Genomic DNA, 57,671 nt, shown 5'->3' with positions numbered 1-57,671 from the left:
CTCGCTGGACGGCGAGGAGGTGACCTGGACCTTCGCCCGCGCTCTTCTGGAGGAGGGTCTGGACACGCCCGCCGGCCTCGGCACCGTCCACATCCGCCCGGCCGACGCGACCCACACGCTGGTGGAGTTCCGCACCCCGGAGGGCGTGGCGGCGGTCGTCTTCAACTCCCTCGCCCTCGAGCGCTTCCTCTTCCGCTCCTACACCGTGACGCAACCGGGAGCGGAGTCCGTGGAACCGGCACTGGAGAGGGGGCTGGCGTCCATGCTGGACGGCGTGTGAGGCGGGGATGGGCAGCGGATCACTTGCCGTCGTTGCCGCCGCCTTTGCCGTCGCCGCCTTTGCCGTCTCCCGCCTTGTCCTCCGGCTTGACCGCGTCCTGGGCCTTCTTCGCGAGGTCGTCGTCGAGCTTCTTGAATTCCCGTACGACAGCGTCGGACATGTCGGCCAGGGCGTCGAAGGACTGGCTGATGTCCTCGCGCCCGTCCTCCCAGTTGGACTCGAAGTCGGAGAGGGCGTCGTTGACGCTGCCGTCACCGATGTCGTCCTTGTAGTCCTCGAAGAGCTTCTTGGTGTGGTTCAGCCGGCTCTTGAGGGACCGCAACCGGCCGCCGTACTCCTCGAGCTCGCTGAGCGGCAGCGCGAGGTCGCTCTTGCCCTTGCCCATGCGCACGTCCCCCGATCTCGTCGTCCGCGATCTCGTAGTCTGGCCCGAACCGTACAACGCGACGATGTTGGCACGGGTGATCGAGTGACCTAGGAACGGGGAGAGTCGGACACGCCATGGCCCGCTACATGGAGGCGCTCACGATCGAGCGCGGAGGTTTCCGGATCAAGGTGCCGGAGTCGTGGTGGGAGTTCGACGTACGACCGGAGTCCCGCAACGACTCGATCCGCCGCATGGTGACCGAACGGGTGCAGCAGCACCCGGAGTTGGCCCGATACCAGGACACGTACACCTCCTTCCTCCAGAAGGCGGCCGCGGACGCGTGGAAGTCGGGCGCGCTGTACTGCGGTTGCATGGCGGAGAGCTTCGGCGGGGACACGCCGATCACGGGCTCGGTCACGGTCTCCCTGGTCGGCGGCCGCACACGCGACGGCGCCCCCTTGTCGACGGACCCCTCCTCCATCGCGTCGGGCCTGGCGCCCAAGGAGGCGAAGAAGGAGGGCGACTCCTGGCGCAAGGTCACCACGGTCGACATCCCCGGCGTGGGCACGGTCGCCCGCACCTACGGCATCGAGGACATCGCGGTACCGGACGACAGCCTGAACCGCACCATCCGGGCGGTCCTCATGCAGACGTTCATCCCCGTACCCGGCCAGGAGGGCAAGGTCGCACTGGTGGCGGGCAGCAGCCAAGTCCTGGACCTGGCGGACTCGTTCTTCGACATCTTCGACGCGATCACTTCTACGTTCCGGTTCACGGGCTGAGCGTCACACGCCGATCTTCGTCACGGGCTGATCTCCTTCACCTCGAACGTAAGTACCCGGTAAGTTCGCGTGTGCACAGGGTTGTTGATGGTGTACGCGTGACGGGGGTTGCAGCATGGCGGGGCATCGGCCGCGGGACTGGCATGTCCTGGACCTGGACAAGGACCCGACGCCCGGCGACCCGGTTCGCGTACGGACGCTGGCGAAGACGTTGCACGACTTCGCGGACGACGTCTCCGACGCCCTGAAGATCGTCAAGGGCATGGCCGAGGAGGACGCGGCCCTGAAGTGGGCCGGCAAGTCCGCGGAGGTGTTCAAGGACGAGTTCTCCGCCGTCCCGAAGAACCTCAAGAAGCTGAAGAAGTCGTACGAGATGTGCGGCGACGCCCTGGCCGCGTACTGGCCGAAGCTGGAGCGCGCACAGGCACTGGCGGACAAGGCGCTGGCGAAGGGCCGCGAGGCGCAGAACGACCTCTCGTCGGCCAAGTCCCGTCTGTCGTCGGCCGATTCATGGGTGACCCGGGCCACGAAGGAAGCCGACAAGTACAAGGACGACCCCACCGGCAGCAAGTCCGGCGGGGACAAGCCGGACGAGTCCAAGGTCCGCGCCGCCACCCGGGACGCCCAGCACGCCAAGTCCGCCCACACCAAGGCCCAGTCGGACGTCACGGATGCGCAGGACGCCCTGTCCGCCGCGAAGAAGATGGCCGAGGACGCCCGCAAGATGCGCGAGGACGCGGCGCGCGAGACCAAGCAGAAGATCGACGAGGCGTCCGACGCGGGTATTCAGAACCGCTCGTGGTGGGAGGACGTCGGCGACTGGTTCGAGGACAACTGGGACACGATCGTCACGGTGTGCAAGGTGGTCGTGGCGGTCGTCGGGATCGTCGCGATGATCATCGGGGGGCCGATCCTGGGCGCGATCGTGCTGGTCGCCGCGCTCGTGGTGCTCGCCGACACGCTCTATAAGTACTCCAAGGGGCAGGCGTCGCTTTGGGATGTGGGGTTCGCGGCGCTGGACTGCATACCGGGCATGAAGGGGCTGACGACTCTCGGCGGTCTCGCCAAGGGGCTCAAGGGCGGGCTTGCCGCGATGAAGGGCCTCAAGGGCGGCCTGAAGGGCGTGGGACTGGCGGTGCGAGGCCTGGGCAAGAACGCCCGCGGCATGCTCGCAGACGGAGCCAAGGGTGCCTACAACCGCGCGAAGAACGTTGTCCGTTCCAAGGGAAGCGACCCTGTGGACATGGCCACTGGTGCCATGTACCTGCCGCAGACCGATGTGGAACTGCCCGGCAGCTTGCCCTTGGCTTTCACCCGACGTGGCGCCTCTGACTACCGCTGTGGATGGTGGTTCGGCCCCACATGGGCCTCCACCATTGACCAGCGGCTGGAAGTCGACGCCCACGGGATCGTGTTTGTCACCGAGGAAGGCCTGCTTCTTTCGTATCCTCACCCCGCTGGTCCGTGGACATCGGTAATGCCTGAGGCGGGCCCGCGCTGGCCGCTGACCCGCCTAGACGACGGCGGCTACCGCATCGACGATCCGCTCACCGGACACGCCCGTTATTTCACCTGCCAAGGCGTTGACGGCATCGCTCTGCTGACCCGTATCGCGGACCGCAATCACCACACCGTCACTGTTGATTACGACGAGCGGGGCACCCCACTCGGCATCCGCCATTCCGGCGGCTACCACCTCAAGTTGGCCATCGACGAGGGCCGCGTCACGGCCCTCAGCCTTGTCGGCGCCGGTGAGGATGGCGCAGACGTCGTCATCAAACGCTACGGATACACCGACGGGAACCTCACCGAGACGATCAACTCCTCCGGCCTGCCACTGCGCTTCGCCTACGACGAGCGGCTGCGCATGACCTCGTGGACCGACACCAACAACCGGAGCTACGCCTACACCTACGACGATCAGGACCGCTGTGTGGCTGAGGGCGGCGAAGCCGGACACATCACCATCACCCTCGAGTACAACGGCACCGACCCGGCGTGGCCCGATTGCCGCATCACCACTCTGACCACGGCCGAAGGCGCAGTCACCCGCCTCGTTATGAATGACCACAGCCAGGTCATCGCCGAAGTCGACCCGTTGGGCAACATCACACGTACCGCGTACGACGAACATCACCATGTCCTGGCCCAAACGGACGCCCTTGGCCACACAACGACGGTCGCCCGGGACGAGGACGGCCGCCCCCGACAGGTGGTCCGGCAGGACGGCGCAGTCTTCCGCTTCGTCTATGGCGCCGAGGGCGTGCTCACGGAAATCGGCCGGCCGGATGGCACCAGTTGGCTTCGGGAGTACGACGAGCGTGGCAACTGCACGGCGCTCACGGACCCGACGGGAGCAACCACCAGGTACACCTATGACACGGCGGGTCATGTCACCGCAGTGACAGATGCCCTGGGAAATACGCGAACCGTTCAGTGCGACTCCGCAGGGCTGCCGGTGATGACCACCGACCCGCTCGGCGCCACTACTACGTGGGAGCGCGACGCCTTCGGTCGGATCACCACATACATCGACCCCCATCGACATGCCACCCGTCTGGTTTGGACGGTCGAGGGCCTTCTTGCCCGTCGCATCACCGCCGATGGCGCATTGGAGTCCTGGACATACGATGCGGAGGGCAACTGCACCAGTCACACCACGCCCACAGGGGCCGTCACCAGATTCGAATACACGCATTTCGACCTGCCGTCGGCCCGCATCGGGCCTGACGGGGCACGATACGAGTTCGTGCACGACCACAGCCTCCGTCTGCTTCAGGTCATCAACCCCCAAGGCATGACATGGACTTACGAACATGACTTGGCAGGACGGCTCACATCGGAGACCGACTTCGACGATCGGTACCTGGCATACACGTATGACAAGGCAGGGCGCCTGACCTCACGTACAGACGTACTCGACCAGACCGTGCATTACGAATACGACTCCGTCGGCAACCTGATTGGCAAGCGCAGCGGAAATCGGCGCACGGAGTTCGCCTACGATTCGAACCGCCAACTGATCCAAGCGACTGGTCCTGATTCGACCCTGACCCTGATGCGTGACGCCAACGGGCTGGTCACGCGTGAGACCGTCAACGGTCGCCATCTGCTCTATGAATACGACATGCTGGGCCGTGTCGTGCGCCGTACGACGCCGAGCGGCGCCTCGAGTATATGGACTTATGACAAGGTCGGTAACCGTTCACGACTTGAGGCATCGGGCCGCACCGTGCGCTTCGATCATGACTGGTCCGGACTTGAGACCAATCGCTTCCTCGGTGAAAGCATCACCCTGAGCCACCTATACGACAGCTTGGGACGTCTCACCGCCCAGGAGTTGTCCGGCAGCGACAACAGCGGCCTCCACCGCGAATACACATACGCCGACGACGGAAACCTGATTGGGATCGACGACACTCATACGGGGAGCCGCCGATTCAACCTGGACCCGGCGAATCGAGTTACCGCGGTTCACGCCTCCAACTGGACGGAGCGTTACGCCTACGACGAGGCGGGGAACTTGACGGATGCGTCCTGGCCCGCCAGGTCGTCCGGAAATGAGGCGATCGGATCTCGGTCCTACGAGGGGACGCGGGTCACTCGGGCGGGAAATATGCGCTACGAATACGACGCGCTGGGCCGTGTGATCAGACGCCAGAAAAAGCGCCTCTCGCGCAATCCCGACACCTGGCACTACACGTGGGACGCGGAGAACAGGCTCACATCCGTAACAACACCGGACGGGACTTGCTGGCGCTACCTCTATGATGCGCTGGGCCGCCGCACCGCCAAGCAGCGACTCGGCTCCGATGGTCTGGCAGTTGTCGAGCAACAGGACTTCACGTGGGATGGTGTCACCCTCTGTGAACAGACGACAAGGGATCTCTCGATACCCCATCCTGTGACGTTGACTTGGAACCACAAGGGAATCCAACCGGTAACGCAGACCGAACGAATCGCGGCGTCAGAGGCGTCTGAAGAGGAAATCGATTCCCGATTCTTCCACATAGTCGCCGATCTCATAGGCACGCCGACCGAACTTATTGGTGAAGATGGCTCCGTAGCATGGCGCACCCGCTCCACGGTGTGGGGCGTAACGGCCTGGAATACTGATGCCACCGCCTATACTCCCCTCCGCTTTCCTGGTCAGTATTTCGACCCCGAGACCGGTCTTCACTACAACTACTTCCGACACTATGATCCAGAAACCGCGCGCTATCTGACCCCTGATCCGCTCGGTCTCGCTCCCGCACCCAATCCGGTGGCCTACGTCCCGAACCCTCATACAGGAGTAGACCTTCTCGGACTGAGCCCGTACTACAGTGAGATTGCACCGAACGGTCAGCGGGGGCCCGCCTACGCCGAGGTCACGCCGCAAACTCTGGACGACGCCGCCAACGGGCTCATTGGAAGTTCACCGGGTCGCGGCGCCCGCTATGCTCCCCCTGGCTTCCAGGGTGGTGCTGCGGGTCATTCGCGCGGACATCTGATCGGGCAGCAATTCGGCGGAGACGGGCGAGACATGCGAAATATCGTCACTCAGGGAACCACGCAGAACAACGGGGCCGTCTCCACTGCTGAAGACCTGATCGCCGATCACGTCAGGTCGACCAGGAATACCGTGATAATGAGCGTAACTCCTGAGTACGCCAATGGAGGAAACGTGCCCAGTCATGTTCTCATTGAAGCAGCGGACGACTTCGGCTGGTCCTTCAGTAGGAGAATCCCAAATCTGTAGAAGGAAGTGCAATGGGAAATATTGAAGGCGCTGAGTTTGTGCGGCGTCTGGCGATGCTTTGCCCCCCTCCCGGTAGCCCCACTGACTTTGACCGATCGCGCACCAATCAAGAGGAGCGCCAGGTTCCGGCAGATTACCGGCGATTGGCGCAAATGTACGGACCCGGCTGCTTTGATGAATTTCTGTGGATCTTTGTGGAGCGGGCAGAGAATGAGCACCTCGATCTTGTGAAGTGCACCAACGGAATGCGGTCGATTTTCAAGCACAAGAATGCTCCTGTGCTTGAAAGTGCTCTTGCTGAATTTGGTGCGACCGTTGAAGATCTTGTTCAGTGGGGCGTCACTGACAATGCCGACATGCTTGCTTGGATTGCGAAGGGGGACCCAGACAGCTGGCCAACAGTTGTCATCCAGGCCGGCCAGCTCGACGTTTTCATCTCATCGAAGAGCTCTACCGAGACGCTGCTTGATCTCTTGACGGGAGCGATGCGCCCGCCATTTTTCCCCTCGGACTTCCCCAGTGAACAACCAGAGTTTTCCGCAAACCCGTACTCATAACCAGAGCGGGTGCTGGGCAACGGTTCGGATGGCGGCCGAATGCCGTGGCGATTGCCGACGAGCTGCCCTCACGGGAGTTCCGCGGTTGATTGAGCGGAGTCGGAGAGCCGGGCGGGGCCAGGGTTTCGGGCTTACGGCCGAGCGAGGGCCTGCTTGCCGCTATCGGGTCAGACGGCCTGGTGTGAGGTCCTGTCCTTGAGGGAGTCGATGAACGCGGTGAAGGACCTCGTAGGGAGGGAGAGGATGCCTTGGGACGGGTCCTTGGAGTCGCGTATGGCTATGCGGGTGTCTCGGTTGGCGACTTCCACGCAGGCGTTGCCCTCCCCGCCGCCGGAGAAGGACGACTTGCGCCAGAACTCAGGGGTGTTCATAGGCGTCTCACAACTCCTTCGTCAACCCATGGATGAAGTCACGCGAACGCTCGGGCTCGAGTGACGCCCTCTCCACTCTACGGAAGAGCGTTCGAAAGCGGTTGAGTTGGGCTTCGGCGTCAACGAAGACCGTGCCGTTGGGGCCATCGCACACCACGGTGTCCAACTCGGGCACAGGGCCGCCCGCGTACACCATGGCGCTTCCGGCGCCGGCGAAACCGTCGAGATCGAAGGGGATGATGCGCACGGTGATGTGCTCGGCCTCGGAGAGTTCCAGGATGCGAGCGAGTTGATCCCGTACGGCGGCGCGGTCGCCGACTCTGATGCGGAGCGCCGCTTCGTGGATCACGGTCTCGTACGGGGTGGGCTCGGGGCGCTCGATGATGGCCTTCCGCCTCATGCGGTGCTCCACCCAGTGTTCCAGTTCGCTCGCCGGGTGCTCCGGGTTCACGTAGGAGAACAGTGCGTGTGCGTAGTTGCGGGTCTGCAGAAGGCCAGGAATGTGCAGGAAATCCACGTCCCATCGGTACTTGGCGTGATGCTCCAACTCGGCGAGATCCAGGAACGGCGTCGGTAGCAGGCCCTGGTACTCCTCCCACCAGCCGCGCGTCCGGTCGGTCGCCATCGATGCAAGTGCCGAAACCAGTTCTTCGTCTGCGCAGGCGTAGTGTGCGGCCATTCTCCGGAGTCGCTCCGCGCTCACCCCTGCGATGCCGGCCTCGACCTGACTCATCTGGACGGAACTGGTCCCGAGCCGACTCGCTGCCTCCGTTGCCTTGAGCCCAGCCGCTTCGCGTAGTTTCCGCAGCTCAATGCCGAGACGGACTTGGCGTGCCGTGGGCTGCCGTCTGGGCGGCATGGCCTCCTCCTCGTCTTCAACAGCTTTGGTGGGGTGACTCGTTCGGGGGTCAGGTTACGCGATCTGCTTGTCGAGGAATAAAAATATGCCCTACGTTCAGTGATGCGACACACACGCTGCGGAACGACCGGGACTCCGGAAGCGCACCGCTCCGTCATGCCATGACGGCTGCGGCACTGCCACCGCCCGCGACCGCAGTCAGATCCGCCAACTTCCCCTTCTCGACAGGAGTTCAGCCATGGCCGAAAGCGATCCCTGGGAGTACTCCCTCTACATCCCCAACGACCCCCGCGCCGTCACCGTCTGCCGCCGCACCCTTCGCCTGATCCTCACCATGCACGGCCTGATCCGCCTGGTCGACACCGCCGAGCTGCTCGCGACGGAGCTGGTCTCCAACGCCGTACGTCATACCAAGGGGCCCGCTGCCCTGCGTGTGCGGTGGTCGGCCGGCGTGCTGCGGATCGGGGCGTGGGATGCGAGTCCTGAACCGCCGGAGCCGCCGGGGGTGTTGGAGCAGCTCGCCGATCTGGAGCGGGGCCGGGGGCTGGCTCTGGTTCGTGCCTGCGCTGATCTCTGGGGCTGGCAGCCACTCACCCGGGACGGCAATCGCGGTAAGTACGTGTGGTGTGACCTCGTTGCGGCGTAGTGCGTTGATCGTCGTAAGGCCTGAACTCGTGCTCATGGACGCGGACTTGGTTGAGGGCGGAGTTGTCGAGCAGCGTGTGGACCTGCTGCTGCGGGTGGGGAGGGGCGAGGGGGCGTACCTCCTGGTCTTCGACTCGTTGGGGGACGGGACGAAGCCAGGCGGAAGGGCTGGGCTTCCATCGTCCTGAGCCTCTACGCGAAGTACCGCATCGTGCCGGTCCTGATTGTGCTGACGTCGAGTGAATCCACTGCCCAGTGGGCGGCCCAACCGATCAACGTGGGCCCGGCCGGCTGGGAGACCTGCACCGTACGGCCCCTCGTGATCGGGCCGGACAGTGAGCCGTTCATCGCCGACGAGCGGCTCAGCGGTGGGGACGCGTTCCTTGAAGCACTTTCGGCGATTGTGCACGGCGCGGGGCCGGGCTCTGGTCCGTTCGCCGACGGCGCGCCCTGATCAGGACGCGCCGTCAGCGGCTCGGAGTTGCTCAGCGGTTGACCGACTGGATCTCCTGGACGTTGATGTCCTGGGTCGTGTCGAAGGTGCCGTCGGGGAGGTCGCCCTTGGTGCCGCCGGTGCCTTCCCAGGAGACCTGCCAGGTGATGGAGGCCTTGAGGTGGTACGGCGTGCCGTTGGTGGCGTGGAGGTACGTGATGCCGCACGGCGGGGTCTTCTTGGCGTCGCCCTTCTCGTACGGCGTGCCGATCGAGCCGTCGTCGTTGATCTTGCAGTCGCCGGAGGCGGGGTAGGTCGTCGCGTCCTGTGTGCCCGGGTCCAGGTGGAGGGCGACCGGCTTGGCGGTCGTCTCGGCCCAGAGGTTGGTGCGGGGGAGGTCGGCGCGGACCTTGATCTCCTGGAACCTGCCCTTGTCGAGCCAGACCCAAGTGGGCAGGTTCACCGTGGACTTGGCGGTGGGCTTGAGTTCGATCTCGGTGTCGGGGACCTCGACCTTGTTGTAGGCGTACTCGGCGAGCATCTTCGGCGTCGGGGCGTGGGCGACCTTGGGGACCACGTTGGCGTCCTGCCAGAACATGATCTTGCCGCAGTCCCAGGAGTCGGGGTCCTTCTCGTCCGGCGCGACGCTGCGCCAGAAGTAGCCGTCCTTGCCGATGTTCCAGTTCTTGTAGCCCTCGGCGACGGTGTACGCGTCGTCGAAGTTGTGTTCCGGCTTGCCGTCCTGGTAGTGGTCCGTCCACAGCCCCTTGCCGAACCAGGACTCGTGGATACCGACGTCGCCGTTGCCGTCATTCTCGTCGACGAAGTCCTTCAGCTCCTGCCCGGTGAAGACGGGTTCGTACCAGCAGGCCGGGGGCTTCCAGTTGACGTCCACGGAGGAGAGGCTGCCGTGCTTGCCTCCGGTGGGGCCGCTCACTTGGCGGACCTTGATCGTGGAGTAGGTGGCGGAGGCGTAGACGGTCTTGCCGTGCTTGCCCCCGGAAGGCTTGGTGTTCTGGCCCGGGGTGTAGTCGGCGTATGCGTTGCCGGCGCTCAGGAGCACAACGGCGACGGAAGCCGTCGAAGCCAGGCGCAGAGAGGAGGTCGGCAGCCTCATGCCTGGCACTCCTTCGCCTTGCCGATGACCTCGTTGACGTGCACCTTCCAGACCTGGGAGGAGCCGGACGCCGGGCTCATGAGCAGTCGATGCTTCGAGTAGCTGTTCAGGCTCTCCTCGCCGCGAAGAACCTTGCCGGTCTTGATTTCCTTGCTGTAGGCCTTGGCCTGGTTCTCGCAGAAGGTGACGAGGACGCGTTTGCCACCGCTCAAAGTGGTCGTCTCGGCGTCGTAGTACTTGTCCGTCCCCGTGGGGGCCCAGTTGCCCTTCGTCCAGGTCTGGATCTGAGACTTGACGTACTGACTGGCCTGGCCGTCCGAGTAGAACTGGTACGCCGGGTCGTTCGGGTCCTGTGCGGTGATGCCGTGGAACATCGCCTTCACGTAGTTCTGGGCATCCGCAAGTGCCGCCGCATGCTTGGGGTCGGACGGCTGGTCGAAGTCGAAGACCAGGTTCAGGTCCTTCGGCACGCTCACATCAGGGCGGTTGGCGTCGGACGAGGCGGAGGCCGACGGACTGCCCGACCCCTTGTTGGCCCCCTTGATGTCATCCGACTTGTCATCACCCCCGCCACACGCGGTGAGCAAAAGAGCCGCCGCCGCAGTGAACGCGGCAGCAGTGGTCGTCAGAGCGCGGCGGGCCACGTTGGATCTCCCCCGGAGGTCGGCAGTGTGCAACGGGGAACGAAGCTATCAGGGGTGAGTAAGAGGCCCTGGAGTGGCCGTGGGGGATTGTGTGGGGGATGTGAGGAGTGCGGTGCGGTGAGCGGGGAGGGCGTGGAAGCTGGGCGGTGGGTCGTCATGGCGGCGGTGGTGCAACTCGGGCCTAGCGGGCGGAAGGTGAGATATCCGGTGAGCGGCGAGGTCCCGGTCCCGGGTCCGTCCGTCAACGTCCTCCGGCGCCTTTCGACGCCGTAAATCAGAGTCCATAAGATCTCTGTAGGCTCAATGCGCCCCCTCGACCACTGTCTCCACACCCGCATACGACCTTCAGGACGCCCGCCATGGCACGACGCCGCACTTCAAGCTCGTCAAGCTCGACGGGAAACACGACGGCCTCGCCGACCCCGAGGAACCGGACGCCCCAGGCAGTCACCATCCGGCGGCGTTCGTTCGGGGACTTCGTCAAGGCGTTCTTCGCTTTCATCGCGCTGTTGGTGCTCGTCGTCGGCGTGCCGGGTGCGCTCGCTGTGTTGATCGGGTGGCCGCTGCCCAGTGGGGCACCGAGCCTCGACTGGTTGCAGCGGGAGATCACCGTTACGACCTTCCTGCACATCCTGACCGTCATCGTCTGGCTCGCCTGGGCGCAGTTCACCGCCTGTGTGCTGGTGGAGGTCAAGGCCGCGCTGTCCGGGGTCGGGGTTCCCGGGCGGGTGCCCGGCGCCGGACCCAGTCAGATTCTTGCCCGGCAGCTCGTCGCCGCGCTGCTGCTCGTCGGCGCCACCGCCGCCAGCCTCACCCCGGGGCTGTCGAACCTCGGGCACAGCCTGGAGGGAAACCAGAGGCCGACCGTCGCCGCGGCCCAGGCGACCCCGGGGCTCTTCGCGCAGCAGCAGGAGCAGGCCGCCAGCACCGCCGCCGCTCTCGCCGAGCAGGCCTCCCACGCGGCCGCGCACGCCGACGTCGGCAGCAACGCCAAGCAGCACGGGGACACGAAGTACTACCGGATCCAGCCGCCCGAGGGGCGTCATCACGACTCCCTCTGGGAGATCGCCCAGCGGCATCTCGGTGACGGGCGCCGGTACAAGGAGATCTACGAGCTCAACAAGGACCGGGTCCAGCCGGACGGGTCCAAGCTGTCCGAGGCCAGTCTGATCCGGCCCGGGTGGATCATGGAGATGCCCGGCGACGCCCACGGCGGCGACCTCGTCGAGGCGCCCGACGCCTCCGCCCACGCCTCCTCGCAGGCCCAGCAGCAGGTCCACGACTACGCCAAGTCCGGCGATCACGCCCAGGGCAGCCACGCCCAGGGCGGCGGCCACCACGCCCAGCAGGTCTCCCTGCCCGAGCAGCGGCCCGCCTCCGACGGCGGTCCGCAGCACACCGCGCCCGCTGCCTCCACCACCTCCGAGTCCAGCAGTGCCTTCGGCCTTCCGCAGGCCCTCGTCGGCGCCCCCCTCCTTGCCGCCGGCCTCCTCGGCGCCCTCGGCCGGCGCCGCCGCCAGGCGCTGTGGCAGTCGGCGCTCGGTGCCGTCGGCGGGCGCCGCGGCATGGAGCCGCCCACGCCGACCGGGGACGCCGCCGATGCGCAGGACGCGCTTCTCGTCGGCGCCGACCCCGAAGGCGTACGACTGCTGGACCGTTCGCTGAGGGGACTTGCCGCACAGCTCGCCGGCGAGTCGCGTGCCCTGCCCACCGTCTACGCCGCCTGGCTCACCAACGGCGATCTGCATCTGCAACTCGCCCAGCCCGCCGGGAAGCCGCCCGCGCCCTGGCAGCTCGGGCAGGACCAGACGTTCTGGATGCTCGCCCGCACCGACGCCGAGCGGTACGACGACGTCGACACCGCCGCTCCCTACCCGGGTCTCGTCAGCCTCGGCACGATGGACGACTCGCGGCTGCTGCTCAACCTGGAGTCGGTGCCCGGCATCGTCTCGCTGAGCGGCCGTGAGGCCGACCGGGCCGCCGTGTTCGCGTCCGTGGCCGCCGAACTCGCCACCAACGGCTGGTCGGACCGCATGACCATCACGCTCGTCGGGTTCGGCGAGGACCTCACCCCGCTCGCGCCCAACCGGCTGCGCCACCTCGACGGAATCGACGACCTCATCGAGACCATGGAGGCCGAGACGCGGCAGCGGAGGGGCGCGCTGGGGGCCGCGGGCCACGACTCCGTCCTCACCGGGCGTACGGGGCCTGCCCAGCACACCCGTTGGGCCCCGCACCTCGTCCTCCTCGCCGCCCAGCCCTCCGCCGAGGACGCCGTCAAGCTCGCCGAACTCGCCGCCGACGCAAGCCGGTTGGGCATCGGCTACCTCGTCGGCACCGAGACCGGCGATCTGCCCGGCGCCGCCTGGGAGATGGAGGTCACCAGCCAGGGCAAGCTGCTCGCCCCGCTCCTCGGCCTCGAACTCGACGCCCAGCTCCTGCCGTTGGCCACCCAGCGGGCCGTCGTCGAGCTGTTCGTCGAGGCCGACCCGGACCGCGAGCCCGACGGGCCCACCCCCGCCCCACCGTTCCTCGTCGACGTCAGCGAGCAGGGGCGGCCCGCGGTGTACGCGCGCCTCGTCGGGCCGTACGAGATCATCGGGCTCGAGACGCCGGACGGGGAGCGCAGCGCGCTGCTCCACGAGGCGCTCGCGCTGCTCCTGCTGCACCGCGAAGGCGTCCACCCGCGCGTGCTCGCATCCGCCCTGTGGCCGCGGGGAGTCACCGACGACGTGCGGGACGCGCTGCTGGAGCGGCTGCGGGTCTGGCTCGGTGCCGACCGGGACGGCAGCCCGCGCCTCACCGCCGACTCCACCGGACGGCTCGTGCTCGCCAAGTCCGTCGTGTCCGACCTGGACGTGCTGCGGTCGCTGTACCACGAGGCCACGCAGGGCAGGGGCGTCGACAGCCGTGCCGTGCGCGGGCGGCTGCTGACGGACGCGCTGGTGCTGGTGCGCGGCCCGCTGCTCGCCGACCGGCCCGAGGGGCGCTACCGCTGGCTCACCCACGAGATCATCGACGCCCAACTCCCGCTGCTCGTCGCGGACATCGGGCTCGCACTGTCCGCGTTCCACCTGGAGAAGGACCGCGCGGAGAAGGCCATCGAGGCCCTGAACGCCGCCCTCAACTCCGCGCCCGGCGACGAGCGGCTGTGGCACGAGCTGCTGCGGGCGACCCACGCCACCGGTGACACGGGCCGCCTCCAGACCCTCGCCGCCGACCTGGTGGGCCGCAGTGGCGCGCGCGGGCTGCCGCCGCGCACCGAGGCGCTCCTCGACGAGCTGCTGCCGTCGTGGCGCAGCGGCGCCGTCGCGGCCGGCTGAGCACCGGGGGATGAGTACCGGGTTGCTGATCGCCGTCGCCGCGCTCTGGGGTGCGGCGACGGGGATGCTGCTGCCGAGGGCCGCCTACCGGTTCTCGGCGCCGTCGGGCGAGCCATGGCGGGAGTTGTGCCCGGGGGAGCATCCCATCAGCGGGTGGATCGGGCGGGCCCGGTGCCCGCAGTGCGCGGGCGCCGCCTCGGCGGCCGGCGCCGACACGGCCGTACCGAAGAGTCCGTACGGCCCGGCCGCCGTCCCTCTCGCGACCAGCACCGCCCTCGTCTGTGCCGCCCTTGCCGCCGCCACCGGCACCCGGCCCGAGCTCCTGGTCTGGCTGCTGCTCGCGCCCGTCGGGGTGCTGCTGGCCGTCGTCGACTTCCGGGTGCAGCGGCTGCCCGATGTGCTGACGCTGCCGCTCGCGGGAGCCGCGCTCGTGCTGCTCGGGCTCACCGCACTCGTGCCGGAGCACGCGGGTGACTGGCCGACCGCGCTGTACGGCGCCCTCGTGCTCGGCGCCGCCTTCTTCGTGCTGTTCCTGATCAACCCCGGCGGCATGGGCTTCGGCGACGTCAAGCTGGCGCTGGGCCTTGGCGCCGTCCTCGGGTGGTACGGCTGGCCGACGGTCATGCTGGGCACCTTCGCCGCGTTCCTGCTCGGGGCGCTGTACGGCGGTGCGCTCGTCGTCGTGCGGCGGGCCGGGCGCAAGACGGCCATCGCGTTCGGGCCGTTCCTGATCAGCGGGGCGTTCGTCGGGCTGCTGATCGGCGCCTACGCGGCCTGACGTCGGCCGGGCGAAAGGCCTGGCGTAGGCTGGCTGAGTCCGTCCACAACCCTTGACGAAAGGGACGCCCCGGTGTCCGAGAAGGCCGACCTCACGTCTATTGATGTCACAGCCGTCCTCGACCGTGCCGCCGCCGGTGGGCGGATCACCCCGGAAGAAGCGCTCGTCCTCTACCGCGACGCCCCGCTGCACGCGCTGGGCGCGGCCGCCGACGCCGTCCGCCGCCGCAAGTACGCCGGCACCGAGCACATCGCGACGTACATCATCGAGCGCAACATCAACTACACGAACGTGTGCGTCACGGCGTGCAAGTTCTGCGCCTTCTACGCCGCCCCCAAGGACACCGCCAAGGGCTGGACGCGGGACCTGGACGACATCCTGCGGCGGTGCGCCGAGACCGTCGAGCTCGGCGGTACGCAGATCATGTTCCAGGGCGGGCACCACCCGGACTACGGCGTCGAGTACTACGAGAAGCACTTCGCCGCCATCAAGCAGGCCTTCCCGCAGCTCGTCATCCACAGCCTGGGGGCGAGCGAGGTCGAGCACATGGCGCGGATCTCGAAGGTCTCCGTCGAGGAGGCGATCCAGCGCATCCACGCCGCCGGGCTCGACTCCTTCGCGGGCGCCGGCGCCGAGTTGCTGCCGGAGCGGCCGCGCAAGGCCATCGCGCCCCTCAAGGAGAGCGGTGAGCGCTGGCTGGAGATCATGGAGACCGCGCACCGGCTGGGCGTCGAGTCCACCTCCACCATGCTCATGGGCACCGGCGAGACCAACGCCGAGCGCATCGAGCACCTGCGGATGATCCGTGACGTACAGGACCGGACGGGCGGCTTCCGCGCCTTCATCCCGTACACCTACCAGCCCGAGAACAACCACCTGAAGGGCCGCACACAGGCCACGATCTTCGAGTACCTGCGGATGATCGCCATCGCGCGGCTGTTCATGGACAACATCCAGCACATCCAGGGCTCCTGGCTGACCACCGGCAAGGAGGTCGGGCAGCTGTCCCTGCACTACGGCGCCGACGACCTCGGCTCGATCATGCTCGAGGAGAACGTGGTCTCCTCCGCCGGCGCCAAGCACCGCTCCAACCGGCTCGAGATCATCGACCTCATCCGGAAGGCGGGGCGTGTCCCGGCCCAGCGGACGACGACGTACGAGCACATCGTCGTCCACGACGACCCGGCGAACGACCCCGTCGACGAGCGGGTCATGTCGCACATCTCCTCCACGGCGATCGCGGGCGGCACGGCACATCCCGAGCTGAAGCTGCTCGCCTCCAACTGACCCCGCTGTGCTGACGATTCACGCCGCCGACGAGGTCCGCCGCACCTGGGACGACCCGGCGCCGGTCAAGGACGGCGCCGTCGCCGTCGAGGGGACGCGTGTCGCCGCGGTGGGCCCGCTCGAGGAGGTTCGGGAGCAATTCCCCGGCGCACGGGTGCGCAGTTGGCCCGGTGTGCTGGGGCCCGCCCGGCTTCACGACGGCCCGCTTCCGGAGGCCCCGTCCGCACGCGAACGCATCCACGCCGTACTGAAGTCGGGCGCGGTGGCGGTCCTGGAGCAGTACGTCGACACGCCCGAACTCCGCGCCGCCGCCGATCGGAACGACGTGGTGGTCCTCCCGAGCCCCCGGCCGACACCGCTCAGGCAGACGGGCCGCGCCGACTTGGCCGTACTGGATGAGACGGGTGCGTGCATCGCGACGGTGTGCGCCGGACGCCTCGTGCACAGGCGCCGCTAGGGCTCTTCTGATGGATCTCCGCGGCGTCGCGACGGAGATCCATCAGAAGAGCCCTAGCCCGCGAACGCCTCCCCGAACGCCCCCGAACTCTGCTTCACCCCACTGCAGTCGGTCGCCGCGTCGTCCTCGTCCGAGTTCCCGTCCGCACACTGCTGGTCCCGGAACGTCGACCACATCGACACCCAGGCGATCTCCTTCTCCTCGGCGAACGTCCGCACCTGCGCCGCGTCCGACAGCGTGAACGTCTCGTTGTCGACGTCGTTCACGCCGATCATCGAGGTCAGGGCCATGCCCTGCCAGGCGCCCGCGTCGGACAGGCCGAAGACCTTCTTCAGCTGGGTGTGGGCGGCCTCGGCCGACGTCAGGGCGTAGTCGCCCATGTCGTCGTCGTACGACTCGCCGTAGTTCATGGTCATGAGGTCGACCGTGGAGACCTGCACGTCGTACTTGTTGGCCGACTCCAGCAGCGCCAGGCTGTCGGAGTCGAGGCCGGAGGGCATGACGGGCAGCGTGAAGGTGACCTCGAGGTCGCTGCGCTCCTTCTGCAGCAGGGCGATCGCCTCGGAGCGCAGCGCCACCGAGTCGGAGTCGGTCAGCTCGTCGCCCTCGATGTCGAAGTCGGCCTGGGCGGAACCGGCCGCGTCCAGCGCCTTCCCGTACGCCGCCGCCAGCTCGGTCGCGCTGTCGCAGGTCGCCGCCAGCTCCTTGCCGGAGGCCCCGCCGAAGGAGACGCGGACCGTGGCGCCGTCCTCCTCGAGCTGCGAAATCCGGGACTTCACCGCCGAGTCGGAGATCGCCTTCTCGCCGTTCCACGTCGGCGTGCAGTCGCTGCCGTCGGCGATCACGAAAGCCAGGTTGTACGTCGTCGGGGAGCCGGCGGAGTCGTTGTCGGAGGCCTCGGTCGCGCTGACGTAGGGGGCGTACGAGGTGGTCGAACCGGCCTCCTCGGAGGGGGAGGAGCTCGACCGTTTCGGCGGCTTCGGCGCCGCGTCCGAGGTGCTGTGGGAGCCCGTGGAGCACCCCGCCGTGGCCAGGGCAAACAGACAGGTGAACCCGGCCGCCGGCTTCAGGAAACCCCGCATGGAACATGCACCCGCTCTCGTGTTTTTTTCGTGATTTCTGTCTCAGGCTTGAAACAAAGCCCTATTCAAAAGGAGAACGTCTCACACGAAGTCGCCGTTCATGAAAACGGACAACGCACAGGAAACCCATGGGAGGCATGGTAGGAACCGGGTTAATCGGACCGCTCAAACGGGATGTTCGACTCTTTCCCCCCTGCTTGGAGCTGCGCAGGTGTTCAGGGAATTTCATAGGTGAGAGACAGGTTAAGGCGTTTCTCATATGCGCCTCACAAGAAGGCTGCTTTCGATCACATAAAGACTGCCTAATGTCCGGGGAATGCATTCCGAGCCTGCCATCGAAAACCGAGCGACCGACCGCGGTCGCCGCCGCAAACGCGGCAACGGCTCCGTCGAGGGGCCCGTGTTCGTCGACAACTCCGGCCGCCGCTCCAAGCTGCTGCGCCGCCTCGGCCTCCTCGTCGGCGTCCTCTGCCTCGGCTACGCCGTCATCCTCGGCCTGGCCTTCATGGGCATCGGCACATCGGTCACCCCGTCCTCGCTGCTGCCCTTCGGCGGCGGCCGGTCGGGCCCCGGCAACGGCAACGCGCCCGGCGGCGAGAGGCCGCAGGGCGGCATCGGCAACCAGGTCGGCCGGCCCAGCGGCGCCCCCTCCGCGCTGCCCTCGGGCACCCCCACCCCGTCCACGTCCGCGTCCGTCGCGGCCGCCAACTGACCGGAACGCAGACCGACATGACCACGACGACGTCCCAACGGGGCCGACGGCGTGCCCCCACCCGTATCGAACGGGCGGCGGGCAAGGCCGCGGCGCTGCAGAAACCGCGCGTCATCCTCGCCCTGCTGCTCCTGCTCGCGCTGACCAGCATCATGCTGCTGGACGGCTATCTGCGCGCGGAGGTCGGCGGCGACCAGAGGGTGCGCGACGGGGCCAGCTCCAGCGAGGTGCCCGACAAGATCCTGAACGGCGGCCCGATCCTGACCTTCCGGGGCGGGCAGGCCCAGACGATCTCGGTACCGAACAAGACCATCGCCCTCACCTTCGACGACGGCCCGAACCCCACCTGGACCCCGCAGGTCCTCGAGATCCTCCAGAAGTACGACGTGCCCGGCACGTTCTTCCTGGTCGGCTCCATGGTCTCGCGCTATCCGAGCATCGTGAAGAACATGGTCGAGCAGGGCAACGAGGTGGGCATCCACACCTTCACGCACGTCGACCTGTCGTACCAGAGCGACGCCCGCATCACGCGCGAGATGACGCAGACCCAGCTGGCGCTCGCGGGCGCGGCGGGCATCACGACCACGCTGTTCCGGGCGCCGTACTCCTCGGAGACGGACGCCATCGACAACTACAGCTGGCCCGTCTACAAGACGCTCGGCAAGGACGGCTACACCAGCGTCTTCGTCGACACCGACAGCGACGACTGGAAGCGGCCGGGCGTCTCGAAGATCGTCAGCTGGGCCACGCCGAAGAAGAACAAGGGCGCGTCGGTCCTCTTCCACGACGCGGGCGGCGAGCGCTCGCAGACGATCAAGGCGCTGCCCAAGTACATCGAGAAGATGCGGGCGAAGGGCTACACCTTCACCACCATCAGCGGCGTCATCGAGAAGGAGAACGCGAGCAGCCGGCAGTCGTCGGGTCAGCAGACCGGTGCCCCTGCGGGAACCGGCGCCGCGGGTGCCACGGGAGAGCAGCCGGGCGGCGTTCCAGGCGGGCAGAGCACGCCGGGTGGTTCGGCGAGCGGCAGCGGCTCGGCCAACAGCAGCAGTTCGGCGCGCGGCAACCTCCAGGCCGCCCACCGCACGGCGACCGGCACGACCCTGTACGAGGGCAAGGCGCTCGTCGCGGCCGTCGCCGTCGCCGAATGGACCGTGCCCGTGCTGTCGGTGGGCCTGATCATCGTGGGCGTGGCCGTCATGGGGCGGTTCGGGATGATGCTGGTCCTCGCCCGGCGGCACTACAGACAGCGCAACAGACGCCGGTTCAGCTGGGGGCCGCCGGTCACCACCCCGGTGAGCGTGATCGTCCCGGCGTACAACGAGAAGGAGTGCATCGCCAACACTCTCAAGTCGCTGGCGCAGAGCACTCATCCGATCGAGATCATCGTGGTCGACGACGGGTCCACGGACGGCACGTCCGAGATCGCGCGCAACGCCGCCCACGAACTCGGTATGAACAATGTCCGCGTCATCCGGCAGGAGAACGCGGGCAAGCCCGCCGCCCTCAACAACGGTGTGCGCAGCGCCAGTTACGACATCGTCGTGATGATGGACGGCGACACCGTCTTCGAGGCGGACACCGTACGGCAGCTCGTGCAGCCCTTCGCCGACCCCGAGGTCGGCGCGGTCGCCGGCAATGCCAAGGTCGGCAACCGGAACACGATGATCGGCGCCTGGCAGCACATCGAGTACGTGATGGGCTTCAACCTCGACCGCCGGATGTACGACCTGCTGCGCTGCATGCCCACCATCCCGGGCGCGATCGGCGCGTTCCGCCGCGACGCGGTGCTCCAGGTCGGCGGCATGAGCGAGGACACCCTCGCCGAGGACACCGACATCACCATCGCCATGCACCGCGCGGGCTGGCGGGTCGTCTACCAGGAGCACGCCAAGGCCTGGACGGAGGCGCCGGGGTCGCTCAAGCAGCTGTGGTCCCAGCGCTACCGGTGGTCGTACGGCACCATGCAGGCGCTCTGGAAGCACCGTAAGTCCCTTACGGACAAGGGGCCTTCGGGCCGCTTCGGCCGCGTGGGCATGCCGCTGGTCGTCATCTTCCAGATCGTCACGCCGGTCTTCGCACCGCTCATCGACGTGTTCACCGCGTATTCGATGATCTTCGTCGACTTCACGGCGGCGCTGCTGGCGTGGCTTGCGGTGCTGGGAGTGCAGCTGCTGTGCGCGGCGTACTCCTTCCGACTGGACCGCGAGAAGTACCGGTACCTGCTGATGATGCCGCTGCAGCAGCTGGCCTACCGCCAGATGATGTACCTCGTCCTCATCCACTCCTGCATCACGGCCCTCACGGGCGGCCGCCTGCGCTGGCAGAAGCTGAAGCGGACCGGTGAGGTCGGAACGCCGGCGGGGGTGAGCTGAGATGGGTTCGCATCGCAAGGGTTCCGTGCGAACGGCCGAACTACTGGTCGACACGGCCCAGTTGCCGCAGGCGGACTCCCCGCCCCGGCCCAGGGCCGCTGCCGGTCGCGACCGCTACTTCGACACCCTCCGTGCCGTCGCGCTCATCCGGGTCGTCACGTACCACACCTTCGGCTGGGCCTGGGCCGGCATGGTCTTCCCCTCCATGGGCGTCATGTTCGGCCTCGCCGGCACGCTCATGGCGAAGTCCCTGGAGCGCCCCGCACCCAGGGTGCTGAAGAGCCGCCTGCGCCGTCTCCTGCCCCCGTTCTGGTTCTGGGGCGTCTTCGTGGTCCTCGCGATGCTGATCCACGACTGGATGCCGGGCTGGCAGATCGTCTACTGGATCGTGCCGCTCGGCGATCCGCCGGGCAACGCATGGGGCGAGCAGGCCTGGGAGATCCTCTGGTACCTGCGCACCTACCTGTGGTTCGTCCTCCTGTCCCCGCTTCTGCTACGGGTGTTCCGGCTCGCCCCGATCCCCGTGCTGGTCCTGTCCCTGGCACCGATCCTCGTCCTGAACTTCGTGTGGTCGGGCCCGGACAACCGCTTCGGCAGCGCCCTGTGGGACCTGTCGACGTACCTCTTCTGCTGGATCCTCGGCTTCGCGCACCGCGACGGCGTGCTCCAGCGGATGAAGCCGGCCCTGGTCGTCGTCCTCTCGCTCGCCGCGACGGGGTACGGCGGCTGGTACGCCTTCTCGCACCAGGCCGACTTCGGGACGTACGACCTCGACGAGAACCCGCTCGCCCAGGCCTTCTGGTCCGCCGGGTTCGTGATGCTGCTGATGTGGGCGAAGGCGTACTTCCGGATCGACTTCGCCCGGCTCACCCGCTTCCGGCGCACCGACCGCCTGGTCACGATCTTCAACGCACGTGCCGTGACGATCTACCTCTGGCACGAGATCGCACTGGTCCTGGCCGTCCCGCTGATCGACCGCTTCTGGGACGTGCCCGCGTTCGAGAAGTACCTGCCGCTGGACAGCCAGTGGTTCATGTTCGGCATCGGCTGGGTCCTGATCGCGGTGTTCGTCCTGCTGTGCGGCTGGGTGGAGGACGTGGCGGCGAAGAAGAAGCCGAAGCTCCTCCCCTGAGCGGGCGGCAGCGGCCGTACTGCAAGAATGGCCGGGTGACCCGCGCTTCCCTGAACAAGCAGCCGCACGAAGTCGCCTCGATGTTCGACGACGTGGCGGAACGGTACGACCTGACGAACGACGTGCTGTCGCTCGGCCAGGACCGGGTGTGGCGCAAGGAGGTCGCCCGGGCGGTCGACGCCCGGCCCGCGCAGAAGATCCTGGACCTGGCCGCCGGCACGGCGACCTCGTCGCTGCCGTTCGCGCGCTCGGGCGCGTACGTCGTCCCCTGCGACTTCTCGCTCGGCATGCTCCAGGTCGGCAAGAAGAAGCACCCCTGGCTGCCGCTGACCGCGGGCGACGCGACGAAGCTGCCGTTCAAGGACGACACCTTCGACGCCGTCACGATCTCCTTCGGGCTGCGCAACGTGCAGGACTTCGACACGGCCCTGCGCGAGATGCACCGGGTGACCAAGCCCGGCGGCCGGGTGGTGATCTGCGAGTTCTCGCACCCGACCTGGGCGCCCTTCCGCACGGTCTACACCGAGTACCTGATGCGAGCCCTGCCGCCGGTCGCCCGCGCGGTCTCCTCCAACCCGGAGGCCTACGTCTACCTCGCCGAGTCCATCCGCGCCTGGCCGGACCAGCCCGCGCTGGCCGAGCACCTGCAGAAGGCCGGCTGGTCGAAGGTGGCCTGGCGCAACCTCACGGGCGGGGTCGTGACCCTGCACCGCGGGTTCAAGAAGGCCTGAGCCGCCGCCTCACATCGCGCACCGGGTCACCTCGAACTCGTCTCCCGGCTCGTCGATCTCGCGCTGCAGTCCGCCGCCCGACGGCCTGGGGATGCGCGGCTCCCGAACGCCTCCGCCGCCCTCTCCCTCGCCGAAGTCGAACCACACGTAGACAACGGAGTCCCGCGGCACCTCGGCATTGGGCTGCGGGTACTGCCGTACGACGTACTCGACCACGGTCTGGTGGAAGTCGGGCCGGTCCGGAGCGTTGACGAACAGGCCACTCGCCTCGGCCGTCTTGCGCGCGTCCATGGCCATCAGGCCGACCAGCCGTGGCACACGCACTTCGGGTGTTTTGGGTGTTATACGCACAGATGTCACCCCCAGCGGTACTGGAAGGGTAACCGCCCGGGGGTGTCGTCCGGAAGCGCCAAGTGTCTTTCTGTAGCAGTCGTTTACTCTGCGTGACCGCTGTGCAGATCGAGCCGGAAACAGAGCGCGTCCTCTTCGAACCGAGGGTGCCGGAAGGTCTGTGCCAGCTCCATTCCGAGGCGCCGGGTGACCGCGACGGACCGCTCGTTCCCGGGCCTGACCATCGCCACGACGCTGCGGACGCCCGCCGCCCTCAGCCGTTCCAGCGTCATCTGCGCGGCGGTGGTGGCGTAGCCCTTGCCCCAGAACTCCCGTCCGATCCGCCAGCCGATCTCGATCTCGCCGGCGGGGCCCCACTCCTGCGGCCACGGCTGGGCGCCCGTGAAGCCGATGACCCGCCCGGTCTCGTCGACCATGGTCCACAGGCAGAAGCCCAGCTCCGCGTCGTGCCGGCGCTGGCGGGCGGTGAGCTCCTCGTAGACGGAGAGCTCGGCGGACTTGCCGCCGTGGAACTCCATGACGTCCGGGTCGTCGAAGATCCGGTGCCAGGCGACGGCGTCCTCGTCGGTGGGGACGCGCAGCCGTACTACGGGGAGAGCTCGGTTCACTGGGCAGCCCTTCAGCCGGGTGATCAATTCTGCTGAATAGACTGCCTGTGTCCAGTGCCGGTCGGCACGCAGATTTCGAACTTGGGGAGATCCCGCCGTGACCGTCGAGACCGAGCCCCACTCCGAGCGCGCCTCCGATCCCTTCTCCGAGAACACCGCCGATGTGATCGTCGTGGGCGCGGGCCCGGCCGGCTCCACGACGGCGTACCACCTCGCCAAGGCCGGCCTCGACGTCCTCCTGCTGGAGAAGACCGAGTTCCCGCGCGAGAAGGTCTGCGGCGACGGCCTGACGCCGCGCGCGGTCAAGCAGCTCGTCGCGATGGGCATCGACGTCTCCGAGGAGGCGGGCTGGCTGCGCAACAAGGGCCTGCGCATCATCGGCGGCGGCGTTCGCCTCCAGCTGGACTGGCCGGATCTCGCCTCCTTCCCGGACTACGGCCTCGTCCGCAAGCGCGACGACTTCGACGAACAGCTTGCCCGCAACGCCCAGAAGGCGGGCGCCCGGCTCTTCGAGCGCTGCAACGTCGGCACCCCGATCGTCGACGACCGCACCGGCCGCATCACCGGCGTCCACGCCAAGCTGGGCGAGGAGAAGCGCGAGGTCACCTTCCACGCGCCCCTGGTGGTGGCGGCCGACGGCAACTCCACCCGCCTTTCGCTGGCCATGGGCCTGCACCGCCGCGAGGACCGCCCGATGGGCGTCGCGGTCCGCACGTACTTCGAGTCGCCCCGCCACGAGGACGACTACCTGGAGTCCTGGCTGGAGCTCTGGGACCGCCGCGGCCCCGGCGAGGACCGCCTCCTGCCCGGCTACGGCTGGATCTTCGGCATGGGCGACGGCACCTCGAACGTCGGCCTGGGCGTCCTGAACACCTCGGACTCCTTCAAGGAGCTGGACTGGCGCGAGGTCCTGAAGGCCTGGTGCGCGTCCATGCCGGAGGACTGGGGCTACACCCCGGAGAACATGACCGGGCCGATCCGCGGCGCGGCCCTCCCCATGGCCTTCAACCGCCAGCCCCACTACACCAAGGGCCTGCTCCTGGTCGGCGACGCCGGCGGCCTGGTGAACCCGTTCAACGGCGAGGGCATCGCCTACGCGATGGAGTCCGGCCAGATCGCCGCCGACGTCATCGTCCAGGCCCACGCCCGCCCGACGCCCGCGAGCCGCGAACTCGCCCTGCAGCGCTACCCGCGCGTCCTGAAGGACACCTACGGCGGCTACTACACGCTGGGCCGCGCCTTCGTGAAGCTCATCGGCAACCCGAGGGTCATGAAGATCGCGACCCAGCGTGGTCTGACGCACCCCGTGCTCATGAAGTTCACCCTGAAGATGCTGGCCAACCTCACCGACCCGACGGGCGGCGACGCGATGGACCGCATCATCAACGGCCTGAGCAAGGTGGCGCCGAAGGCCTGACCTGCCGTGCAGGGCGGCTCCCGGGTGCGTGGTCACTTCACGCGTCGACGGCCACCGTGCCCCGCAGCGTCGTCCGCTCCGGCTTCCGCCCGGACGTCGCCCGGCGTCCGAACACCGACGGCCGGGCGCCGGCCCGTCGGGCACCGGACGCCTCGGCCCTGCCACCGGGGCCCGGAGCGCCACGGCGGCCCCTGCTCACCGTGGCCTCCGAACGGGCGGCGATCGCCGGGCTGCTCGTCGCCTTCGTCGCCCTCCTCAAGAGCCGACGCCGGCGGGGCGAGCCCGGCAGACGGCTGGGGCCTGTCCGGCGGATCAGCTCGGCGTCGCGGGCCCTGGCACGCCCTCCCCCACTCCTTGAAGGCGTGGGGGACCCCCAGCGGCGTTGTCGTCGGTCTCCTCTCGGCTTCGCCCGAGCGGGAGGGGCCCCCATCGCTCCGCGTCGACTGCCTCCTCCGCCCTGCAGCTGCACGCTCCCCCACTCTCGGCTTTGCTCGAGCGGGGGACCCCCATGACCCCGCTCGGCGCGGCCAAGAAGCACCGTCTCTTGCAGCCGACCCGATCCGCCGGACAGCCCCTAGCTGCCGAGCGCCTGCAAGTTGGCCGCCCGGCGCGCGAACACCTCGTCGCGCCGGTCCGCCACCTGCCGGAGCGCGTCCTTGCGCTCCCGCTTGGAGAGCCGGTCCAGATAGACGTGGCCGTTCACATGGTCCGTCTCGTGCTCCAGGCACCGGGCGAAGTACCCCGTGCCCTCGATGACGACCGCCTCGCCGTCCTTGTCGAACCCGCGCACCACGGCCCGGTCCGGACGCGGTACGTCCATCACGGCGCCCGGCACCGACAGGCACCCCTCCCCCTCGTCGAGCAGCCGGCGCCCGGCGGGTTCGAGGGCGTCGAGGACCGGGTTGACGATGTGCCCGACGTGCCGGACCCCGTCGTCGTCCGGACAGTCGTACACGAACAGCCGCAGATCGACGCCGACTTGGTTCGCCGCGAGCCCCGCTCCCTCGGCGATGTACATCGTCAGGAACATGTCGTCGATCAGGGCGGCGAGATCCGGCCCGAACTCGGTCACGTCCCGGCACGGCTTGTGCAGAACCTCTTCACCGACCTCGGTCACGCGCCGCACCTTCCCGCGCCGGGCCTCGGGCGCGAGCGGCGGATACGAGTCGACGGGCCTGCCTTGCACGAACACGCTCGGCATGACTGTTTCTCCTGTCTTGTGAGGATGCTGTGGCCGGGCGGGAAACCGGCTTCCGGCCTCGGGAGCCTCTCCCTACCCTCCGTTACTCATGACAACAGAACACGCGCAGCAGCCCCAGCAGCAGACCGGCCACACCCGCAGACGGTTCCTGGCGGGAGCCGGGGGAGCGGCCGGCGCCCTCGCCTTATGGCCCGCCGGCCGCGCAACCGCCGCCACCGGCAAGCGCGTCGCCGTTCTCGGCGGCGGAGTCTCCGGCCTCAGCGCCGCCCAGGAACTCGCCGAACGCGGCTACGCCGTCACCGTCTACGAGTACTACGACATCCTCGGCGGCAAGGCCCGCTCGATGGATGTCCCGGGCACGGCGAGCGGCGGCCGTGAGCCCCTCCCCGGCGAGCACGGCTTCCGGTTCTTCCCCGGTTTCTACCGGAACCTCCCGGACACGCTGCGCCGCATCCCCTTTCCCGGCAACGCGGGCGGTGTACGCGACAACCTCCGAAACGCCACCGAGGAGTTGTTCGCCCGCAGCTCCGGCCGCCCGGATCTGCACTTCCCCCTCCGCCGGGCCACCACCCCGCCGGCCCCCGGCGACATCACCCCGTCGTGGATACGCGACCAGATCCTCTCCGTACTGGACCTGGCCACCCACCTCCCCGCCCACGAGGCCGCCTACTTCGCCGACCGCCTCCTGGTCCACCTCACCAGCTGCGACGCCCGCCGTGAGGACCAGTGGGAGAAGACGTCCTGGTGGGACTTCATCCGCGCCGAGGAGATGAGCGCGGAGTACCAGACCCTCCTCGGCATCGGCCAGACCCGCAACCTCGTCGCCACGCGCGCGGAGGTCGCCTCCACCCGCACCGTCGGCCGCATCATCATCGAGGCCCTGATCCTGTGGGGCCTGCTCGGCCGCGGCCTGGACGGCCCCGACGCCGACATCGACCGCGTCCTCAACGCCCCCACCAGCGAGGCCTGGATCGACCCCTGGGAGACCCACCTGCGCTCCCTCGGCGTCGAGTTCGTCCTCGGCACCCAGGTCAGGGAGGTTCTCTACGAGGCGGGGCGCATCTCCGGCGTACACGTATCCGCCCGCGACGGCGGCCAGGACCGCACGGTCACCGCCGACCACTACGTCTCCGCACTCCCCGTCGAGCACGCACGCGTGACCTGGGGCCCGTCCCTGCGCGCGGCCGACCCGCAGCTCGGCCGCTGCGACAAGCTGCAGACGGACTGGATGACCGGCGTGATGTTCTACCTGCGCACGCCCACCCCCGTCGTGCACGGCCACATCAACTGCCTCGACTCGCCCTGGTCGGTGACGGGCATCGGACAGGCCCAGTTCTGGGACGTAAGGGACTTCTCACGCGACTACGGCGACGGACAGGCCCACGACTGCCTGTCCGCGATCATCTCCGAATGGGACAAGCCCGGCATCCTGTACGGGAAGACGGCCAAGGAGTGCACCAAGGACGAGATCGTCGCCGAACTCTGGGCCCAGCTGAAGGACGGCCTCAACGACGCCGGCAAGACGACCCTCAGGGACGAGGACCGCCTCGGCTGGTTCATGGACCCGGCGGTGACGGGCCTCGGCGGCCCGAACCCGCAGAACCGTGAACAGCTCCTCATCCACCCCACGGGCACGCTCTACAACCGCCCTTCGGCGCGCACGGCGGTCCCGAACTTCTTCCTCGCCGGCGACTACGTCCGCACCGATGTGGACCTGGCGACGATGGAAGGCGCCAACGAGGCGGCACGACGTGCCGTCAACGCCCTCCTCGACGCGGACAATTCGGACGCCGAGCGGTGTGAGATCCGGGAGCTGTACCGGCCGCCCGAGATGGAACCCCTCAAGCGCGTCGACGAGGTGCGCTACAAGCTGGGCCTGCCCAACGCCTTCGACCTGGGGTAGCCCTCAGGGTGTGCCGGAAGGGCCGCTGCCCCCGAGCGGCTGCGGCCCTTCCGTGCGTCTGTGGTGCCGGGTTGTGTCAGAGCACCCGCACCGCGCCGGTCGGCGGGTCGTAGGACAGCGGCTTCTCGACGACACCGGTCGACGGGTTCTGCGCGCCGACGAACATGCCGTCACCCACGTACAGCGCCACGTGGTACGCGCTGCCCGCACTGCCCCAGTAGAGGATGTCGCCCGGCTGCAGGTTGCTCAGCGAGACCTGGGTGCCGGCCGTCGACTGGTCCTGCGAGACGCGCGGCAGGCTGATGCCGACCTGCTTGAAGGCGGTCTGCATGAGACCCGAGCAGTCCCAGGAGTTGGGGCCGGTGCCGCCGGAGACGTAGGCGTCACCGACCTGGGCCTTCACGAAGGCGATGAGCGCGGCGGCCGAACCGGTGGCCGTCGACGAACTCGACGAGGCGGTCGACGTCGTGGAGGCGGCGAGGGTGGTCCGCTCGGAGCTGCGGGAAGCAGCCTGCTCGGCGGCGGCCTTGCGGGCGGCCTCGGCCTTCTTCTTGGCCTCGGCCTTCTTCTTCGCCTCTGCGAGGTCCGCCTTGGCCTGCTTCGCGGCCTTTGCGGCGGCTGCGTCACGCTCGGCCTGCAGCTGGTAGTTCGCGGCAGCCTGCTGTGTGGCGTCCGCGGACTGGGCGACCTGAGCGGCCAGGTCGGCCGTCAGGGTGGGCAGTTGGAGGGTCTGCGTGGTCTCGGCGGCGCTCGCCGAGGCCGACGCGCCCGCCGCAGCCATGCTGAGGACGCCACCGGCAACTCCGGCGCGCACGGCGATGGAAGTCGTCGCGCTCCGGCGGGGTTTCCGGTGGCTGCGTATGTGAGCGGTGTGGGACATGAGAACAACCGGTATCAGGGGCTCCTCCATACCTTCAAGAAACGTGTGGTGCGCCACAGTTGTTCAGTCGAGGCCCCAAATCCCCGGCGTGGAGTTCTTTATTGACGCCGTAACGGACATTGCGGACGCAGCCCTTCAGGCCCGTGATCACGGTCTTTCGTCGGTACGCCCGAATTGCCCTCCGCCTACCATCGGTTGGGACAGTTGGCCAAGCCCCGTTCTCAGGCGCCTCTCATGGATGTGGCGGAGGTCACGCAACGGTCACAGGGGAAGCTGCGTCTCGCGTAAAGATCACGACCGGATTGCGACCCGGTCACGGCCCGGCCCCGCTCGTGAACGCGTGCACGCGTCCACATCGCACTGCGCCCCTCCCTCTGATGTGTGAACGCGGTGCACTATCAGGACATCTCGTCCAGCACCAATTTGCATGCAAGGGAAGTCTCTTGATATGGAGACGCCCCTCTCGAGCTGCGCCGACGAGCGAAAGTGTCACCTCTGGTGATCACCTTGACGCTTCAGGTACGAAGATCACCGCTCATCCGACTTCATGATCCTTCGTCAGGTGGTGGAGATCACAAAGCTTGTGTAATACCCCGTGTCGCAGATCACAGAGCGGCGGGCATAAGATGCGAGGCAGTTGGGCTTGTGACCTGCTTCACATGTTCTCGATCTTCGCCGGGACGGGCGGGGTTGGAGAAACGTATGAGGTCGGTGTGAGTCCAACGCCATCGCCAGCAGTCAGTGCCGACTGAGAGGAGCGAGGAGCGGTGAACGCGTATGCGCCCATCCTCGTACTGGGAGCCCTCGGGGCAGGCTTTGCGATCTTCTCCGTGGTCATGGCCACGCTGATCGGTCCGAAGCGATACAACCGGGCCAAGCTCGAGGCCTACGAGTGCGGGATCGAGCCGACCCCCACGCCGGCCGGCGGCGGGCGCTTCCCCATCAAGTACTACCTGACGGCGATGCTCTTCATCGTCTTCGACATCGAGATCGTCTTCCTCTACCCCTGGGCCGTCACCTTCGACGCCCTGGGGATTTTCGGGCTCGTGGAGATGCTGCTCTTCGTGCTCACCGTCTTCGTCGCGTACGCGTACGTATGGCGGCGCGGCGGCCTGGAATGGGACTGAGGGGCCTTAACACATGGGACTCGAAGAAAAGCTGCCGAGCGGATTCCTGCTGACCACCGTCGAGCAGGCCGCGGGCTGGGTGCGCAAGGCGTCCGTCTTCCCGGCCACATTCGGACTCGCCTGCTGCGCCATCGAGATGATGACCACCGGCGCCGGCCGCTACGACCTGGCGCGCTTCGGCATGGAGGTCTTCCGCGGTTCGCCCCGCCAGGCGGACCTGATGATCGTGGCCGGCCGGGTGAGCCAGAAGATGGCGCCGGTGCTGCGCCAGGTCTACGACCAGATGCCGAACCCCAAGTGGGTGATCTCCATGGGGGTCTGCGCCTCCTCGGGCGGCATGTTCAACAACTACGCGATCGTCCAGGGCGTCGACCACGTCGTCCCGGTCGACATCTATCTCCCGGGCTGCCCGCCACGGCCCGAGATGCTGATGGACGCCATCCTCAAGCTGCACCAGAAGATCCAGACCTCCAAGCTCGGCGTGAACGCCGAGGAGGCGGCCCGCGAGGCGGAGGAAGCGGCGCTCAAGGCCCTGCCCACGATCGAGATGAAGGGGCTGCTGCGGTGAGCGACGTGAACGGCACCAACGGAGCGTCGAACGGGGTCAACCCCGAGAAGGACCTCGGCGCCTCCAACCTCCCCGGCCAGCGCGGCGAGGGCGGCGAGGAGATCCGCGTCCAGCGCGGCATGTTCGGCGCCAACAACGGCGGCGACACCTCCGGCTACGGCGGTCTGGTCCGCTCGGTCCGCCTCCCGGGGCCCGCGGCCCGCCCCTACGGCGGCTGGTTCGACGAGGTCGCCGACGAGCTGGAAGGCGCCCTGGAGGAGCAGGGACTGCTCCCCGAGAACGCCATCGAGAAGACGGTCGTCGACCGCGGCGAACTCACCTTCCACATCGAGCGCGAGCACCTGCTGCGCGTCGCCCGCACCCTGCGCGACGACCCGGCCCTGCGCTTCGAACTCTGTACCGGCGTCAGCGGGGTCCACTACCTGCACGACAAGGGCCGCGAGCTGCACGCCGTCTACCACCTGCGCTCGATCACCCACAACCGGCTGATCCGCCTCGAAGTCAGCGCCCCGGACGCCGACCCGAAGATCCCTTCCCTGGTCTCCGTCTATCCCACCAACGACTGGCACGAGCGCGAGACCTACGACTTCTTCGGGATCGTCTTCGACGGTCACCCGGCCCTGACGCGGATCATGATGCCGGACGACTGGCAGGGCCATCCGCAGCGCAAGGACTACCCCCTCGGCGGCATCCCCGTCGAGTACAAGGGCGCCCAGATCCCGGCTCCGGACCAGCGGAGGTCGTACTCGTGAGCACGCAGCCAGCATCCGCGGCCTCCGCCGCTTCGGCCCGCGAGACCACCGAGGGCACCGTATACACGGTCACCGGTGGCGACTGGGACGAGGTCGTCCAGTCCGCGGCCCGCGCCGACGACGAGCGCATCGTCGTCAACATGGGTCCCCAGCACCCCTCCACCCATGGAGTGCTCCGCCTGATCCTGGAGATCGAGGGCGAGACGGTCACCGAGGCCCGCTGCGGCATCGGCTACCTGCACACCGGCATCGAGAAGAACCTCGAGTTCCGCACGTGGACGCAGGGCACCACGTTCGTGACGCGCATGGACTACCTGACGTCCTTCTTCAACGAGACCGCCTACTGCCTCGCCGTCGAGAAGCTCCTCGGCATCGAGGACCAGATCACCGAGCGGGCAGAGATCATCCGGGTGCTCCTGATGGAGCTGAACCGGATGTCCTCGCACCTGGTGTGCATCGCCACCGGCGGCATGGAACTCGGCGCCACCACGATCATGATCTACGGATTCCGTGATCGTGAAATGATTCTCGACATCTACGAGCTCATCACGGGCCTGCGCATGAACCACGCGTACATCCGGCCCGGCGGACTCGCGCAGGACCTGCCGCCCGGCGCGGTGGACCACATCCGCGAGTTCGTGAAGAAGATGAAGAAGAACCTCCCGGAGTACGACAAGCTCGCCACCGGGAACCCCATCTTCAAGGCCCGTATGCAGGACGTCGGCTATCTCGACCTGGCCGGCTGCATGGCCCTCGGCGCCACCGGCCCGATCCTGCGCTCCACCGGCCTGCCGCACGACCTGCGCAAGACGCAGCCGTACTGCGGCTACGAGACGTACGACTTCGACGTCCCGACCGCCGACTCCTGCGACTCCTACGGCCGCTTCCTGGTCCGCCTGGAGGAGATGCGCCAGTCGCTCGGGATCATCGAGCAGTGCCTGGACCGGCTGCAGCCCGGCCCGGTCATGGTCGCCGACAAGAAGATCGCCTGGCCCGCCCAGCTCGCCCTGGGACCGGACGGGCTCGGCAACTCCCTCGACCACATCAAGAAGATCATGGGCACTTCCATGGAGGCCCTGATCCACCACTTCAAGCTGGTCACCGAGGGCTTCCGCGTCCCGCCGGGACAGGCGTACGCGGCCGTCGAGTCGCCCAAGGGCGAGCTCGGGGTGCATGCCGTGTCCGACGGTGGCACCCGCCCCTACCGGGTCCACTTCCGCGACCCGTCCTTCACCAACCTGCAGGCCATGGCGGCGATGTGCGAGGGCGGCCAGGTCGCCGACGTCATCGTCGCCGTCGCGTCCATCGACCCCGTGATGGGAGGCGTCGACCGGTGACCACCAGTTCCTCTGGCGTCAGCCTGGGCATGCCCGAACTGCCCGCGCCCGCCTACCCGGACGACGTCCGAGCCCGGCTCGAGGCGGACGCGCGCGAGGTGATCGCCCGCTACCCCGACTCCCGCTCGGCGCTCCTGCCGTTGCTGCATCTCGTGCAGGCGGAGGAGGGCCATGTCACGCGCACCGGAATGCAGTTCTGCGCGGACGTGCTGGGGCTGACCACGGCCGAGGTGACCGCGGTCGCCACCTTCTACACCATGTACCGGCGCAAGCCGTCCGGTGACTACCAGGTGGGCGTCTGCACCAACACCCTGTGCGCGGTGATGGGCGGTGACGCGATCTTCGAGGAGCTCCAGGAGCACCTGGGCGTCGGCAATGGTGAGACCACCGACGACGGCAAGGTCACCCTGGAGCACATCGAGTGCAACGCGGCCTGCGACTTCGCGCCCGTGGTGATGGTCAACTGGGAGTTCTTCGACAACCAGTCCCCGGCCAGCGCCAAGCGCCTCGTCGACGACCTGCGCGCGGGACGGCCGGTCGAGCCCACGCGCGGGGCGCGCCTGTGCACCTTCAAGGAGACCGCGCGGATTCTGGCCGGCTTCCCCGACGAGCGGCCAGGGGCCGTCGAGGAGAGCGGCAGTGCGGGACCGGCGTCGCTGGTGGGCCTTCGCCTGGCAAGGGGAGAGGCCGCACCCGCGCGCGTGGTCCATCCGCGGGACGGCGGCCCGCACGAGGACGAGCCGCAGGACAGGGCAGTGCACGAGCCGTCGCCGACCGAGCACCTGAGCTCACACGATGCGCCGCAGGACACGTCGGCCTCCGACCCGGCCCACCCGGCAGGGCCTACCGCCGAGGAGGGGGAGTGATGACCTTGGCACCCGAGCTGAAAGACACCAGCCCCGAGAAGCTGCTCGCGCCGGTGCTGTCGGCCTTCTGGGACGAGGACAGGTCCTGGACGCTGGACGTCTACCGAAGGCACGAGGGCTACGAGGGGCTCCGCAAGGCGCTCGCGATGTCCCCAGACGACCTGATCGCGTACGTCAAGGACTCCGGGTTGCGTGGCCGGGGCGGCGCGGGATTCCCGACGGGAATGAAATGGCAGTTCATTCCCCAAGGGGATGGAAAGCCGCACTATCTAGTTGTCAACGCCGACGAGTCGGAGCCGGGAACCTGCAAGGACATCCCGCTCCTCTTCGCGAACCCGCACAGCCTCATCGAGGGCATTGTCATCGCGTGTTATGCCATCAGGTCGTCGCATGCCTTCATCTATCTGCGTGGTGAAGTCGTCCCCGTATTGCGGCGGTTGCACGAGGCCGTGCGCGAGGCCTACGAAGCCGGCTACCTCGGCGAGAACATCCTGGGCAGCGGCCTGAACCTCCAGCTCACCGTGCACGCCGGCGCCGGCGCGTACATCTGCGGTGAGGAGACCGCACTGCTCGACTCGCTCGAAGGCCGCCGGGGTCAACCGCGGCTTCGTCCCCCTTTCCCTGCGGTGGCGGGCCTCTATGCGTGCCCGACTGTTGTGAACAACGTCGAGTCGATCGCGTCGGTTCCCGCGATTCTGCATCGGGGCAAAGAATGGTTCCGGTCGATGGGCAGCGAGAAGTCCCCGGGCTTCACGCTCTACTCGCTCAGCGGCCATGTCGCGAGCCCCGGCCAGTACGAGGCGCCGCTCGGCATCACACTGCGCCAGCTGCTCGAGATGAGCGGCGGCATGCGGCCGGGCCACCGCCTCAAGTTCTGGACGCCGGGCGGTTCTTCGACGCCGATGTTCACCGACGAGCACCTCGACGTACCCCTTGACTACGAGGGTGTGGGCGCCGCCGGTTCCATGCTCGGCACCAAGGCCCTGCAGTGCTTCGACGAGACGACCTGCGTCGTCCGCGCCGTCACCCGCTGGACCGAGTTCTACGCCCACGAGTCCTGCGGCAAGTGCACACCGTGCCGCGAAGGGACGTACTGGCTCGTGCAGTTGCTGCGCGACATCGAGGCCGGCAAGGGCGTGATGTCCGACCTCGACAAGCTGAACGACATCGCCGACAACATCAACGGCAAGTCGTTCTGCGCCCTCGGCGACGGCGCCGCCTCGCCGATCTTCTCCTCGCTCAAGTACTTCCGTGAGGAGTACGAGCAGCACATCACGGGCCGCGGGTGCCCCTTCGACCCGGCCAAGTCGACGGCCTGGGCCGACCGCACGGAGGTGAACGCATGACGGTGACCACGAGCGCTCCCTCGGGTGGGGGAGAGGCGGCGGTCCCGCCGGAAGATCTCGTCTCGCTGACGATCGACGGCGCCGAGATCAGCGTGCCCAAGGGCACCCTGGTCATCCGGGCCGCCGAGCAACTCGGCATCGAGATCCCCCGGTTCTGCGACCATCCCCTGCTCGACCCGGCCGGCGCCTGCCGCCAGTGCATCGTCGAGGTCGAGGGCCAGCGCAAGCCGATGGCGTCCTGCACCATCACGTGCACGGACGGCATGGTGGTGAAGACCCACCTCACCTCGCCGGTCGCCGAGAAGGCCCAGCACGGTGTGATGGAGCTCCTCCTCATCAACCACCCCCTGGACTGCCCGGTCTGCGACAAGGGCGGCGAGTGCCCCCTGCAGAACCAGGCCATGTCGCACGGGCAGGCCGAGTCCCGCTTCGAGGGCAAGAAGCGGACGTACGAGAAGCCCGTCCCGATCTCCACGCAGGTGCTGCTCGACCGTGAGCGGTGCGTCCTGTGCGCCCGGTGCACCCGGTTCTCCAACCAGGTCGCGGGCGACCCGATGATCGAGCTGCTGGAGCGGGGCGCGCTGCAGCAGGTCGGTACCGGCGAGGGCGACCCCTTCGAGTCGTACTTCTCCGGCAACACCATCCAGATCTGCCCGGTCGGCGCGCTCACTTCGGCGGCGTACCGATTCCGCTCCCGCCCCTTCGACCTGGTCTCCTCGCCGTCGGTCTGCGAGCACTGCTCCGGCGGCTGCGCGACCCGCACCGACCACCGGCGCGGCAAGGTCATGCGGCGCCTCGCGGCCAACGACCCCGAGGTCAACGAGGAGTGGATCTGCGACAAGGGGCGGTTCGCCTTCCGGTACGCGCAGCAGCGCGACCGGCTGCAGACGCCGCTGGTACGCAACGCCGAAGGTGAACTGGAGCCCGCCTCCTGGCCGGAGGCCTTGCAGATCGCCGCACAGGGCCTGCTCGCCTCGCGCGGCCGCACCGGTGTCCTCACCGGTGGCCGCCTCACCATCGAAGACGCCTACGCGTACAGCAAGTTCGCGCGCGTGGCACTGGACACGAACGACATCGACTTCCGCGCGCGCGTGCACAGCGGCGAGGAATCCGACTTCCTCGCCGCCAAGGTCGCCGGTCGCGGTCGTGATCTCGACGGTACGGGCGTCACGTACACCTCCCTGGAGAAGGCACCCGCCGTCCTGCTGGTCGGATTCGAGGCCGAGGAGGAGGCGCCCGGCGTCTTCCTGAGGCTGCGCAAGGCCTGGCGCAAGCACGGGCAGAAGGTGTTCTCGCTGGCCACGCACTCCACGCGCGGTCTGGAGAAGGCCGGCGGCATGCTGCTGCCGGCGGCTCCCGGCACCGAGACCGAGTGGCTGGACGCGCTCGCGAGCGGGGTCGGACTGGAGGAGCCCGGCGGGCAGGCCGCCCAGGCGCTGCGCGCCGAGGGCTCGGTGATCGTCGTCGGCGAGCGGCTGGCCGCGGTGGCGGGCGGACTGACCGCCGCGGTACGGGCCGCGTCCGCGACCGGCGCCCGGCTGGTGTGGATCCCGCGGCGGGCCGGTGAGCGCGGCGCCGTCGAGGCGGGCGCGCTGCCGTCGCTGCTGCCGGGCGGACGCCCGGCCACCGACCCACGCGCGCGTGACGAGGTCGCCGCCGTCTGGGGCCTGGCCGAACTCCCGCACCGCTACGGCCGCGACACGAGCCAGATCGTCGAGGCCGCCGCGTCCGGCGAGCTGCAGGCGCTGCTGGTCGCGGGCGTCGAGGTCACCGATCTGCCCGACCCGGCACGCGCGCGTGAAGCACTTCACGAGGCCGGCTTCGTGGTGTCGCTGGAGCTGCGGCCCAGTGAGGTCAGCGAGCACGCCGACGTCGTGCTTCCCGTCGCCGCGGTCGCCGAGAAAGCCGGCACCTTCCTCAACTGGGAGGGCCGGGTGCGCTTCTTCGAGGCCGCGCTCAAGCCCGATCAGATGACCCGCCGCCTCGCGCCGACCGACGCACGCGTGCTGCAGATGCTGGCCGACGCCATGGACGTACACCTGGGTCTGCCGGATCTGCGCACCGTACGCGCGGAGATCGACCGGCTCGGTGCCTGGGACGGCCCGCGCGCCACCGAACCCCTGGAGACCGCGGGCCAGCTGCCGCGGCCCGCCGCCGGGGAGGCCGTGCTCGCAGGGCACCGGCTCCTCCTCGACCAGGGCGTCCTCCAGGAGGGCGACGAGGCGCTCGCCGGAACGCGGCACGCCGCCCACGCGCGCGTGTCGGCCGCGACGGCCGCCGAAGCCGGCGTCAAGGACGGCGACCTCATCGCCGTGACCGGTCCCTCGGGCTCGGCCGAACTCCCGCTGCAGGTCACCGAGATGCCCGACCGCGTGGTCTGGCTCCCGCTGAACTCCGTCGGCAGGGGCGTCGCTTCCGACACGGGGGCGCTGCCCGGCGCCCTCGTCCGCATCGGCCCGGCGACGCTCGTCGGCGCGGCCCCCGAGGAGGTGGAGGCATGAGCCCGTACCTCGCCGCTGAAGACCTCTCGATGTTCGGCCGCGACCCCTGGTGGCTGGTCGTCGTCAAGGCGGTGTTCTGCTTCGCCTTCCTGATGGTGACCGTGCTGTTCTCCATCGTCTGGGAGCGCAAGGTCGTCGCCTGGATGCAGCTGCGCATCGGCCCCAACCGGCACGGCCCCTGGGGCATGCTCCAGTCGCTCGCCGACGGCATCAAGCTGATGCTCAAGGAAGACATCATCGTCAAACGCGCGGACAAGGTCGTCTACGTCCTCGCACCGATCGTCGCGGCCATCCCGGCCTTCATGGCGATCGCGGTGATCCCCTTCGGCCCGGCCGACAACGAGATCTCCATCTTCGGCACCCGCACCACGATGCAGCTCACCGACCTGCCGATCGCGATGCTCTACATCCTCGCGATCGCCTCCGTCGGCATCTACGGCATCGTCCTTGCGGGTTGGAGTTCCGGATCCACCTACCCGCTGCTGGGCGGCCTCCGCTCCTGCGCGCAGATGATCTCGTACGAGATCGCGATGGGCGCGGCCTTCGCCTCCGTGTTCCTCTACTCGGGGTCGATGTCGACCTCGACGATCGTCGAGCAGCAGCACGACCGCTGGTACATCCTGCTGCTGCCGGTCTCCTTCATCCTCTACATCGTCACGATGGTCGGCGAGACCAACCGCGCCCCCTTCGACATGCCGGAGTCCGAGGGCGACCTGGTCGGCGGCTTCAACACCGAGTACTCGTCGATCAAGTTCGCGATGTTCATGCTCGCCGAGTACGTCAACATGGTGACGGTCTCGGCCGTGTCGACCACGCTCTTCCTCGGCGGCTGGCGCGCCCCCTGGCCGATCAGCACCTTCTGGGAGGGCGCCAACCACGGCTGGTGGCCGCTGCTCTGGTTCGTGATCAAGGTGCAGCTGCTGCTGTTCTTCTTCATCTGGCTGCGCGGCACGCTGCCTCGCGTCCGCTACGACCAGCTGATGAAGCTCGGCTGGAAGGTCCTCATCCCGGTCTCCGTGGTCTGGCTGATGCTGGTCGCGACCGTGCGGGCGCTGAGGAACGAGAACTACGACTTCGCCGACATCGCCCTCTACATCGGCGGCGGCGTCCTCGCCCTGCTGCTCCTGTCCTTCGTCGCCGACATGTTCCGCGAGAAGGCGAAGGAGACCGAGCAGGCCGTCGAGGAACCCGCCGGATTCGACCCGATGGCGGGCGGATTCCCCGTACCGCCCCTGCCGGGACAGGAGTTGCCGGCGGTGCCGAGGCGCCGTCCGCGCCGCGAGCGGGAGCTCATTGTCAGTGGCGGGTCGGATACTGCCAGTGACGGATCTTCGGATGGAAAGGAGGCGTCCGATGGCTGAGGAGCCCAAGGAGACCAAGCCCGGTTTCATGAACCCCGTGGCCGGCTTCGGCGTGACCTTCAAGGCCATGTTCAAGAAGCGGCTGACCGAGCAGTACCCGGAGCAGCAGAAGACCACAGCCCCCCGGTTCCACGGACGGCACCAGCTCAACCGCCATCCGGACGGCCTGGAGAAGTGCGTCGGCTGCGAGCTGTGCGCCTGGGCCTGCCCCGCCGACGCCATCTACGTGGAGGGCGCGGACAACACGGACGAGGAGCGCTACTCGCCGGGCGAACGGTACGGCCGCGTCTATCAGATCAACTACGCCCGCTGCATCCTGTGCGGCCTGTGCATCGAGGCGTGCCCCACGCGCGCGCTGACGATGACCAACGAGTTCGAGCTCGCCGACAGCAGCCGCGCCAACCTCATCTACACCAAGGAGCAGCTGCTCGCCGGCCTCGAAGAGGGCATGGTCGACAGCCCGCACGCCATCTACCCGGGGATGGACGAGCAGGACTACTACCGGGGACTGGTGACGGAGGCCGCGCCCGGCACGGAGCCCCAAACCGCCGTATCGAAGGGCGAAAAGCCTGAAGAAGAGGAGGTGCAGGCATGAGCGCTCTCGCCGCCTACTCCACCTCCACCGGAGAGGCCTTCCAGTTCTGGGTCCTCGGCAGCGTCGCGGTGATCGGAGCCCTGGCCACCGTGTTCATGAAGCGGGCCGTGCACAGCGCGCTGTCACTGGCCGCCACCATGATCATCCTGGCGATCTTCTACCTCGCCAACGGCGCCTACTTCCTGGGCATCGTGCAGATCGTCGTCTACACCGGCGCGATCATGATGCTGTTCCTGTTCGTGGTGATGCTCGTCGGCGTGACGGCCGCGGACTCGCTGAAGGAGACCATCAAGGGCCAGCGCTGGCTGGCCCTTCTCTGCGGGCTCGGCTTCGGCATCCTGCTGCTCGCCGGGATCGGCAACGCCTCCCTCAACGAGTTCAACGGCCTGAGCCAGGCGAACGCCAACGGCAACGTGGAGGGTCTCGCGACCCTCATCTTCACCAAGTACGTCTTCGCCTTCGAAATCACCGGCGCCCTGCTGATCACGGCCGCCGTCGGCGCCATGGTGCTCACACACCGCGAGCGCACCGAGCGCGCCAAGACGCAGCGTGAGCTGTCCGAACAGCGCGTCCGCGAGGGCAAGCACGTACCGCCGCTGCCGGCGCCCGGCGTGTACGCCCGGCACAACGCGGTGGACATCGCGGGCCTGCTGCCCGACGGCACCCCGTCGGAGCTCACCGTCAGCAAGACGCTGCGCGAGCGCGGCCAGATCCGTGACGTGTCCGCCGAGGCGCTCAACGACCTGCGGGCGCTGGAGCAGCGCGCGGAGGAGCGACTGGAGCGGACCGAGATCGAGCCCGCCACCTTCAAGCGTGAGGAGGCGTCGAAGTGAACCCGGTCAACTACCTCTATCTGTCCGCCCTGTTGTTCACGATCGGCGCGACGGGCGTGCTGATCAGGCGCAACGCGATCGTCGTGTTCATGTGCATCGAGCTGATGCTGAACGCCTGCAACCTCGCGTTCGTCACCTTCTCCCGGATGCACGGCAATCTCGACGGCCAGATCATCGCCTTCTTCACGATGGTCGTCGCCGCCGCGGAGGTCGTGGTCGGGCTCGCGATCATCGTGTCCCTGTTCCGTTCCCGCCACTCGGCCTCGGTCGACGACGCCAGCCTGATGAAGCTCTGAGGGGTCGCTGAATCGTGGAGAACCTGATTGCGCTGCTGGTGGCGGCGCCACTGCTCGGAGCGGCCGTACTGCTGTGCGGCGGCCGGCGCCTCGACGCCGTCGGCCACTGGATCGGCACGGTCCTGGCCGGCACCTCCTTCGTCATCGGCGTCGTCCTCTTCGCCGACCTGCTCGGCAAGGACGCCGAACACCGGACCCTGATGCAGCACCTGTACACCTGGATCCCGGTCGAGAGCTTCCAGGCGGACGTCACCTTCCGCCTGGACCAGTTGTCGATGACGTTCGTCCTGCTGATCACCGGTGTCGGCTCGCTGATCCACCTGTACTCGGTCGGGTACATGGAGCACGACGAGCGCCGCCGCCGCTTCTTCGGCTACCTGAACCTGTTCCTCGCGGCGATGCTGCTGCTGGTCCTCGCCGACAACTACCTGCTGCTGTACGTCGGTTGGGAGGGCGTGGGCCTCGCGTCCTACCTGCTGATCGGCTTCTGGCAGCACAAGCCCAGCGCGGCGACCGCGGCGAAGAAGGCCTTCCTGGTCAACCGCGTCGGCGACATGGGCCTGTCCATCGCCATCATGCTGATGTTCGCGACGTTCGGCACCTTCGCCTTCGGGCCGGTGTTCGACAGCGTCGGCGACACCAGCGAAGGCAAGCTCACGGCCATCGGTCTGATGCTCCTGCTCGCCGCCTGCGGCAAGTCCGCCCAGGTGCCGCTGCAGTCCTGGCTCGGGGACGCGATGGAGGGCCCGACCCCGGTCTCGGCCCTCATCCACGCCGCGACGATGGTGACCGCGGGCGTCTACCTGATCGTCCGCTCCGCAGCCATCTTCAACGCCGCGCCCGACGCGCAGCTGGCGGTCACCGTGGTCGGTGCCGTCACGCTCCTGTTCGGTGCGATCGTCGGTTGCGCGAAGGACGACATCAAGAAGGCACTGGCCGGCTCGACCATGTCGCAGATCGGCTACATGGTCCTCGCCGCCGGCCTCGGCCCCATCGGCTACGTATTCGCGATCATGCACCTGGTGACGCACGGCTTCTTCAAGGCCGGGCTCTTCCTCGGCGCCGGTTCGGTCATGCACGGCATGAACGACGAGGTGGACATGAGGAAGTACGGCGGCCTCAGGAAGTACATGCCGGTCACGTTCATCACGTTCGGCCTCGGCTACCTCGCCATCATCGGCTTCCCGGGTCTGTCCGGCTTCTTCTCCAAGGACAAGATCATCGAGGCCGCCTTCGCGAAGGGCGGCACCGAGGGCTGGATCCTCGGCGGCTGCGCACTGCTGGGCGCGGCCATCACGGCGTACTACATGACGCGCGTGATGCTGATGACGTTCTTCGGAGAGGAGCGTTGGAGGAACCAGCCGACCCGCTCCCCGCAGGCGCCGAGCGCTGAGCCCGCCGCCGAGCACCACGGCGAGCACGCGGAGCCGCACCCGCACGAGTCGCCCAAGACCATGACGATCCCCATGATCGTGCTGGCCTTCGGGTCCGTCGCGGCGGGCTTCCTGTTCAACCTGAACAGCAGCTTCCTGCACTGGCTCGAGCCGATCACCGGCCACGAGGAGGGCGACTCGCCGGTCAGCGCCCTCACGGTCACGCTGGCCACCATGGTCGTCCTGGTGATCGGCGTGGGCATCGCATACGCCCAGTACGGCCGCCGCCCGGTCCCGGTCGTCGCCCCGCGCGGCTCGCTGCTCACCCGGGCCGCCCGCCGCGACCTGCTGCAGGACGACTTCAACCACGTCGTCCTGGTCCGCGGCGGCGAACACCTCACGCGCTCCCTGGTGTACGTCGACCACACCCTGGTCGACGGCGTCGTCAACGGCACGGCGGCGTCCGTCGGGGGCCTGTCCGGACGGATGCGCAAGCTGCAGAACGGCTTCGCGCGGTCGTACGCGGTCTCGATGTTCGGCGGTGCGGCGGTCCTCATCGCCGCGACCCTGCTGATGAGGGCGGTCTGATACCGATGTCCTTTCCTCTGCTGACAGCGACGGCGGTGCTCCCGGCGATCGGGGCGATCGCCACGGCCGCCGTGCCGGCCGCGCAGCGCACCGCAGCCAAATGGCTCGCGCTGATCGTCTCGCTCGCCACCCTCGCCCTCGCGATCACCGTCCTGGTCCGCTTCGACCCGGACGGCGGGCGTTACCAACTGACCGAATCCCACGCCTGGATCGCGGACTTCGGGGTCCGGTACGAACTGGGCGTGGACGGCATCGCGGTGGCGCTGATCGCGCTGACCGCCCTGCTGATCCCGTTCATCATCCTCGCGGGCTGGCACGACGCCGACCCGCTGGAGACCGGAAGCAGGCGGTGGCGGCCGACGCAGGGCTTCTTCGCCCTGATCCTCGGCGTCGAGGCGATGGTGATCATCTCCTTCGAGGCCACCGACGTCTTCCTCTTCTACATCTTCTTCGAAGCCATGCTGATCCCGATGTACTTCCTCATCGGCGGCTTCGGGGACCGTGCCCACGAGCACGGCGAGGAGGCGGCGTCGACGCAGCGGTCGTACGCGGCCGTGAAGTTCCTCCTCTACAACCTGGTCGGCGGCCTCATCATGCTGGCCGCGGTGATCGGCCTGTACGTGGTCGCCGGGAACTTCAGCCTCCAGGAGATCGCCGAGGCCCGCGCCAACGGCTCGCTGCACATGGCGACGAACACCGAACGCTGGCTGTTCCTCGGCTTCTTCTTCGCCTTCGCGGTGAAGGCGCCGCTGTGGCCGCTGCACACCTGGCTGCCCAACGCCATGCAGGAGTCCACCGCTCCGGTCGCCGTCCTCATCACGGCGGTCGTCGACAAGGTGGGCACCTTCGCGATGCTCCGCTTCTGCCTCCAGCTCTTCCCGGAGGCGTCGAAGTGGGCGACGCCCGTGATCCTCGTACTCGCCCTGATCAGCATCGTCTACGGGGCGCTGCTGGCCGTCGGCCAGCGGGACATCAAGCGGCTGGTGGCGTACGCGTCGATCTCGCACTTCGGCTTCATCATCATGGGCATCTTCGCGATGACCAGCCAGGGCCAGTCCGGCGCGACGCTCTACATGGTCAACCACGGTATTTCCACCGCCGCGTTGATGCTGGTGGCGGGCTTCCTGATCTCCCGGCGCGGCTCGCGGCTCATCGCCGACTACGGCGGTGTGCAGAAGGTCGCCCCGGTGCTCGCCGGCACCTTCCTGGTCGGCAGCCTGGCGACCCTGTCGCTCCCCGGTCTCGCGCCGTTCGTGAGTGAGTTCCTGGTCCTGGTCGGCACGTTCACGCGCTATCCGGCGATCGGGATCATCGCGACCTTCGGCATCGTGCTCGCCGCGCTCTACACCCTCGTCCTCTACCAGCGGACGATGACGGGCCCGGTGAAGCAGGAGGTCTCCGCGATGCCGGACCTCAGGGCCCGTGAACTCGTGGTCGTCGCCCCGCTGATCGTGCTGCTGATCTTCCTGGGCGTCTACCCGAAGCCGGTCACCGACATCGTCAACCCGGCGGTGAAGTCGACCCTGTCCGACGTACACAAGAAGGACCCCAAGCCCTCGGTGGAGGCGGCCAAGTGAGCGCAACAGCCGTCCACAGCCTGTGGACAACGGCGGCAACCGCGGCCGATCCGATCTCGAAGATCCCCGCGCCGAAGATCGAATACGGGCAACTGTCGCCCACCTTGATCGTCGTGGGCGCGGCGGTCGTCGGGGTGCTGATCGAGGCGTTCGTGCCGCGCAAGTCCCGTTACTACGCCCAGGTGTTCGTGTCCGCGGTCGCGCTCTGCGCCGCCTTCGCGGCGGTCGTGGCGCTCGCGGCCGACGGGTACGGCACCACCAAGGCGCACATCGCGGCGATGGGCGCGATCGCGGTCGACGGACCGTCCCTGTTCCTGCAGGGCACGATCCTGCTGGCCGGCCTCGTCGGCCTGTTCACCTTCGCCGAGCGGCGCCTGGACCCGGTGGTGCACGGCAACCGGGTCGACTCGTTCGCCGCGCAGGCCGCGTCCGTGCCGGGCAGCGACAGCGAAAAGGCCGCGGTGAAGGCCGGGTTCACCACCACAGAGGTGTTCCCGCTGCTGCTCTTCGCGATCTCCGGCATGCTGGTCTTCCCGTCGGCCAACGATCTGCTGACGCTCTTCGTGGCCCTCGAGGTCTTCTCGCTGCCGCTCTACCTCCTGTGCGCCGTGGCCCGCCGCAAGCGGCTCATGTCGCAGGAGGCCGCGGTCAAGTACTTCCTGCTCGGCGCCTTCGCCTCCGCGTTCACGCTGTTCGGCATCGCGCTGCTCTACGGCTACGCGGGCTCGGTGTCGTACGCGACGATCGCGCAGGTCGTCGACGGCACGGTCACCAACGTCGACCCGGCGCTCGCCGACACCATGGGCAACGACGCGCTGCTGCTGGTCGGCGGCGCGATGATCGTCATGGGTCTGCTGTTCAAGGTCGGCGCCGTCCCGTTCCACATGTGGACGCCGGACGTCTACCAGGGCGCACCGACCCCGGTGACCGGGTTCATGGCGGCGGCGACGAAGGTGGCGGCGTTCGGCGCGCTGCTCCGCCTGCTGTACGTCGTCCTGCCGGGCCTGCGCTGGGACTGGCGGCCGGTCATGTGGGCCGTCGCGATCGTCACCATGCTCGGCGGTGCGATCGTCGCGATCACGCAGACCGACATCAAGCGGCTCCTGGCGTACTCGTCAATTGCGCACGCCGGATTCATCCTTGCGGGTGTCATTGCGACGTCGAAGGACGGCGTCTCGTCGGTCCTCTTCTACCTGGGCGCGTACTCCTTCGTGACCATCGGTGCCTTCGCCGTGGTGACGCTGGTGCGCGACGCGGGCGGCGAGGCGACGCACCTGTCCAAGTGGGCGGGGCTCGGCCGCCGTTCACCGCTGGTGGCAGCCGTGTTCGCGGTGTTCCTGCTGGCCTTCGCCGGCATTCCGCTGACCTCGGGCTTCGCTGGGAAGTTCGCCGTGTTCAAGGCGGCGGCGGAGGGCGGGGCGGCCCCGCTGGTCGTGGTCGGTGTGATCTCGTCCGCGATCGCGGCGTTCTTCTACATCCGCGTGATCGTGCTGATGTTCTTCAGCGAGCCGCGGCCCGAGGGCCCGACGGTCGCCGTGCCGTCGCCGCTGACGATGACGGCGATCGGGCTCGGTGTCGTGGTCACGCTGGTGCTCGGTGTGGCGCCGCAGTACTTCCTGGACCTGGCGAGCCAGGCGGGAGTGTTCGTGCGCTGACCTGCACGAACCTGCGTTGTGTGGGCGTGGGCCCCGGTTCTCGAACGGGAACCGGGGCCCTTTCCCATGAGGAATCTGGTACGGGGCTGTGGATAACTCCTGGGCTGTCAGTGCGGGCCCCTATCGTGGAGGCAGTGGTCGAGGGACGACGTACGGGGGACAGGACTATGGGTGGGATGGGCGGGATCAGCGAGATGCCAGGGGTGACCGAGAGCGAGGCGCTCGCCACGCTGCACCGGGTCTTCGGATACGAGGCCTTCCGCGGCGAGCAGGAAGCGGTCATCGAGCATGTGGTGGCCGGCGGCGACGCCGTGGTCCTCATGCCGACCGGCGGCGGCAAGTCGCTGTGCTACCAGATCCCGGCCCTGGTCAGACCAGGTACGGGCGTCGTGGTCTCGCCACTCATCGCGCTGATGCAGGACCAGGTGGACGCGCTGCGGGCGCTCGGCGTGCGCGCCGGGTTCATGAACTCCACGCAGGACTTCGACGAGCGCAGGGTGGTCGAGGCCGAGTTCCTGGCCGGCGAGCTGGACCTGCTGTACCTGGCGCCGGAGCGGCTGCGGCTCGACTCCACGCTCGACCTTCTCTCCCGTGGCAAGATCTCGGTCTTCGCGATCGACGAGGCGCACTGCGTGTCCCAGTGGGGCCACGACTTCCGCCCCGACTACCTCTCCCTCTCCCTGCTCGGCGAGCGCTGGCCCGACGTCCCGCGGATCGCGCTCACCGCGACGGCCACGCGTGCGACGCACCAGGAGATCACCCAGCGGCTGCACATGCCGACGGCCCGGCACTTCGTGGCGAGCTTCGACCGGCCGAACATCCAGTACCGGATCGTGCCCAAGGCCGACCCCAAGAAGCAGCTGCTGAGCTTCCTGCGCGAGGAGCACGCGGGCGACGCGGGCATCGTGTACTGCCTGTCCCGCAAGTCCGTGGAGGCGACGGCGGAGTTCCTTTCGCGCAACGGCATCGAGGCGGTGCCGTACCACGCGGGCCTGGACGCGGGCACACGCGCGGCGCACCAGTCCCGCTTCCTGCGCGAGGAGGGCCTGATCGTGGTCGCGACCATCGCCTTCGGCATGGGCATCGACAAGCCGGACGTCCGCTTCGTCGCCCACCTCGACCTGCCCAAGTCGGTCGAGGGCTACTACCAGGAGACGGGCCGCGCGGGCCGCGACGGGCAGCAGTCGACTGCCTGGATGGCATATGGCCTCAACGACGTCATACAGCAGCGCAAGCTGATCCAGTCGGGCGAGGGCGACGAGGCCTTCCGGCGCCGGGCCGCCGCCCACCTGGACTCGATGCTGGCGCTGTGCGAGACCGCCCAGTGCCGCAGAGGTCAGCTGCTCGCCTACTTCGGCCAGGACCCCGATCCCGCGGGCTGCGGCAACTGCGACACCTGCCTGACCCCGCCCGAGACCATGGACGGCACGATCGCGGCCCAGAAGGTGCTGTCGACGGTGGTGCGGCTGCAGCGGGAGCGGGGGCAGAAGTTCGGCGCGGTGCAGATCGTCGACATCCTGCTGGGGAAGCGCACCGGCAAGGTCATCCAGTTCGACCACGACCAGCTCTCCGTGTTCGGCATCGGCGAGGAGCTCACCGAGGGCGAATGGCGCGGTGTCGTACGGCAGTTGCTGGCGCAGGGGCTGCTCGCGGTCGAGGGTGAGTACGGCACGCTGGTGCTGACCGAGGCCAGCGGCTCGGTGCTGCGGCGCGAGCGGGAGGTGCCGCTGCGCAAGGAGCCGAAGAAGCCGGTGACCTCGCGGTCCGCTTCGTCCTCGGGCAAGGGTGAGCGCAAGGCGAAGGCCGCGGCGGCCGAGCTGCCCGAGGAACTGCAGCCGGCGTTCGAGGCGCTGCGGGCCTGGCGCGGGGAGCAGGCCCGGGAGCAGGGCGTCCCCGCGTACGTGATCTTCCACGACGCCACGCTTCGGGAGATCGTGACGTTGTGGCCCACGTCGGTGGCGCAGCTCGGGACGGTCGGCGGGGTGGGCGAGAAGAAGCTGGTGACGTACGGGGAAGGTGTGTTGGCGGTGCTGGCCTCGCTGGGCGAGGGGCCCGGCTCGGCACCTGCAGCCGGCTCGGTTTCGGCACCTGTCTCGGCTCCGACGGTGGGCGACGACCCCGGCGCCGACGACTGGCCCGAGATGGACGCGGAGCCGGAGCCGGAGGACTGGATATAGGGGAGCCGGTTGCCCGGGTCGGGCATCGGTGACCCGGGGTGGCGGGCGGTCGGGCGAGTGCAGACGGACGGTGAGGCGGTCGCGTCACCACGGCGCGACCGCCGCGATCGGCCACTGCGGGCCGGATGCCGGGGAGGCAGCCGCTACAGCGCGCGTGCCGCGTACGCCCTGACGTCCGCGTCCGAGTCCGTCGTGGCCGTGGCAAGGGCTGCGCGGGCGTCCTCGGTGTGGCTGTGCCGGGTCAGGGCGAGCACGGCGGCCTTGCGTACGTCGGCGTTCTGGTCTGCCAGGGCCTTGGTGAGGGCGGGGACTGCCACGTCCGGCTCGGCGGCGGACAGCGCGGTTGCCGCGCCCGACCTGACCTGCCAGGCCGAGGCGGACAGCGCGGCCACGGCACGTGCGGCGAGCGGTGCCGGGCAGCCGCTGGTGCCGAGCGCACCGTAGGCGGCGCCCTGCACCAGGGCGTCGGGGTCACCGGTGAGGTAGGCCAGCGCGGCGAGCGCCGCGTCGAGGTCGCCGGACGGGTCTGCGGCACCTTCCGCAGTCCCAACCCGGCCCGCCCACACGGTCGCCAAGGCCTTGGCGATGGTGACGCGGACCTCGCGGGACGGGTCGGTGGTGGCGGCCCGGGCCAGTTCCGCGGCGGCGTCCACCGAGACGAGTGCGCGGACGGCCTCGATGCGGACGGGGATGTCCGAGTCCGTCAGGGCCCTGGTGAACAGCGCTGCGTCACCCAGGCGCAGGGCACGCAGCACGTCGAGCGAGGCGGCGCGGACGACGGGGTCGGGCTCGGTCAGTGCGGCGGCGAGGCCGTCGCGGAGGGCGGGTTCCGCGCGCAGCGTCTCGACGAGCTCGCGCAGGGACGCGGCGGCCGCGGCCCGGACCTCGGCGGCGCTGTCGCGGAGGGCCTCGGCGAGGGCGGGACCCGTTCCCGGCGGCACCGTCTCGGTGAGGACGGCGACGGCCTCACGGCGGACGGCGGGTGCCGGATCGGTCAAGTAGGGCCGAAGGGCGTCGAGTTCGGGCTCCTCCTCGGCGAGGGCGACGAGCTCCAGGAGGCGGGCCGAAGCCTGTCCGGGATCGGGGAGCGGGGACTCGGCGCCCGCGGCCCCGGCTCCGGCTCCGGCAGCGACCGGCGTCGCGCCTTGCGCCCCGGACGCCACCGGCGCCACGTCGCGCGAGCCGGCTGTGGCCACGTCCTCGGCATGGACCTCGCCGAGGTGACGGGAAGGGCCGCCGACGGGGGTGAACTCGTCGACGGGAACCAGATACGGAGCCACGGGTCGAGCCGTGAACTCCATCGCACCGGAGGGGGACTTGTGCAGGTCGAGGTGGTGGAACCAGGAGGCGTCGTCGCGCTCGGGGTGGTCGAGCCGGTCGTGGTAGAGGCCCCAGCGGGACTCCGTGCGGGCGAGCGAGGCGCGCGCGGCCATCTCCGCGCAGTCGCGGATGAAGGTGACCTCGGCGCAGCGCATCAGCTCGTGCGGGGTCCGGGCACCCATCTCCGCGATGTCGGCGTGCATCCGTTCGAAGGACTCGAGGGCCAGGGACAGCCGGGCACCGGACTTCGGCGGGGCCACGTAGTCGTTCACGAAGCGGCGCAGTTTGTACTCGACCTGGGTCTGCGGCGGGCCGTCCGGGTTGTGCAGCGGGCGGTAGATCAGTGCGTGCGCCTCGCGGAGCTGGTCGGCGGGCAACTCCCCTTCGTACGGCGCGTACTGGGACGCGTCCGCGCCCGCCAGGTCGCCGAAGACGAACGCGCCGATCATGTAGTTGTGCGGCACGCAGGCCAGGTCGCCGGCGGCGTACAGCCGGGGGACGGTCGTACGGGCGTGGTCGTCGACCCGTACGCCCGAGGCCGAATGGCCGCCGCACAGGCCGATTTCGGAGATGTGCATCTCGATGTCGTGGGTGCGGTAGTCGTGGCCGCGGCCGGAGTGGAAAGTCCCGCGCGTGGGCCGCTCCGTCGAGTGCAGGATCGACTCCAGGGCGGAGATCGACTCCTCCGGGAGGTGGCTGAGCTTCAGGTACACCGGCCCGCGGTCACTGGCGACCTCCGCCGCGAACTCGGCCATCATCTGCCCCGACCAGTAGTCGGAGTCGACGAAGCGTTCGCCGTGCCGGTTGACCTGGTAGCCCCCGAAGGGGTTGGCGACATAGGCGCAGGCGGGGCCGTTGTAGTCCTTGATCAGCGGGTTGATCTGGAAGCACTCGATGCCGGTGAGCTCGGCTCCCGCGTGGTACGCCATCGCGTAACCGTCGCCCGCGTTCGTCGGGTTCTCGTACGTGCCGTACAAGTAGCCGGAAGCCGGGAGTCCCAGGCGGCCGCAGGCGCCGGTCGCGAGGATCACCGCGCCCGCGCGCACCACCACGAACGCGCCGGTGCGCGTGTTGAAGCCGACCGCCCCCACGGCCCGCCCGTCGTCCGGAGACGTCAGCACACGTACCGGCATCACCCGGTTCTCGATGCGGATCTTCTCCCGCATCTCGCGTCGCCGCAGCTGCCGGTAGAGGACCTTCTTGACGTCCTTGCCCTCCGGCATCGGCAGCACGTAGGAGCCGGAGCGGTGGACCTGGCGGACCGCGTAGTCGCCGTGCTCGTCCTTCTCGAACTTCACGCCGTACGACTCGAGGCGCTGCACCATGCCGAAGCCGCGGGTGGCGGTCTGGCGGACGGTGGACTGGTCGACGATGCCGTCGTTGGCGCGGGTGATCTCGGCGACGTAGTCGTCGGGTTCGGCGCGGCCGGGGATGACCGCGTTGTTGACGCCGTCCATGCCCATGGCGAGCGCGCCGGAATGGCGGACGTGCGCCTTCTCCAGGAGGAGGACGTCGGCGCCGTGCTCGGCGGCGGTCAGGGCGGCCATGGTGCCGGCGGTACCACCGCCGACGACCAGGACGTCGCAGCTGATCTCCTCCGCGTCGGTGAGCGCGGGGATCTCCAGGGGCGTGTTCACGGGGGTGGTCACCGGGGGGCCTTTCAGGAACCGAGCGAGGTGAGGACGTCGCGCCGCAACGCCACGCGCGCGGGATCGTCGTGCGCCGTACGGTCGCGCGGGCGCGGCACGTCGCGTACGGCGGTCAGCCGGCCGTTGCCGAGGAGGGCGACGCGGTCGCCGAGCAAGAGGGCCTCGTCGACGTCATGGGTGACGAAGACGACGGTCGCGCCCGTGCCCTGCAACACCTCGACCAGCAGGTCCTGCATGCCGGCGCGGGTCTGGGCGTCGAGGGCGCCGAAGGGTTCGTCCATGAGGACGGCGCGGGGCGCCCCCGCCAACGCGCGGGCCAGCTGGGCCCGCCCGCGCTGTCCGCCGGAGACGCGGTGCGGCAACTGCCGTGCGTGGTCGGCGAGTCCGACCCGCGCGAGCCAGGACTCGGCCTGCTGCCTGCGCTCGGCGCGCGGCAACCGCTTGATGGCGAGGGGCAGTTCGACGTTCGCGCGGAGGGTGCGCCAGGGCAGCAGGGCGTCCTCCTGGAAGACCAGGGCACGGTCGGCGGCGGGGCCCGTCAGCGGGCTCCCGTCCTGGCTGATCTCCCCGGCCAGCGGGGACAACAGTCCGGCCAGCGTCCGCAGCAGCGTCGACTTGCCGCAGCCGGACGGGCCGACCACGGTGAGGATCTCGCCGGGCGCCACATCCAGGTCGACGCCGGCCAGGACCGGGGCGTCCGGGCGGCCGAGGCCGGCGCCGCGGAGGGTGAGCCGTGTACCGCGTACGACTGTCGGCGTCTTCGTCCCGGCGAGCGGTTTGGTGGTCACTTCGGTGTCAGACGAGGTGCTCATCGCGTGCCTCCTCGGTCGACGGGGCGGTCTCGGTCTTCGTGGGTACGGAGGTGACGGCCACCCGGGCCGGGCGGGGCCGCCCGGCGGGGAGGTACGACGTACGCGGCAGCCAGCGTGTGAGGCGGCGGCCCAGGAGCTCCACGGCCGTGGAGGTGATCCAGCCGAGCAGGCCGATCGTGACCATGCCGACGAAGACGCCCGCGTAGTTGACGACGGTGTAGTCCTGCCAGGTGCGGTAGCCGACGCCGTACTGGCCGGAGATCATCTCGGCGGAGATCACACAGATCCACGAGACGCCGATGCCGACCGAGAGGCCGCCGAAGATGCCCGGCAGCGCGCCCGGCAGGACGACCGAGCCGAGGATCCGCCACCGGCCGCCGCCCATCGTCAGCACCGCCTCCTCCCACACCGGAGTCAGTGCGCGGACCGCGTGCCGGGTGGAGACCAGCACGGGGAAGAAGGCGGCCGTGCAGGTGATGAAGACGATGCCCTGTTCGTTGGAGGGGAAGAGGAGGATCGCGACGGGGACGAGGGCGATCGCCGGGATCGGGCGGATCACCTCGAGGACGGGGCCGAGCAGGTCCTCGGCGAGGCGGGAGCGCGCCACGAGCACGCCCGTCGCCACGCCGAGCACGGCGGCGAGGAGGAAGCCGGTGAGTATGCGGGTGAGGCTGTCGGTGAGGTCCGTCCAGTAGTCGGGGCCGGACAGCCGGTCGGCGAAGGCGCGGGCCACGTCGGTGACCGTCGGGAACTGCGAGAAGCGCAGCCACAGGTCGACCTTCAGCCCGGCCAGCAGCTGCCAGGCGCCGAGGGCCGCCGCCAGCGAGGCGACCCGCAGGGCGAGCCGGCCCACGCCCCGCGGGTAGCGGAGCGCGAACCTGCCCTTCCGGTGCGGTTGCCGGGTCACGACGCCTGTCCCAGCGCGTCGGCGTACGTGATGATGCGGGCGCCTCCGTGCCCGGCGACGTATGTCTTCGCGGTCGCCGGTGCGACGAAGGGGAGGAGCCGGCCGCCGTCGGCCACCCAGACCGCCTTGTCGGCGAACCACAGGGTGCCGGTGGTGGCGTCGGGGACGTAGGCCGCGCGGATCCCGTCCTTGTGCTTGCCCACGTAACTCAGCAGCTCGGCGGGCGACTTGAAGGAGGTCGTCTTATCGGCGCCCTTCGGCCACACCTCGCTCGCGGCCGCCGGGGGCGTCGCCGAGAGGCGCTCGGTGTAGCGCGCGCCGAGGGCCTTCTTGACGTACTGGTCGTCGACGAAGGAGTCCACGTCGATGTCGCCGGTCAGCTTGGCCGACTTCAGGACCGAGACGTCCTTCTTCAGCGCGGAGACGAGCTGCGGCTTGACCGCAGGGTCGAAGGTGGAGATGCCGTAGGCGCCGTTGTAGAGGTAGACGACCTCGGCGGGCAGTCCGGTGGCCTCGGCGACCTTCTCGGCGGCGGTGACGGGGTGGTCGTTGAGATAGTCCGTGGCCTCGGCCTGGGCTTTCAAGAACGCCTCCAGGACGGCCGGCCGCTGCTGGGCGAAGTCCTCGCGGGCCGTGACGCCGTGGAAGGTGGGGAGCTTCAGCTGGGCACCGTCGTACAGGGCCTTCGCCTTGCCCTGGAAGGTGAGCAGGCCGGGCCAGGCGACGAACTGCGACAGGGCGTCCGCGCTGCCCGCCGACAGCGCCGAAGCACCCACCGCGGGCTGCTGGTTGAGCTTCTCGATGCCCTTGTCCGGGTCGATGCCGGCGCGCTGCAGGGCCCGTACGAGCGTGCCGTCGGCGGCGGAGCCGACGCTCGTGGAGACCTTCTTGCCCTTCAGATCCGTGAGGGACGCCAGCTTCGAGTTCGGGGAGGTGACGATGGTGTTGAGACCACCGCGGAGGTTGTAGCCGGTGACCGAGACCAGGTGCGTCGGTTTGCCGAGCTGCTTGCCGCGGGCCGCGTTGATGAGCAGCGGGAAGTCGCCCATCGAACCGATGTCGATCTTCCCGGCGGTCATCTGGGCGGTGATGGGGGCGCCGGTGGCGTAGTCCTGCCAGTCGACCTTGTAGTGCTTGCCGTCGCCGAGTGAGTTCAGCTCCTTCTCGAAGTAGCCGAGGGAGCGCAGGAGGGTGCCGGCGGTGACCGTGTTGATGGTCTTGGACTGGTAGCCGACGGTGATGGTGACGGTGGAGCCGTCGCCCGCCTCGGCGCTGCCGCCGCAGGCGGTCAGAGGGAGCAGAAGGAGGGCGGCGGATGCGGCAAGTGCCGTGCGTTTCATGGGAGTTCGGGACCTTTCACCGGAGCAGGTAGGGCATGTTGACCGTGACGGCTCCGGTGGGACAGCGGGCCGCGCACGGGCCGCAGTACCAGCACTCGTCGACGTGCATGTACGCCTTGCCGCTGCTCTCGTCGATGGCGAGGGAGTCCAGCGGGCACATGTCCACACAGAGCGTGCAGCCGTCGATGCACTTCGACTCGTCGATGGTCACGGGCACGTCGGCCCGCTGGGGCGCCAAGGGCATGGCTGTCTCCAGGAAGGTCCAGCTCGGAAGGCAGGGGTTCGGGTCAGAGGGAGCGGTGCAGCAGGCCGCTCATCGTGATGCGGTCGCCGCGGAAGCGGATGAACTCCAGGTCGACCGGGCGGCCGTCCGCGAGGTGCGTGAGCCGTTCCAGCATGAGGACGGCCGCGCCGCGCGGGGCTTCGAGTACGGCGGCGGAGTGGGTGTCCGCGTTCACCGCCTCCAGGGTGATCTCGGCGTGCCCGAGACGCCGGCCGGTGATCGTCTCCAGGAGGCGGAAGACGTCGGTGTTCTCCAGGTCGGCACCGAGCAGGGCGGTGCCGATGTCGAGCGGGATGTAGGTGAGGTCGAGGGAGAGCGGGAGGCCGTTCAGTCGGCGCAGACGTTCGATGTAGAGGACGTCGGTGCCGGGCTGGACGCGGAGGCGTTCGGCCACCGGGGCGGGTGCGGGGGCGGGGCCCATCGTGCGGACCTCGTTGGTGACCGTGCCGTGCTCGTGGAGGGTTTCCGCGAGCCCCATCAGACGGTCGAGCCCGTGCGGGTACTTCTGGGCGACCACCACGGTGCCGACACCGGGCAGCCGGTCCACCAGCCCCTCGGCCCTCAGCAGGTCCAGGGCCTGGCGGACGGTGTTGCGGGTGGCGCGGTAGTCCGTGGCGAGGACCGTCTCGTGGGGGAGGGTGCCGGCCGGGAAGCCGCCCGCCAGGAGCTGGTGGCGGAGCAGGTCGGCGAGCTGCCTGGCCTGGTCGGCGCGCAGCCGACGCCGCGCACGGTGGGCGGCGACGGTGGTCGCGCCCTGGCCGGCGTGGTCTCGGATGCGGTCGCTGGGTGGCATGTTTTGAACCATAGCGATCCGGTGGGGAAAGTCGTGTTGCCGGATTGTTGCGCCACCTGCCGAGGCGTCAGACAGGGCCTTGACCTGGGGAAACAGCGGTCACTGGGGAAGATCTGCCACAAGTGGCGGTGGTCACGCCAACGCCGTCAGCCCGGGGCCGAAAGCGATCAGCAGCGGCAGCAGCGGCACCAGTGCCGCCGCCGTCGTGGTCAGCGCCCGGTGCCGTCGCCCGAGCCGCGGTGGCGGCTGCAGCAGACGGTCGACCCGCTCACCGAGCAGCCGATGGCTGGAGGCGCAGGACAGCACCCCCCGGTGCTGGTTCAGCTCGATCAGCGCCAGCGCGGTGGTGAGATGCCCGCACCGTCGTGACGCCGTGTCGTCCGCGGCCAGCTCCACCAGCCGGTGCGTCTGCTCGCAGAAGTGGGCGAACAGCGGCACCCGGGGAAAACCCGTGGCCAGCGCCGTCGACAGATGCAGCAGCCAGTCGTGGTGGGCCCGGGCGTGATCCTGCTCGTGCGTGAGTACGGCGTCCAGCTGCGGGTCGGTGAGCCGGTGCAGCGCACCCGTCGTGACGACCAGCTGCGGAGGGTGGCCCGGCATCCACCAGGCGTCGGGATATTCGTCCTCCAGCACCAGCAGCGGCCCGCGCGCAGCCGCCTCGAGCCCGGCGGGCAGCTCGGGCGCCCGCTCGCGCAGATGCGCCCGGGTCACCCCGCGCCGTCGCCGCACCTCGACCAGCTCGCGGGCGAGCATGGCGGTCGTCCAGGCGGCACCGCAGGCAAGCAGCAGCGTGAGGGCGGCCGCCCAGGCAGGCGCGGCGGACAGGTCGTACGCCGCGGTCACGGCCGGGGGCGCCGGCGCGAAGACATGGTCGCGGACGGTGTGGAAGACGGCGGCCGCGCCCAGCACGAGCGCCGTCAGACAGCACAGCAGGACGGTGGCGACCAGGCACTGCCACACCCACAGCGCGACCACGGGCTCCCGCTCGGGCCACGCCGAGCGCACCAGCGCACGCGGAACCGGCACGGCAGCCGTCAGCGCGACGACGCTCAGCAGGAGCAGACAGAAGGTCATGCCACGGTCTCCGGATCCTGGTCGGAGGAAGGGGCGGGGCGGGTGGGCGGTGCGGCGGCTCGGCGCGCGGGGTGCCCGCCGCCAGTATGACGGCGAAGAGCGCAGGAGTCAGGCGGCGAAGACCAGCCTCCCCCACTCTCGACTTCGCTCGAGCGGGGGGACCCTCATCGCCCCGTACGCCCGCCCACTACGCCCCGTACGGCCGCCCGCCGCATCCGGTATGTGCGTCGGCCACACCTCGTACGACATCCCGTCCGGCACCTCGCCCGCACGCCACAGCACCCGTCCCCCAACTCCCACTCACTCCACGGCTTTTGCCGCGATCCGCCCGCTCACCTCGCCCAGCCCCACCCGGACCCCGTCCGGCCCGGGCGCCCACGCCGACAGCGTCACCACGTCCCCGTCCTCCAGGAACGTCCGCTTGCCCTCCGGAAGTTCCAGCGGATCCCGCCCGTTCCAGGTCAGCTCCAGCAGCGACCCGCGCTGCGCCGCCTCGGGCCCGCTCACCGTGCCCGACCCGAACAGGTCACCGGTGCGCAGCGAGGCGCCGTTCACCGTCATGTGCGCGAGCTGCTGCGCGGCCGTCCAGTACATGGTGGAGAAGGGCGGCTCGGAGACGACATGACCATTGATCGCGACGGAGATCCGCAGGTCGTAGCCGCCGGGCTCCACCCCGGGAGCCGAGTCGTCCAGATACGGCAGCAATGCGTGCGTGCGCTTTGGCGGCGCCACGCGCGCGTCCTGAAGCGCCTCCAGCGGCGTGATCCATGCCGACACCGACGTGGCGAAGGACTTCCCCAGGAACGGTCCGAGGGGGACGTACTCCCAGGCCTGGATGTCGCGCGCCGACCAGTCGTTGAGCAGGCACAGCCCGAAGACGTGCTCCCCGAAGTCGCCGAGCGCCACCGGCTCGCCCATCGCGGTGGGCACGCCCACCACGAAGCCGACCTCGGCCTCGATGTCCAGGCGGACCGACGGCCCGAAGACGGGCGCCGCGTCCGTGGGGGCCTTGCGCTGCCCGGACGGCCGTACGACATCCGTCCCCGAGACCACCACCGTGCCCGAGCGGCCGTGGTAACCGATCGGGAGGTGCTTCCAGTTCGGCGTCAGCGAGTCGGCGGCGTCCGGGCGGAAGATCTGGCCGACGTTCCGCGCGTGGTTCTCGGAGGCGTAGAAGTCGACGTAGTCCGCGACCTCGAACGGCAGATGGAGCGTGACGGACGACAGCGGGTGGAGGAAGGCGGCGATCGCCTCCTGGTGCGCCGGCACCGTCACCCACGCCGTCAGCGCGCGCCGCACGTCCGACCAGGCGGTCCGGCCCGCGGCCAGCAGCGGGTTCAGGGAGGGCTGCGCGAGCAGGGCGGCGTACGGCGAACCGAGTGCGAGGGACGCAGCGCCCGCGTCCAGGACGTGGTCGCCGAGCCGGACACCTACGGTCCGTTGCGCTGAATCAGCGAGCGAGAAAACGCCGTACGGAAGGTTGTGCGGGCCGAAGGGGTCGCCCTCGG

Annotated in this window: 49 protein-coding genes (2 of these 49 running past the window's edge); 31 read left to right on the top strand and 18 right to left on the bottom strand. The window is 68.9% G+C overall.

What is annotated here, in order from left to right; translation table 11 throughout:
• A protein-coding gene (locus ABZ880_RS21950) for an SsgA family sporulation/cell division regulator (RefSeq protein WP_361265388.1) crosses the window boundary here: on the top strand, positions 1-280 show its 3' portion. Its footprint begins 134 nt before the window's first position; only the last 280 of its 414 coding nucleotides appear in the window; the start codon falls outside the window, past its left edge; the stop codon is at positions 278-280.
• Between the two features lie 19 nt (positions 281-299).
• On the opposite strand, the gene ABZ880_RS21945 is transcribed toward ABZ880_RS21950, so the two are convergent.
• Complete coding sequence (locus ABZ880_RS21945; RefSeq protein ID WP_361265386.1) at positions 300-665, bottom strand: hypothetical protein; 366 nt, start codon at positions 663-665, stop codon at positions 300-302.
• A gap of 116 nt (positions 666-781) precedes the next feature.
• Here ABZ880_RS21945 and ABZ880_RS21940 point away from each other — a divergent pair, with 116 nt between their 5' ends.
• The 3 genes from ABZ880_RS21940 to ABZ880_RS21930 all read left to right on the top strand — a co-directional run bounded on the left by ABZ880_RS21940 (position 782) and on the right by ABZ880_RS21930 (position 6,727).
• Positions 782-1,429: a hypothetical protein gene (locus ABZ880_RS21940; RefSeq protein WP_361265384.1), complete on the top strand. Its 648-nt coding sequence runs from the start codon at positions 782-784 to the stop codon at positions 1,427-1,429.
• Positions 1,430-1,544: 115 nt separating this feature from the next.
• Entirely contained in the window at positions 1,545-6,170 is a 4,626-nt protein-coding gene (locus ABZ880_RS21935; RefSeq protein ID WP_361265381.1) for a DUF6531 domain-containing protein, read from the top strand.
• An 11-nt stretch (positions 6,171-6,181) separates the two neighbouring features.
• The gene (locus ABZ880_RS21930; protein WP_361265378.1) at positions 6,182-6,727 is read left to right on the top strand and encodes a hypothetical protein; all 546 of its coding nucleotides are present in this window, start codon (positions 6,182-6,184) and stop codon (positions 6,725-6,727) included.
• A gap of 167 nt (positions 6,728-6,894) precedes the next feature.
• Here the strand turns inward: ABZ880_RS21930 and ABZ880_RS21925 are convergent, their stop codons facing one another.
• Positions 6,895-7,098: a DUF397 domain-containing protein gene (locus ABZ880_RS21925; RefSeq protein ID WP_361265375.1), complete on the bottom strand. Its 204-nt coding sequence runs from the start codon at positions 7,096-7,098 to the stop codon at positions 6,895-6,897.
• A gap of 7 nt (positions 7,099-7,105) precedes the next feature.
• Positions 7,106-7,957: a helix-turn-helix transcriptional regulator gene (locus ABZ880_RS21920; RefSeq protein WP_361265372.1), complete on the bottom strand. Its 852-nt coding sequence runs from the start codon at positions 7,955-7,957 to the stop codon at positions 7,106-7,108.
• Between the two features lie 238 nt (positions 7,958-8,195).
• Here ABZ880_RS21920 and ABZ880_RS21915 point away from each other — a divergent pair, with 238 nt between their 5' ends.
• Together ABZ880_RS21915 and ABZ880_RS21910 are read left to right on the top strand one after the other, a co-directional pair.
• Positions 8,196-8,603 carry an ATP-binding protein gene (locus tag ABZ880_RS21915; RefSeq protein WP_361265369.1) on the top strand — a complete coding sequence of 136 codons (408 nt, stop codon included), beginning with the start codon at positions 8,196-8,198 and terminating at the stop codon, positions 8,601-8,603.
• A 210-nt stretch (positions 8,604-8,813) separates the two neighbouring features.
• A complete protein-coding gene (locus ABZ880_RS21910; protein WP_361265367.1) occupies positions 8,814-9,056 on the top strand; it encodes a hypothetical protein in 243 nt (80 codons plus the stop codon).
• A gap of 31 nt (positions 9,057-9,087) precedes the next feature.
• Here the strand turns inward: ABZ880_RS21910 and ABZ880_RS21905 are convergent, their stop codons facing one another.
• On the bottom strand, positions 9,088-10,152 hold the full coding sequence (locus tag ABZ880_RS21905; protein WP_361265364.1) for a hypothetical protein: 1,065 nt from the start codon (positions 10,150-10,152) through the stop codon (positions 9,088-9,090).
• Positions 10,149-10,622 (bottom strand): hypothetical protein, encoded by a 474-nt coding sequence (locus ABZ880_RS21900; RefSeq protein ID WP_361265361.1) that lies wholly within the window; start codon positions 10,620-10,622, stop codon positions 10,149-10,151. Before ABZ880_RS21900 ends, ABZ880_RS21905 begins: the two co-directional genes overlap by 4 nt.
• 533 nt (positions 10,623-11,155) lie before the next feature.
• Between ABZ880_RS21900 and ABZ880_RS21895 the strand changes: the two genes are divergently transcribed.
• From ABZ880_RS21895 to ABZ880_RS21880, 4 genes are all read left to right on the top strand, one after another.
• The gene (locus ABZ880_RS21895) at positions 11,156-14,119 is read left to right on the top strand and encodes a BTAD domain-containing putative transcriptional regulator (RefSeq protein WP_361265358.1); all 2,964 of its coding nucleotides are present in this window, start codon (positions 11,156-11,158) and stop codon (positions 14,117-14,119) included.
• A gap of 10 nt (positions 14,120-14,129) precedes the next feature.
• Positions 14,130-14,897, top strand: a complete 768-nt coding sequence (locus ABZ880_RS21890) for an A24 family peptidase (RefSeq protein WP_361265355.1) — start codon at positions 14,130-14,132, stop codon at positions 14,895-14,897.
• Positions 14,898-14,969: 72 nt separating this feature from the next.
• The gene (gene mqnC, locus ABZ880_RS21885; RefSeq protein ID WP_361265352.1) at positions 14,970-16,184 is read left to right on the top strand and encodes a cyclic dehypoxanthinyl futalosine synthase; all 1,215 of its coding nucleotides are present in this window, start codon (positions 14,970-14,972) and stop codon (positions 16,182-16,184) included.
• Positions 16,185-16,191: 7 nt separating this feature from the next.
• On the top strand, positions 16,192-16,641 hold the full coding sequence (locus ABZ880_RS21880; protein ID WP_361265349.1) for a hypothetical protein: 450 nt from the start codon (positions 16,192-16,194) through the stop codon (positions 16,639-16,641).
• 53 nt (positions 16,642-16,694) lie between these two features.
• Here the strand turns inward: ABZ880_RS21880 and ABZ880_RS21875 are convergent, their stop codons facing one another.
• The gene (locus ABZ880_RS21875) at positions 16,695-17,723 is read right to left on the bottom strand and encodes a chitinase (protein ID WP_361265346.1); all 1,029 of its coding nucleotides are present in this window, start codon (positions 17,721-17,723) and stop codon (positions 16,695-16,697) included.
• 316 nt (positions 17,724-18,039) lie between these two features.
• On the opposite strand from ABZ880_RS21875, the gene ABZ880_RS21870 reads away from it, so the two are divergent.
• Genes ABZ880_RS21870 through ABZ880_RS21855 form a run of 4 tightly spaced genes read left to right on the top strand, consistent with a single transcriptional unit; the run spans position 18,040 to position 22,673 of the window.
• A complete protein-coding gene (locus tag ABZ880_RS21870; RefSeq protein ID WP_361265343.1) occupies positions 18,040-18,435 on the top strand; it encodes a hypothetical protein in 396 nt (131 codons plus the stop codon).
• A 17-nt stretch (positions 18,436-18,452) separates the two neighbouring features.
• Positions 18,453-20,810: a glycosyltransferase gene (locus tag ABZ880_RS21865; RefSeq protein ID WP_361265340.1), complete on the top strand. Its 2,358-nt coding sequence runs from the start codon at positions 18,453-18,455 to the stop codon at positions 20,808-20,810.
• 1 nt (position 20,811) lies between these two features.
• Positions 20,812-21,942, top strand: a complete 1,131-nt coding sequence (locus ABZ880_RS21860; protein ID WP_361265337.1) for an acyltransferase — start codon at positions 20,812-20,814, stop codon at positions 21,940-21,942.
• 35 nt (positions 21,943-21,977) lie between these two features.
• Positions 21,978-22,673, top strand: a complete 696-nt coding sequence (locus tag ABZ880_RS21855) for a demethylmenaquinone methyltransferase (RefSeq protein WP_361265333.1) — start codon at positions 21,978-21,980, stop codon at positions 22,671-22,673.
• Between the two features lie 9 nt (positions 22,674-22,682).
• On the opposite strand, the gene ABZ880_RS21850 is transcribed toward ABZ880_RS21855, so the two are convergent.
• Entirely contained in the window at positions 22,683-22,997 is a 315-nt protein-coding gene (locus ABZ880_RS21850) for a PASTA domain-containing protein (RefSeq protein WP_361265330.1), read from the bottom strand.
• 110 nt (positions 22,998-23,107) lie between these two features.
• Positions 23,108-23,632 carry a GNAT family N-acetyltransferase gene (locus tag ABZ880_RS21845; RefSeq protein WP_361265327.1) on the bottom strand — a complete coding sequence of 175 codons (525 nt, stop codon included), beginning with the start codon at positions 23,630-23,632 and terminating at the stop codon, positions 23,108-23,110.
• Between the two features lie 97 nt (positions 23,633-23,729).
• On the opposite strand from ABZ880_RS21845, the gene ABZ880_RS21840 reads away from it, so the two are divergent.
• Positions 23,730-25,049: a geranylgeranyl reductase family protein gene (locus ABZ880_RS21840; RefSeq protein WP_361265324.1), complete on the top strand. Its 1,320-nt coding sequence runs from the start codon at positions 23,730-23,732 to the stop codon at positions 25,047-25,049.
• Positions 25,050-25,623: 574 nt separating this feature from the next.
• Here the strand turns inward: ABZ880_RS21840 and def are convergent.
• The gene (def, locus tag ABZ880_RS21835; RefSeq protein WP_361265321.1) at positions 25,624-26,250 is read right to left on the bottom strand and encodes a peptide deformylase; all 627 of its coding nucleotides are present in this window, start codon (positions 26,248-26,250) and stop codon (positions 25,624-25,626) included.
• An 88-nt stretch (positions 26,251-26,338) separates the two neighbouring features.
• Between def and ABZ880_RS21830 the strand changes: the two genes are divergently transcribed.
• Positions 26,339-28,153, top strand: a complete 1,815-nt coding sequence (locus tag ABZ880_RS21830) for an FAD-dependent oxidoreductase (protein ID WP_361265318.1) — start codon at positions 26,339-26,341, stop codon at positions 28,151-28,153.
• Between the two features lie 76 nt (positions 28,154-28,229).
• On the opposite strand, the gene ABZ880_RS21825 is transcribed toward ABZ880_RS21830, so the two are convergent.
• The gene (locus tag ABZ880_RS21825; RefSeq protein ID WP_361265315.1) at positions 28,230-29,033 is read right to left on the bottom strand and encodes a C40 family peptidase; all 804 of its coding nucleotides are present in this window, start codon (positions 29,031-29,033) and stop codon (positions 28,230-28,232) included.
• A gap of 767 nt (positions 29,034-29,800) precedes the next feature.
• On the opposite strand from ABZ880_RS21825, the gene ABZ880_RS21820 reads away from it, so the two are divergent.
• From ABZ880_RS21820 to recQ, 15 genes are all read left to right on the top strand, one after another.
• The gene (locus ABZ880_RS21820; RefSeq protein ID WP_003992243.1) at positions 29,801-30,160 is read left to right on the top strand and encodes an NADH-quinone oxidoreductase subunit A; all 360 of its coding nucleotides are present in this window, start codon (positions 29,801-29,803) and stop codon (positions 30,158-30,160) included.
• 13 nt (positions 30,161-30,173) lie between these two features.
• Positions 30,174-30,728 (top strand): NADH-quinone oxidoreductase subunit B family protein, encoded by a 555-nt coding sequence (locus tag ABZ880_RS21815; RefSeq protein WP_361265313.1) that lies wholly within the window; start codon positions 30,174-30,176, stop codon positions 30,726-30,728.
• Positions 30,725-31,480: an NADH-quinone oxidoreductase subunit C gene (locus ABZ880_RS21810; RefSeq protein ID WP_361265310.1), complete on the top strand. Its 756-nt coding sequence runs from the start codon at positions 30,725-30,727 to the stop codon at positions 31,478-31,480. Before ABZ880_RS21815 ends, ABZ880_RS21810 begins: the two co-directional genes overlap by 4 nt.
• Positions 31,477-32,817, top strand: coding sequence for an NADH-quinone oxidoreductase subunit D (locus ABZ880_RS21805; RefSeq protein ID WP_361265307.1), 1,341 nt, complete (start codon positions 31,477-31,479; stop codon positions 32,815-32,817). Before ABZ880_RS21810 ends, ABZ880_RS21805 begins: the two co-directional genes overlap by 4 nt.
• Positions 32,814-33,683: an NADH-quinone oxidoreductase subunit NuoE gene (nuoE, locus tag ABZ880_RS21800; protein ID WP_361265304.1), complete on the top strand. Its 870-nt coding sequence runs from the start codon at positions 32,814-32,816 to the stop codon at positions 33,681-33,683. The genes ABZ880_RS21805 and nuoE overlap by 4 nt, the downstream gene beginning before the upstream one ends.
• A complete protein-coding gene (nuoF, locus tag ABZ880_RS21795) occupies positions 33,683-35,029 on the top strand; it encodes an NADH-quinone oxidoreductase subunit NuoF (RefSeq protein WP_361265301.1) in 1,347 nt (448 codons plus the stop codon). Before nuoE ends, nuoF begins: the two co-directional genes overlap by 1 nt.
• Entirely contained in the window at positions 35,026-37,530 is a 2,505-nt protein-coding gene (locus ABZ880_RS21790; RefSeq protein ID WP_361265298.1) for an NADH-quinone oxidoreductase subunit G, read from the top strand. Before nuoF ends, ABZ880_RS21790 begins: the two co-directional genes overlap by 4 nt.
• Positions 37,527-38,891 (top strand): NADH-quinone oxidoreductase subunit NuoH, encoded by a 1,365-nt coding sequence (nuoH, locus tag ABZ880_RS21785; protein WP_361265295.1) that lies wholly within the window; start codon positions 37,527-37,529, stop codon positions 38,889-38,891. The genes ABZ880_RS21790 and nuoH overlap by 4 nt, the downstream gene beginning before the upstream one ends.
• Positions 38,884-39,486 carry an NADH-quinone oxidoreductase subunit NuoI gene (gene nuoI / locus ABZ880_RS21780; protein ID WP_361265292.1) on the top strand — a complete coding sequence of 201 codons (603 nt, stop codon included), beginning with the start codon at positions 38,884-38,886 and terminating at the stop codon, positions 39,484-39,486. The genes nuoH and nuoI overlap by 8 nt, the downstream gene beginning before the upstream one ends.
• Positions 39,483-40,319 (top strand): NADH-quinone oxidoreductase subunit J, encoded by an 837-nt coding sequence (locus ABZ880_RS21775; RefSeq protein ID WP_361265289.1) that lies wholly within the window; start codon positions 39,483-39,485, stop codon positions 40,317-40,319. Before nuoI ends, ABZ880_RS21775 begins: the two co-directional genes overlap by 4 nt.
• The gene (gene nuoK / locus ABZ880_RS21770; protein ID WP_242779136.1) at positions 40,316-40,615 is read left to right on the top strand and encodes an NADH-quinone oxidoreductase subunit NuoK; all 300 of its coding nucleotides are present in this window, start codon (positions 40,316-40,318) and stop codon (positions 40,613-40,615) included. The genes ABZ880_RS21775 and nuoK overlap by 4 nt, the downstream gene beginning before the upstream one ends.
• A gap of 14 nt (positions 40,616-40,629) precedes the next feature.
• On the top strand, positions 40,630-42,576 hold the full coding sequence (gene nuoL, locus ABZ880_RS21765; RefSeq protein WP_361265287.1) for an NADH-quinone oxidoreductase subunit L: 1,947 nt from the start codon (positions 40,630-40,632) through the stop codon (positions 42,574-42,576).
• A 5-nt stretch (positions 42,577-42,581) separates the two neighbouring features.
• Entirely contained in the window at positions 42,582-44,153 is a 1,572-nt protein-coding gene (locus ABZ880_RS21760; RefSeq protein WP_361265284.1) for an NADH-quinone oxidoreductase subunit M, read from the top strand.
• The gene (gene nuoN, locus ABZ880_RS21755) at positions 44,150-45,808 is read left to right on the top strand and encodes an NADH-quinone oxidoreductase subunit NuoN (protein WP_361265281.1); all 1,659 of its coding nucleotides are present in this window, start codon (positions 44,150-44,152) and stop codon (positions 45,806-45,808) included. The genes ABZ880_RS21760 and nuoN overlap by 4 nt, the downstream gene beginning before the upstream one ends.
• 167 nt (positions 45,809-45,975) lie before the next feature.
• On the top strand, positions 45,976-47,985 hold the full coding sequence (gene recQ / locus ABZ880_RS21750; RefSeq protein WP_361265278.1) for a DNA helicase RecQ: 2,010 nt from the start codon (positions 45,976-45,978) through the stop codon (positions 47,983-47,985).
• 143 nt (positions 47,986-48,128) lie between these two features.
• On the opposite strand, the gene ABZ880_RS21745 is transcribed toward recQ, so the two are convergent.
• The 8 genes from ABZ880_RS21745 to fahA form a co-directional block, all read right to left on the bottom strand.
• On the bottom strand, positions 48,129-50,954 hold the full coding sequence (locus ABZ880_RS21745; protein ID WP_361265275.1) for a fumarate reductase/succinate dehydrogenase flavoprotein subunit: 2,826 nt from the start codon (positions 50,952-50,954) through the stop codon (positions 48,129-48,131).
• An 11-nt stretch (positions 50,955-50,965) separates the two neighbouring features.
• Positions 50,966-51,766, bottom strand: coding sequence for an ABC transporter ATP-binding protein (locus ABZ880_RS21740; protein WP_361265272.1), 801 nt, complete (start codon positions 51,764-51,766; stop codon positions 50,966-50,968).
• Positions 51,750-52,619 (bottom strand): ABC transporter permease, encoded by an 870-nt coding sequence (locus tag ABZ880_RS21735; RefSeq protein WP_361265663.1) that lies wholly within the window; start codon positions 52,617-52,619, stop codon positions 51,750-51,752. The genes ABZ880_RS21740 and ABZ880_RS21735 overlap by 17 nt, the downstream gene beginning before the upstream one ends.
• Before the next feature lie 50 nt (positions 52,620-52,669).
• The gene (locus ABZ880_RS21730; protein WP_361265269.1) at positions 52,670-54,013 is read right to left on the bottom strand and encodes an ABC transporter substrate-binding protein; all 1,344 of its coding nucleotides are present in this window, start codon (positions 54,011-54,013) and stop codon (positions 52,670-52,672) included.
• 16 nt (positions 54,014-54,029) lie between these two features.
• Entirely contained in the window at positions 54,030-54,257 is a 228-nt protein-coding gene (locus tag ABZ880_RS21725; RefSeq protein WP_030347217.1) for a ferredoxin family protein, read from the bottom strand.
• Positions 54,258-54,300: 43 nt separating this feature from the next.
• Complete coding sequence (locus tag ABZ880_RS21720; RefSeq protein WP_361265266.1) at positions 54,301-55,089, bottom strand: GntR family transcriptional regulator; 789 nt, start codon at positions 55,087-55,089, stop codon at positions 54,301-54,303.
• A gap of 132 nt (positions 55,090-55,221) precedes the next feature.
• A complete protein-coding gene (locus tag ABZ880_RS21715) occupies positions 55,222-56,163 on the bottom strand; it encodes a M56 family metallopeptidase (protein ID WP_361265263.1) in 942 nt (313 codons plus the stop codon).
• A gap of 300 nt (positions 56,164-56,463) precedes the next feature.
• Positions 56,464-57,671: the 3' portion of a fumarylacetoacetase gene (fahA, locus tag ABZ880_RS21710; protein ID WP_361265260.1), read on the bottom strand. The gene runs 19 nt beyond the window's last position; 1,208 of the gene's 1,227 nt are visible here — the last part of the coding sequence; the start codon falls outside the window, past its right edge; its stop codon occupies positions 56,464-56,466.

Origin of the sequence: Streptomyces sp. NPDC047043, from assembly GCF_040644055.1 — a bacterium.
In the GTDB taxonomy this organism is placed as follows: domain Bacteria; phylum Actinomycetota; class Actinomycetes; order Streptomycetales; family Streptomycetaceae; genus Streptomyces.
This window is presented reverse-complemented; position numbering and strand designations above follow the sequence as displayed.

Bases quoted from the DNA above. Each gene is read 5' to 3' on its own strand.
- ABZ880_RS21945 (WP_361265386.1), bottom strand. From the start codon at position 665: ATGGGCAAGGGCAAGAGCGACCTCGCGCTGCCGCTCAGCGAGCTCGAG.
- ABZ880_RS21940 (WP_361265384.1), top strand. From the start codon at position 782: ATGGCCCGCTACATGGAGGCGCTCACGATCGAGCGCGGAGGTTTCCGG.
- ABZ880_RS21935 (WP_361265381.1), top strand. From the start codon at position 1,545: ATGGCGGGGCATCGGCCGCGGGACTGGCATGTCCTGGACCTGGACAAG.
- ABZ880_RS21930 (WP_361265378.1), top strand. From the start codon at position 6,182: ATGGGAAATATTGAAGGCGCTGAGTTTGTGCGGCGTCTGGCGATGCTT.
- ABZ880_RS21925 (WP_361265375.1), bottom strand. From the start codon at position 7,098: ATGAACACCCCTGAGTTCTGGCGCAAGTCGTCCTTCTCCGGCGGCGGG.
- ABZ880_RS21920 (WP_361265372.1), bottom strand. From the start codon at position 7,957: ATGCCGCCCAGACGGCAGCCCACGGCACGCCAAGTCCGTCTCGGCATT.
- ABZ880_RS21915 (WP_361265369.1), top strand. From the start codon at position 8,196: ATGGCCGAAAGCGATCCCTGGGAGTACTCCCTCTACATCCCCAACGAC.
- ABZ880_RS21905 (WP_361265364.1), bottom strand. From the start codon at position 10,152: ATGAGGCTGCCGACCTCCTCTCTGCGCCTGGCTTCGACGGCTTCCGTC.
- ABZ880_RS21895 (WP_361265358.1), top strand. From the start codon at position 11,156: ATGGCACGACGCCGCACTTCAAGCTCGTCAAGCTCGACGGGAAACACG.
- ABZ880_RS21890 (WP_361265355.1), top strand. From the start codon at position 14,130: ATGAGTACCGGGTTGCTGATCGCCGTCGCCGCGCTCTGGGGTGCGGCG.
- ABZ880_RS21875 (WP_361265346.1), bottom strand. From the start codon at position 17,723: ATGCGGGGTTTCCTGAAGCCGGCGGCCGGGTTCACCTGTCTGTTTGCC.
- ABZ880_RS21870 (WP_361265343.1), top strand. From the start codon at position 18,040: ATGCATTCCGAGCCTGCCATCGAAAACCGAGCGACCGACCGCGGTCGC.
- ABZ880_RS21865 (WP_361265340.1), top strand. From the start codon at position 18,453: ATGACCACGACGACGTCCCAACGGGGCCGACGGCGTGCCCCCACCCGT.
- ABZ880_RS21860 (WP_361265337.1), top strand. From the start codon at position 20,812: ATGGGTTCGCATCGCAAGGGTTCCGTGCGAACGGCCGAACTACTGGTC.
- def (WP_361265321.1), bottom strand. From the start codon at position 26,250: ATGCCGAGCGTGTTCGTGCAAGGCAGGCCCGTCGACTCGTATCCGCCG.
- ABZ880_RS21830 (WP_361265318.1), top strand. From the start codon at position 26,339: ATGACAACAGAACACGCGCAGCAGCCCCAGCAGCAGACCGGCCACACC.
- ABZ880_RS21825 (WP_361265315.1), bottom strand. From the start codon at position 29,033: ATGTCCCACACCGCTCACATACGCAGCCACCGGAAACCCCGCCGGAGC.
- ABZ880_RS21815 (WP_361265313.1), top strand. From the start codon at position 30,174: ATGGGACTCGAAGAAAAGCTGCCGAGCGGATTCCTGCTGACCACCGTC.
- nuoF (WP_361265301.1), top strand. From the start codon at position 33,683: ATGACCTTGGCACCCGAGCTGAAAGACACCAGCCCCGAGAAGCTGCTC.
- ABZ880_RS21790 (WP_361265298.1), top strand. From the start codon at position 35,026: ATGACGGTGACCACGAGCGCTCCCTCGGGTGGGGGAGAGGCGGCGGTC.
- nuoH (WP_361265295.1), top strand. From the start codon at position 37,527: ATGAGCCCGTACCTCGCCGCTGAAGACCTCTCGATGTTCGGCCGCGAC.
- nuoI (WP_361265292.1), top strand. From the start codon at position 38,884: ATGGCTGAGGAGCCCAAGGAGACCAAGCCCGGTTTCATGAACCCCGTG.
- ABZ880_RS21775 (WP_361265289.1), top strand. From the start codon at position 39,483: ATGAGCGCTCTCGCCGCCTACTCCACCTCCACCGGAGAGGCCTTCCAG.
- ABZ880_RS21760 (WP_361265284.1), top strand. From the start codon at position 42,582: ATGTCCTTTCCTCTGCTGACAGCGACGGCGGTGCTCCCGGCGATCGGG.
- recQ (WP_361265278.1), top strand. From the start codon at position 45,976: ATGGGTGGGATGGGCGGGATCAGCGAGATGCCAGGGGTGACCGAGAGC.
- ABZ880_RS21740 (WP_361265272.1), bottom strand. From the start codon at position 51,766: ATGAGCACCTCGTCTGACACCGAAGTGACCACCAAACCGCTCGCCGGG.
- ABZ880_RS21730 (WP_361265269.1), bottom strand. From the start codon at position 54,013: ATGAAACGCACGGCACTTGCCGCATCCGCCGCCCTCCTTCTGCTCCCT.
- ABZ880_RS21725 (WP_030347217.1), bottom strand. From the start codon at position 54,257: ATGCCCTTGGCGCCCCAGCGGGCCGACGTGCCCGTGACCATCGACGAG.
- ABZ880_RS21720 (WP_361265266.1), bottom strand. From the start codon at position 55,089: ATGCCACCCAGCGACCGCATCCGAGACCACGCCGGCCAGGGCGCGACC.
- ABZ880_RS21715 (WP_361265263.1), bottom strand. From the start codon at position 56,163: ATGACCTTCTGTCTGCTCCTGCTGAGCGTCGTCGCGCTGACGGCTGCC.